At 60.7% G+C, this 57,671-nt stretch carries 48 protein-coding genes, 1 tRNA gene and 1 CRISPR repeat array (2 of these 50 only partly in view); of the genes, 35 read left to right on the forward strand and 14 right to left on the reverse strand.

Translation table 11 applies throughout. The annotated features are described in order from the left end of the window. From C8D92_RS01615 to C8D92_RS01630, 4 genes are all read right to left on the reverse strand, one after another. Window positions 1–27, reverse strand: the 5' end (the start) of a protein-coding gene (locus tag C8D92_RS01615) for an MgtC/SapB family protein (RefSeq protein WP_116918240.1). The gene continues 1,254 nt to the left of window position 1, outside the view; only the first 27 of its 1,281 coding nucleotides appear in the window; it begins with the start codon at window positions 25–27; its stop codon lies off the left edge, out of view. A 108-nt stretch (window positions 28–135) separates the two neighbouring features. Then, the gene (locus C8D92_RS01620; protein ID WP_095610260.1) at window positions 136–882 is read right to left on the reverse strand and encodes a substrate-binding periplasmic protein; all 747 of its coding nucleotides are present in this window, start codon (window positions 880–882) and stop codon (window positions 136–138) included. Window positions 883–1,076: 194 nt separating this feature from the next. Then, on the reverse strand, window positions 1,077–3,695 hold the full coding sequence (locus C8D92_RS01625) for an EAL domain-containing protein (RefSeq protein WP_165819216.1): 2,619 nt from the start codon (window positions 3,693–3,695) through the stop codon (window positions 1,077–1,079). A gap of 134 nt (window positions 3,696–3,829) precedes the next feature. Continuing rightward, a complete protein-coding gene (locus tag C8D92_RS01630) occupies window positions 3,830–5,011 on the reverse strand; it encodes a BaiN/RdsA family NAD(P)/FAD-dependent oxidoreductase (RefSeq protein WP_116918242.1) in 1,182 nt (393 codons plus the stop codon). Between the two features lie 191 nt (window positions 5,012–5,202). Here C8D92_RS01630 and C8D92_RS01635 point away from each other — a divergent pair, with 191 nt between their 5' ends. The 3 genes from C8D92_RS01635 (at window position 5,203) to C8D92_RS01645 (ending at window position 8,288) form a co-directional block, all read left to right on the forward strand. Next, complete coding sequence (locus C8D92_RS01635) at window positions 5,203–6,051, forward strand: metal-dependent hydrolase (RefSeq protein WP_095610257.1); 849 nt, start codon at window positions 5,203–5,205, stop codon at window positions 6,049–6,051. A 128-nt stretch (window positions 6,052–6,179) separates the two neighbouring features. Further along, window positions 6,180–7,130 carry a DegV family protein gene (locus C8D92_RS01640; protein WP_116918243.1) on the forward strand — a complete coding sequence of 317 codons (951 nt, stop codon included), beginning with the start codon at window positions 6,180–6,182 and terminating at the stop codon, window positions 7,128–7,130. A 126-nt stretch (window positions 7,131–7,256) separates the two neighbouring features. Continuing rightward, window positions 7,257–8,288 (forward strand): hypothetical protein, encoded by a 1,032-nt coding sequence (locus tag C8D92_RS01645; protein ID WP_116918244.1) that lies wholly within the window; start codon window positions 7,257–7,259, stop codon window positions 8,286–8,288. Window positions 8,289–8,360: 72 nt separating this feature from the next. Here C8D92_RS01645 and fdxA read toward each other — a convergent pair whose 3' ends face one another. Then, a complete protein-coding gene (gene fdxA / locus C8D92_RS01650) occupies window positions 8,361–8,684 on the reverse strand; it encodes a ferredoxin FdxA (RefSeq protein WP_095610254.1) in 324 nt (107 codons plus the stop codon). A 260-nt stretch (window positions 8,685–8,944) separates the two neighbouring features. Continuing rightward, window positions 8,945–11,536 carry a DNA mismatch repair protein MutS gene (mutS, locus tag C8D92_RS01655; protein ID WP_116918245.1) on the reverse strand — a complete coding sequence of 864 codons (2,592 nt, stop codon included), beginning with the start codon at window positions 11,534–11,536 and terminating at the stop codon, window positions 8,945–8,947. Between the two features lie 152 nt (window positions 11,537–11,688). On the opposite strand from mutS, the gene C8D92_RS01660 reads away from it, so the two are divergent. The 3 genes from C8D92_RS01660 (at window position 11,689) to C8D92_RS01670 (ending at window position 13,819) form a co-directional block, all read left to right on the forward strand. Continuing rightward, complete coding sequence (locus C8D92_RS01660) at window positions 11,689–12,183, forward strand: CinA family protein (protein WP_095610252.1); 495 nt, start codon at window positions 11,689–11,691, stop codon at window positions 12,181–12,183. Window positions 12,184–12,289: 106 nt separating this feature from the next. Continuing rightward, window positions 12,290–13,348 carry a recombinase RecA gene (recA, locus tag C8D92_RS01665; RefSeq protein ID WP_116918246.1) on the forward strand — a complete coding sequence of 353 codons (1,059 nt, stop codon included), beginning with the start codon at window positions 12,290–12,292 and terminating at the stop codon, window positions 13,346–13,348. Window positions 13,349–13,351: 3 nt separating this feature from the next. Continuing rightward, window positions 13,352–13,819, forward strand: a complete 468-nt coding sequence (locus C8D92_RS01670; RefSeq protein WP_116918247.1) for a flavodoxin family protein — start codon at window positions 13,352–13,354, stop codon at window positions 13,817–13,819. A gap of 374 nt (window positions 13,820–14,193) precedes the next feature. On the opposite strand, the gene C8D92_RS01675 is transcribed toward C8D92_RS01670, so the two are convergent. Together C8D92_RS01675 and C8D92_RS01680 are read right to left on the reverse strand one after the other, a co-directional pair. Beyond that, complete coding sequence (locus tag C8D92_RS01675; RefSeq protein ID WP_095610249.1) at window positions 14,194–14,565, reverse strand: PilZ domain-containing protein; 372 nt, start codon at window positions 14,563–14,565, stop codon at window positions 14,194–14,196. Window positions 14,566–14,770: 205 nt separating this feature from the next. After that, on the reverse strand, window positions 14,771–15,055 hold the full coding sequence (locus C8D92_RS01680) for a hypothetical protein (protein WP_116918248.1): 285 nt from the start codon (window positions 15,053–15,055) through the stop codon (window positions 14,771–14,773). A gap of 158 nt (window positions 15,056–15,213) precedes the next feature. Between C8D92_RS01680 and C8D92_RS01685 the strand changes: the two genes are divergently transcribed. Then, a complete protein-coding gene (locus C8D92_RS01685) occupies window positions 15,214–17,592 on the forward strand; it encodes a Lon protease family protein (RefSeq protein ID WP_116918249.1) in 2,379 nt (792 codons plus the stop codon). A 9-nt stretch (window positions 17,593–17,601) separates the two neighbouring features. Here C8D92_RS01685 and C8D92_RS01690 read toward each other — a convergent pair whose 3' ends face one another. After that, window positions 17,602–18,189, reverse strand: coding sequence for an alpha-ketoglutarate-dependent dioxygenase AlkB family protein (locus tag C8D92_RS01690; protein WP_116918250.1), 588 nt, complete (start codon window positions 18,187–18,189; stop codon window positions 17,602–17,604). Window positions 18,190–18,284: 95 nt separating this feature from the next. Here C8D92_RS01690 and fixJ point away from each other — a divergent pair, with 95 nt between their 5' ends. Beyond that, window positions 18,285–18,911, forward strand: coding sequence for a response regulator FixJ (fixJ, locus tag C8D92_RS01695; RefSeq protein ID WP_116918251.1), 627 nt, complete (start codon window positions 18,285–18,287; stop codon window positions 18,909–18,911). Window positions 18,912–19,002: 91 nt separating this feature from the next. Beyond that, window positions 19,003–20,547, forward strand: coding sequence for an ATP-binding response regulator (locus C8D92_RS01700; RefSeq protein ID WP_423837062.1), 1,545 nt, complete (start codon window positions 19,003–19,005; stop codon window positions 20,545–20,547). 275 nt (window positions 20,548–20,822) lie between these two features. Here the strand turns inward: C8D92_RS01700 and C8D92_RS01705 are convergent, their stop codons facing one another. After that, window positions 20,823–21,701 carry a MaoC/PaaZ C-terminal domain-containing protein gene (locus C8D92_RS01705; RefSeq protein ID WP_095610243.1) on the reverse strand — a complete coding sequence of 293 codons (879 nt, stop codon included), beginning with the start codon at window positions 21,699–21,701 and terminating at the stop codon, window positions 20,823–20,825. 351 nt (window positions 21,702–22,052) lie between these two features. Between C8D92_RS01705 and C8D92_RS01710 the strand changes: the two genes are divergently transcribed. Both C8D92_RS01710 and C8D92_RS01715 read left to right on the forward strand, forming a co-directional pair. Beyond that, window positions 22,053–23,090 (forward strand): AraC family transcriptional regulator, encoded by a 1,038-nt coding sequence (locus tag C8D92_RS01710; protein ID WP_095610242.1) that lies wholly within the window; start codon window positions 22,053–22,055, stop codon window positions 23,088–23,090. 293 nt (window positions 23,091–23,383) lie between these two features. After that, window positions 23,384–23,460: transfer RNA gene (locus C8D92_RS01715), tRNA-Asp, on the forward strand. Between the two features lie 395 nt (window positions 23,461–23,855). On the opposite strand, the gene C8D92_RS01720 is transcribed toward C8D92_RS01715, so the two are convergent. Next, window positions 23,856–24,887: an AraC family transcriptional regulator gene (locus C8D92_RS01720; protein WP_095610241.1), complete on the reverse strand. Its 1,032-nt coding sequence runs from the start codon at window positions 24,885–24,887 to the stop codon at window positions 23,856–23,858. A 139-nt stretch (window positions 24,888–25,026) separates the two neighbouring features. On the opposite strand from C8D92_RS01720, the gene C8D92_RS01725 reads away from it, so the two are divergent. The 16 genes from C8D92_RS01725 (at window position 25,027) to C8D92_RS01800 (ending at window position 49,018) form a co-directional block, all read left to right on the forward strand. Beyond that, window positions 25,027–27,087: an NADPH-dependent 2,4-dienoyl-CoA reductase gene (locus C8D92_RS01725; RefSeq protein ID WP_095610240.1), complete on the forward strand. Its 2,061-nt coding sequence runs from the start codon at window positions 25,027–25,029 to the stop codon at window positions 27,085–27,087. Between the two features lie 74 nt (window positions 27,088–27,161). Continuing rightward, window positions 27,162–27,785: a DUF2931 family protein gene (locus C8D92_RS01730; protein ID WP_095610239.1), complete on the forward strand. Its 624-nt coding sequence runs from the start codon at window positions 27,162–27,164 to the stop codon at window positions 27,783–27,785. Window positions 27,786–28,481: 696 nt separating this feature from the next. Then, window positions 28,482–31,967 (forward strand): indolepyruvate ferredoxin oxidoreductase family protein, encoded by a 3,486-nt coding sequence (locus C8D92_RS01735; protein ID WP_423837060.1) that lies wholly within the window; start codon window positions 28,482–28,484, stop codon window positions 31,965–31,967. Window positions 31,968–32,049: 82 nt separating this feature from the next. Next, on the forward strand, window positions 32,050–33,111 hold the full coding sequence (locus C8D92_RS01740; protein ID WP_116918254.1) for a Leu/Phe/Val dehydrogenase: 1,062 nt from the start codon (window positions 32,050–32,052) through the stop codon (window positions 33,109–33,111). Window positions 33,112–33,257: 146 nt separating this feature from the next. Beyond that, window positions 33,258–34,664, forward strand: a complete 1,407-nt coding sequence (locus tag C8D92_RS01745; protein ID WP_116918255.1) for a sodium-dependent transporter — start codon at window positions 33,258–33,260, stop codon at window positions 34,662–34,664. Between the two features lie 98 nt (window positions 34,665–34,762). Then, window positions 34,763–35,722, forward strand: coding sequence for a helix-turn-helix transcriptional regulator (locus tag C8D92_RS01750; RefSeq protein WP_116918256.1), 960 nt, complete (start codon window positions 34,763–34,765; stop codon window positions 35,720–35,722). 78 nt (window positions 35,723–35,800) lie between these two features. Further along, the gene (gene cas3, locus C8D92_RS01755) at window positions 35,801–38,527 is read left to right on the forward strand and encodes a CRISPR-associated helicase Cas3' (protein WP_116918257.1); all 2,727 of its coding nucleotides are present in this window, start codon (window positions 35,801–35,803) and stop codon (window positions 38,525–38,527) included. Window positions 38,528–38,991: 464 nt separating this feature from the next. Next, entirely contained in the window at window positions 38,992–40,632 is a 1,641-nt protein-coding gene (casA, locus tag C8D92_RS01760) for a type I-E CRISPR-associated protein Cse1/CasA (RefSeq protein WP_116918341.1), read from the forward strand. After that, on the forward strand, window positions 40,629–41,189 hold the full coding sequence (gene casB, locus C8D92_RS01765; protein WP_116918258.1) for a type I-E CRISPR-associated protein Cse2/CasB: 561 nt from the start codon (window positions 40,629–40,631) through the stop codon (window positions 41,187–41,189). The genes casA and casB overlap by 4 nt, the downstream gene beginning before the upstream one ends. 40 nt (window positions 41,190–41,229) lie before the next feature. After that, on the forward strand, window positions 41,230–42,267 hold the full coding sequence (cas7e, locus tag C8D92_RS01770) for a type I-E CRISPR-associated protein Cas7/Cse4/CasC (RefSeq protein WP_095612445.1): 1,038 nt from the start codon (window positions 41,230–41,232) through the stop codon (window positions 42,265–42,267). 10 nt (window positions 42,268–42,277) lie between these two features. After that, window positions 42,278–43,000, forward strand: coding sequence for a type I-E CRISPR-associated protein Cas5/CasD (cas5e, locus tag C8D92_RS01775; protein ID WP_116918259.1), 723 nt, complete (start codon window positions 42,278–42,280; stop codon window positions 42,998–43,000). Next, entirely contained in the window at window positions 43,000–43,695 is a 696-nt protein-coding gene (gene cas6e, locus C8D92_RS01780; protein ID WP_116918260.1) for a type I-E CRISPR-associated protein Cas6/Cse3/CasE, read from the forward strand. Before cas5e ends, cas6e begins: the two co-directional genes overlap by 1 nt. Before the next feature lie 3 nt (window positions 43,696–43,698). Beyond that, the gene (cas1e, locus tag C8D92_RS01785) at window positions 43,699–44,619 is read left to right on the forward strand and encodes a type I-E CRISPR-associated endonuclease Cas1e (protein ID WP_095612419.1); all 921 of its coding nucleotides are present in this window, start codon (window positions 43,699–43,701) and stop codon (window positions 44,617–44,619) included. Between the two features lies 1 nt (window position 44,620). Continuing rightward, window positions 44,621–44,914, forward strand: a complete 294-nt coding sequence (gene cas2e, locus C8D92_RS01790) for a type I-E CRISPR-associated endoribonuclease Cas2e (protein WP_116918261.1) — start codon at window positions 44,621–44,623, stop codon at window positions 44,912–44,914. Window positions 44,915–45,024: 110 nt separating this feature from the next. After that, window positions 45,025–48,289: direct repeats of the CRISPR family, unit length 29 nt; unit sequence CTGTTCCCCGCGTTCGCGGGGATGAACCG. Between the two features lie 307 nt (window positions 48,290–48,596). After that, on the forward strand, window positions 48,597–48,743 hold the full coding sequence (locus C8D92_RS01795) for a type II toxin-antitoxin system HicA family toxin (protein WP_116918262.1): 147 nt from the start codon (window positions 48,597–48,599) through the stop codon (window positions 48,741–48,743). Window positions 48,744–48,745: 2 nt separating this feature from the next. Continuing rightward, window positions 48,746–49,018 carry a type II toxin-antitoxin system HicB family antitoxin gene (locus tag C8D92_RS01800; protein ID WP_207775094.1) on the forward strand — a complete coding sequence of 91 codons (273 nt, stop codon included), beginning with the start codon at window positions 48,746–48,748 and terminating at the stop codon, window positions 49,016–49,018. Window positions 49,019–49,155: 137 nt separating this feature from the next. Here the strand turns inward: C8D92_RS01800 and C8D92_RS01805 are convergent, their stop codons facing one another. Further along, window positions 49,156–49,623: a DUF4124 domain-containing protein gene (locus C8D92_RS01805; protein WP_116918263.1), complete on the reverse strand. Its 468-nt coding sequence runs from the start codon at window positions 49,621–49,623 to the stop codon at window positions 49,156–49,158. Window positions 49,624–49,968: 345 nt separating this feature from the next. On the opposite strand from C8D92_RS01805, the gene C8D92_RS01810 reads away from it, so the two are divergent. Both C8D92_RS01810 and C8D92_RS01815 read left to right on the forward strand, forming a co-directional pair. After that, the gene (locus C8D92_RS01810; protein ID WP_116918264.1) at window positions 49,969–50,217 is read left to right on the forward strand and encodes a type II toxin-antitoxin system Phd/YefM family antitoxin; all 249 of its coding nucleotides are present in this window, start codon (window positions 49,969–49,971) and stop codon (window positions 50,215–50,217) included. Then, entirely contained in the window at window positions 50,207–50,488 is a 282-nt protein-coding gene (locus C8D92_RS01815) for a type II toxin-antitoxin system RelE family toxin (RefSeq protein ID WP_116918265.1), read from the forward strand. Before C8D92_RS01810 ends, C8D92_RS01815 begins: the two co-directional genes overlap by 11 nt. A 238-nt stretch (window positions 50,489–50,726) precedes the next feature. On the opposite strand, the gene tpx is transcribed toward C8D92_RS01815, so the two are convergent. After that, window positions 50,727–51,227, reverse strand: a complete 501-nt coding sequence (tpx, locus tag C8D92_RS01825) for a thiol peroxidase (protein ID WP_116918267.1) — start codon at window positions 51,225–51,227, stop codon at window positions 50,727–50,729. Window positions 51,228–51,483: 256 nt separating this feature from the next. On the opposite strand from tpx, the gene C8D92_RS01830 reads away from it, so the two are divergent. After that, window positions 51,484–52,731 (forward strand): DNA repair protein, encoded by a 1,248-nt coding sequence (locus C8D92_RS01830; RefSeq protein WP_116918268.1) that lies wholly within the window; start codon window positions 51,484–51,486, stop codon window positions 52,729–52,731. A 145-nt stretch (window positions 52,732–52,876) separates the two neighbouring features. Here the strand turns inward: C8D92_RS01830 and C8D92_RS01835 are convergent, their stop codons facing one another. Further along, window positions 52,877–53,791: a DUF1853 family protein gene (locus C8D92_RS01835; protein WP_116918269.1), complete on the reverse strand. Its 915-nt coding sequence runs from the start codon at window positions 53,789–53,791 to the stop codon at window positions 52,877–52,879. A 108-nt stretch (window positions 53,792–53,899) separates the two neighbouring features. Between C8D92_RS01835 and C8D92_RS01840 the strand changes: the two genes are divergently transcribed. The 5 genes from C8D92_RS01840 to C8D92_RS01860 all read left to right on the forward strand — a co-directional run. Beyond that, window positions 53,900–54,784 carry an NAD(+) kinase gene (locus C8D92_RS01840; protein WP_095610487.1) on the forward strand — a complete coding sequence of 295 codons (885 nt, stop codon included), beginning with the start codon at window positions 53,900–53,902 and terminating at the stop codon, window positions 54,782–54,784. Between the two features lie 2 nt (window positions 54,785–54,786). Continuing rightward, entirely contained in the window at window positions 54,787–55,779 is a 993-nt protein-coding gene (locus C8D92_RS01845) for a metallophosphoesterase (protein ID WP_095610486.1), read from the forward strand. A gap of 3 nt (window positions 55,780–55,782) precedes the next feature. After that, on the forward strand, window positions 55,783–56,643 hold the full coding sequence (locus C8D92_RS01850) for a rhomboid family intramembrane serine protease (RefSeq protein WP_116918270.1): 861 nt from the start codon (window positions 55,783–55,785) through the stop codon (window positions 56,641–56,643). A 373-nt stretch (window positions 56,644–57,016) separates the two neighbouring features. Next, window positions 57,017–57,271 (forward strand): YeaC family protein, encoded by a 255-nt coding sequence (locus C8D92_RS01855; RefSeq protein ID WP_095610484.1) that lies wholly within the window; start codon window positions 57,017–57,019, stop codon window positions 57,269–57,271. Then, on the forward strand, window positions 57,271–57,671 hold the start of the coding sequence (locus tag C8D92_RS01860; RefSeq protein WP_207775095.1) for a DUF2797 domain-containing protein. 496 nt of this gene lie beyond the right edge of the window; only the first 401 of its 897 coding nucleotides appear in the window; it begins with the start codon at window positions 57,271–57,273; its stop codon lies beyond the right edge, outside the window. The genes C8D92_RS01855 and C8D92_RS01860 overlap by 1 nt, the downstream gene beginning before the upstream one ends.

Consider the following 57,671-nt stretch of genomic DNA (forward strand, 5'->3'; position numbering starts at 1 on the left):
GATAAGCTGGCTGGCCAGCGGTTCCATGGGGCGCTGCTCTCCTGTTCTGACGTGATCCTGTCAGTATGACGCAACCAAGTCACCACTGTCAGACGCTCAGCCTCTGCCGCTCACATCTGAGCCGATCACCGGGTTTCAGAGCCCGTATTTATCCTCAATGGCGTCATACATGCCGTTGTCCCGGATCGCGTCCAGTGCCTCGTTCAGCTTCTCGATGACCGCATCCGGGGTATCGGGGTTCATCGCCAGGTACAGCTCGGTTTTGTTGAACGAGTACACGGGCTTCAAGCCCTCCACATCCTGCTGCGATGCGAAATAGGGGCCCGCGAGCCGGTCGGCAATCCACAGGTCGATCTGCCCCATGGCCAGGCGCTTGGGGTTCAGGTCGTCGCTGTCGAGTTGCGAGACGGTATAGCCGCGCTTAAGCAGGTACTGGGTCATGACGTCGCCGCGATAGCCGCCAATCTTCTTGCCCCGGGCGTCCTCGAGCTCATCCATTTCAATGTCGCTGTCGCCGGCGGCGAAAATGGTCCAGAGGTTCCGGGTCAGGGGACCGACCCATTTGAATTGGGGCGCACGATCTTCGGTGTAGGTCGTGCAGAAGATGCCGTGGTGTGTGTTATCCAGAACGCGACCGTAGGCATAGTCCCAGTTCCGCAGTTTGATGATGTACTCCATGTCAGTCTGCCCCATGATGGCTTTGACCATCTCGGTGCACAGACCATCGATATTCTCGCCCTTGTGCTCGAACGCCCGTCCGGAGGCGCTCATGTTATAGGGCGGGAAGTTTTCGGTGTAGAAGTAAAGCTTGCCGTCCACCTGGGCGTTGGCGGTGGGCAGCAGAGTGAATAGAAGCAGGGTGAAAGCGAGCGTTTTGACCATGGCAGGAGCTCTCCGTCCGTTGGGTGGCGATCTGCAGGTCCGGGTCAGGCCGGACCGCACCTGAAACGGCGCAGAGCTTACCCCAGATGCCGGGCGAAATTCGTTGCTTGCCCTGTTCGTTTTTGTAAAGGGCGGAAAGCACGGATTGACGTCGCTGCCGCGGGTTGTTCAGCGAGCACCCTAAGCGCTCAGACTCACAGGAACGCGGGCCTGTCGACAAGCCAGGTGATCGCCTGGTCAGCATCCATGGGAGGGGCAATGTGATAGCCCTGGACCCGGTCGCAGTTCATTGCCGCAAGCATTGACTGAACCTCGGCGGTTTCCACACCCTCTGCGACGACTTCATACCCCAGGTCATGACACATGTTGACGGTTGTCCGCACGATGGTTGAGTCGCCATCATTCTCGTCCATGCCCGTGACGAAAGAGCGGTCAATCTTGATTTCGCCGATCGGGAGCTTGCGGATGTAAGACAGCGACGAGTGCCCGGTGCCGAAGTCGTCGATGGACAGGCCGATCTGAGCCTCCTTGAGCGCACGCAGTGTTTGGATTGCGCTTTTCGGGTCGGTCATCGCTTCGGTTTCCGTTACCTCCATCACCAGATTTCTGGCATCCACCTGTGAGCTTGAAAGCAGGTCTTTCGCCTGTTCGGAAAAACCGGGCTCACGGAGGTTCACCGCAGAAATATTGACAGCCACGGTTATCGTCGGGTCAACGTGGTTGAGTTGATGACAGAAAGACAGTGCATTCGAGATGACCCACCGGGTCAGGGGCTTGATCAGGCCCGTCTGCTCCGCCATCGGGATGAACTCATCAGGCGGGATGATGCCGTATTCCGGATGCGACCAGCGCAGCAGGGCTTCAAACCCTTTCACCCGCTGGGTTTGTGGGTTCAGTTGTGGCTGGAAGTACAATCGTAATTTGTCGTTCTCGATGGCTGAACGCAGTTCGGTCATCAATGTCAGACGCCGTTCGCTGTAGGGATTCATCTCCGGCTTGTAGACGGCCACGGTGCCGGAGTGATGGCTGGCCTGGTCGAAGGCGATGAACGCCTGTCTGAGCAGCATATGGATATGGCCGTTGCCGTTCTCGGTGAAACTGCACCCCACCGTGAAGCTCAGATCCATCGATAGTCCCATAAAGTCGATTGGCTGAGCCATTTGCTCGGCAATGGAAGTCGCCTGACTCAGAAGTTCGTCGGGCTCCTGGCCGCTGAGGGCACAGGCGAACGTGACGCCTTCGACGTAGGCGGCGCAGTTCAGGGCGGTTTGCTCGGAGGTCCGGAGTGGCACCGCATTGGGGCAATCGCCGACGACCTGATTCAGTCGGATAGCGACTTTCTGCAGCAATTGGTCGGCATTGCGGTATCCCAGCGTTTTGTTGACCTCGTCAGCGCGACGTAAGTGCAGCAGGACGATGACCATCTCATGGCCTTCCGGCAGGTTCCCAAGCCGAGCTTGAACGCGATCCTCGAAAAGAAGCCGGTTTGGCAGTCCCGTTAGTTCATGATGACTGGCTGCGTGGAACAAGCGCTGTTCTGCGCGGCGCTGGGACTGGACGGCCTCCAGTGTGGACTGCTGTGCCTGGAATCGGGCTTCACGCTCACGATTAAACCGATCGGCAAGCGCGAATGAAAAGAGCAAAGCCTGTAGTGATGCGCCGAGCGAAATGCTGTTCACCGTCAGGAAGTTGGCTGGCAGCGCGCCAACCCGATTCAAGACGGCAAGGATGAGGCCTGCCAGTAGGGACATCCAGGCGAGAGAAAAAAGCCGAGCGCTGCGTTTGTGGTGATACCACAACCAAAGCCCCGCCATAAGGTTGGCGGCGGCGACGGGCAGGGACAGTATGACCGACAGCCGGGTTGAGATCTCGTAAGGGAGAACAAAAGCGCCCAGCAGGCATAGGATGGCCAGACTGATCAGTATCTGGAATAACCGGTTCACCTGTGGCTGATGACGTTTCAGATCCAGAAACTCCATCGTGAAAAGGCAGAACAGGATCTGACAAAGCGGCACAATCAGCAGAATGACCAGCTCATGGAGCCGGGGCGAATCCGGATACACATACTGGAAGGCGAATCCATGAAGGCTGCTCATCAAAACCAGCGTGGAGAACACCACGAGCACGTAATAGAGGTAGGCTTTTTTGCGCAGTGAGGCAAAGAGAAACAGGTTGAATGCACACATCACGAGCAGGATGCCGTATAGCGAGGCACGAAGGTTGCTGCCTGCTTCGCTATCGGCATGAAACGCGCGCTCCTGCCAGAGCGTCAACGGGACCTGCAGGGAACCCGATGTCTGAACCCGCAGGAGAATCGTCAGGTCACCGTCAGCGGGCAGCGTCACTGGGAAAAGAAAGTGACGATCCTGTATCGGGCGTCTATGGAAAGGCTGGCGATCTCCAGTCTCCGTGCGCTGTGTTACCCGACCGTCGACAATCTCGTACAAAGTGAGGTGATCGAGTAACGGATAACCGATTTCGAGTAGGCGTTTGATGGCGACAGACTTCGGGTTTTCCAGTTCAAGTCGAAACCAGTGAACAGCATCTTTGTAGCCACTATTGATTTCGCTTTTAACCGGCTGCCACTCAGCGTCGCGACGCCGTAGCACGTCGGCTACCGTCGTTTTGGCCGACGTCACGACCATCTCGATGTCAGAATCAATGGTCTGACGTTCGAGTTCGGGGTCAATCGTCAGCGCCAACACAGTGGAGGCCCACGGCGCCAGCCAGATGAGAAAGCAAAGTATCAGGGAGGAGATTGGCCTGGCAAAGCGGAGCGTCGTTGACGACGTTATGGCTTCATTGACTGGCACGGTGGCTCCCTGTTGCGGCGGTCTCGGCCGTCGTTTGTTGGCGGGTAGCGCGTTGCCACAGAGTGTAGCGCAAGGGTTTCCCGGATGGCGAAAGATGACCTGTTGCGACTTTCTACAGCGCAGACTCCCAGGCATCAGAACACCTGGCCGGCCGCCACCCCGGAGGCCCAGGCCCACTGGAAGTTGTGCCCGCCGAGATGGCCGGTGACATCCACCACCTCGCCAATGAAGAACAGGTCCGGCCGGTCGTTGACTGCCATGGTCTTTGACGACAGCTGACGGGTGTCGACGCCCCCGAGCGTGACTTCGGCCGTTCGGTAGCCCTCGGTGCCCGCCGGTTGAATGGACCATTGGTTGATGGTGTCGCCGATGGCGTCGAGTTGGCGGTTGTCGAGGTGCTGGAGGGGGCCGTGCCAGCCATTGAGGTCCGCGAACGCCCGGGCGAAGCGTCGTGGCAGGGTGCCCTGCAGGTAGTGCGCGACGGTCGACTCGGGCTGTTCCCGTCGCCGCTGGCGCAGTGTGTCCGCTGCCGTTTCACCGGGCAACAGATTAATGGACAGGGCATCGCCGGGTTCCCAGAAACTGGAAATCTGTAGCATTGACGGCCCGCTGAGACCGCGGTGCGTGACCAGCATGGGCTCACGGAAACGCTGGCCACGACAACCGACTTCCACCGGGCAACTGATGCCGGCCAGCGGTGCTAGCTGCTCTTTGAGTTCGGGATGCAGCGTAAATGGCACCAGTCCGGCCCGTGTCGGCTGCAGGGAGAGGCCGAACTGTTCGGCCAGTTCATAGCCAAACCCCGTGGCGCCCATGGTGGGAATCGACAGTCCCCCACAGGCCACCACCAGTGCCCCGCACTCCAGCGTTCCGCCGGACGTTGTCAGCGTAAAGCCGGCGTGACGGTCCCGGACCGATTCGACGGTGGTTTTCAGGCGGACCTCGACGCCGGCCCAGTCACACTCGGTCAGCAGCAGCTCGAGGATCTCCTTGCTGCTGTTCTGGCAGAAGAGCTGTCCGGCCGCCTTCTCCTCGTGCTCAATGCCATGGCGTTCCACCAGGTCCAGAAAATGCTCCGGCGTGTACCGTTTGAGCGCGGAAATGCAGTACGGCGGATTGTCCGAGAGAAAGTTGGCCGGCGTGCTGTTGAGGTTCGTGAAATTGCAGCGGCCCCCACCGGACATAAGGATTTTTTTGCCCGGCTTGCGGGCGTGGTCGAGCACCAGCACCCGTTGCCCGTTGTAGCCGGCAGTCAGGGCGCAAATCAGGCCGGCCGCGCCGGCGCCGATAACAATCACGTCGTAGGTTTCGGCCATGAGGAAGCAACAACCCGGAAAAATGAGCGGATATTGTACAGATTCTCTCGGATCGGAGAGTGGTCAAATGATCACCAGTGGGCTATGCTGAGACTCAGGATTGAAGCAGTTGCTTTAATTGTTGGTGTCCCTGTGTGACACCAATGCCTTTCACAAGAACAACAAGAGCCGATAACCGGGAGGAGGTGACCATGTCCGCCAGCGCAACGCCAGAAGGCGTTTCTGTGGAACCCCGCCATGTTCACTTCGACGTGGACGATGAGCTGAAAACGCTCTGGCATGGCAACGATGTGTTCCGAACCGCATTCATGAATGCGCTCTCGTTGCAGTTCCCGGACGGGGAGCAGCAATTCATCAACTCGGTGCGCCTCTACCGGGACCAGATTACCGACCCGAAACTCAAACAGGAGGTCCGGGGTTTCATCGGTCAGGAAGCGCTGCACAGTCGTGAGCACAAGCACTATAACGACGGGCTGAAAGCCCGGGGTTACGACATCGACGCCATCGATGCGCGCTTTCGCAAGCACATGGACTGGGTGGCGCGTCTGCCGGCCAGTCGGCAACTGGCCGGTACCTGTGCGGCAGAGCACTACACGGCGGTCCTGGCCAACGGCATCCTCAAGCATCCCGAATGGCTGGCGGATGCCACGCCCCGCATGCGGGAACTCTGGCGCTGGCATGCCATTGAGGAAACCGAGCACAAGTCCGTGGCGTTCGATGTCTATCGCCAGTGCATCGGCAATGAAAAGCTCCGCAAGCTGGTGTTCGTCTTCGTGACGTGGAACTTCTTCAAGTTCACCTTCCTGAACACCTGCACGCTGCTCCGGGCCGAAGGCAAGCTCTGGAGCCTGCGGACCTGGCTGGGTGGCCTGAACTTCCTCTGGGGCAAGCCGGGCGTGCTGCGCAAATCCCTGCCGGAGTTCTTCGAGTATTTCCGCACGGGCTTCCACCCGTGGGATCAGGACAACCGGGATTTGCTGGAAAAGAATCTCGGTGAGCTGAAGGCCGGCTACGTGGAGGCCAAAGCCAAGGCTGTGTGAACCACATCGCAGGTTGTGCTTCACTGATCTGGTAACAATGCACCACTTTGGGCTTGGGCAAAAACTTGCCTGGCCTTCCTGGAACAACGGGACTTCCGGATCAGAATAACAAGAGCGAGGCACAGCCGATGCGTGTTGGTTTGATAGTGGATTCCGCCTGCGATCTACCCCACGAGTTCACCCGGCAGAATGGCATCGTCATCCTGCCGGTGACCGCCCGGATTGATGACCAGACGTACATTGATGATCACGATCCGGTCAAAACGGCGGAGTTCTACGAGCGTGGCCTGCTTCAGAAAGGCCATCACGCCGAGACGGAAGCCTTTTCCGCCGAACAGATCCAAGACCTGTTTCTGAAAGACATTGTCACCCGCTACGACGTGGCGTTCTGTGAGACCGTCACCCGGTCGCGGAGCCTGATTTTCGACAACGCCACCGAAGCCATGAACAGTGTCATGGCCCACTATCAGGAGGCACGGGAGAAGGCCGGTCTGGACGGCCGGTTTTCCATGCGGGTGATCGACAGCAAGCAGATCTTCGCCGGTCAGGGGCTGTTGGCGGCCCATACGTTGCGGCTGATCGACGAGAATCTCTCCAAGAATGCGCTACGGAACCGGGTTGAGGACTTCACCGACCGGATCTACACCTGCGTCATTCCGCGTGATCTGCACTACATCCGTGAGCGGGCCCGGCGCCGGGGTGACAAGAGCGTCTCCTGGTTCGGTGCGTTCCTGGGCAAGGCGCTCAATATCACGCCCGTCATCTTCGGGCAGGGGGCCGAGGGGCGTCCGGTCGCCAAGACCCGCCGTTTCGATGTGGCGGTTGAGAAAGTCATGCAGTACGCGGCGGGCCGCGTCCGGGACGGATTGTTGAGCCCCTATGTCTGCCTCTCCTGTGGACTGTCCTGGGAGGAGATCAATGCATTGCCCGGGTTGGATGAGCTCAAGGCCGCCTGTGATGAAAACGGCGTCCAGCTGCTGCTCTCGCAGATGGGGATTACCAGCAGCATCTACATTGGCCCCGGTAGCCTCTGCCTGTCTCTGGGCGCGGAAGCGCACGATTTTACCGATTACCAGTGACTGTCCTGAATGCCCGGATTTTCCTGCCTCTGGAGCTAAGCCTCCTCTCACCAAGGCGTGCTAGGGTAGAGCCCCTGAAGCCCGGCGCGCCGGGCCCGAACCGCTATTCAAACGGGACGTTACACCATGGCAAACGATCCGAAATCGCTCGCCGACGCGTTGCTTGAGCAGCACGTTCAACACGAAATGGCTGCTCTCAAGGGCAGCAAGGTTCGCAAGGACCTGCGCCGGGAAGTGGCCGAACTATACCGACTGGGTGGTGAGATTACGCTGTCCCGGGCGGTGTCTCCGGAGCAGATCAACGGCGTGATCCGTCGGATCGTAGTGGATCTGGATCTGCACGGTGGTATTCCCGAACTGGCCGCTGAAATGGCCTCAAAAGTGGTCTCTGCACCGGTTCAGAAAGAGACGGCATTGAAAGACATCCTCTCCCGGGAGCAGGCGGCCGCCTTCGTTGAGGAGTTTCTCCAGATGCGTCATCAGCGCGAACGGCTGATCAGTGAAGTGCTGGCGCATCCGGTGTATCAGGAACTGGTGTCCAATCTCGTCTATCACGGTCTGGTGAACTACCTCTACGAGGACAACCTGATCTCCCGTAAGGTGCCCGGGGTCGGCTCGGCGATGAAGTTCGGCAAGAAGTGGGCAAACAAGGCTGTGCCCGGTATTGATGAGCAGTTCGAGAAGCGCATCAAGACCTGGCTCAGTGAAAGCCTGCCGGGCCTGCTCCAGCGCAGTGAAGAGTTCCTGCAGAACGCGCTGTCCGACGATGAGCTGCGTGACACCATCATGGCCGCCTGGAATGGGGTCGAGGACCGTACCCTGGCGGATCTTCAGGAAGGGGTCGGCGACCTGGAGCTGAACGAGTTCGTGGTGCTGGGGTACGAGTTCTGGCTTCGGTTCCGCGAGACGGAATTCTTTGAAGGATGCTACAAGGCGGTGGTGGACCACCTGTTCGAAAAATATGGGGATCAGGCGCTGACCGAGATCCTGCAGGAAATTGGTGTGACGGAGGAGGTCATCGCCACCGAGCTGGATACCTTCGTGGAGCCGGTGCTGGATCTGCTGCGTGAGGAAGGTTACATGGAGGCGGCGCTGCGCCGTCGCCTGGAGCCGTTCTACCATTCCGCCGCGGCACAGAAGGTGCTGTCTGGTGACTGACCGGCCATAAAAAACGGGAAGCCGCGCGGCTTCCCGTTTCTCTCTGCCTGCCCCGATGGGCCGGGCGAGCGATTACTTCTGCAGGTGCTCGATCTTGTTGGCCTTGCCATCCCACTCGGCGGCGTCCGGCAACGGATCTTTCTTCTCTGTGATGTTCGGCCACTTCGCGGCCAGTTCCTCGTTCAGTTCAAGGAACTTCTCCTGACCTTCCGGCAACTCGTCTTCCGAGTAGATGGCTTCCGCCGGGCACTCCGGTTCGCACAGTGCACAGTCGATGCACTCGTCCGGATCAATGACCAGGAAATTGGGACCTTCGTAGAAGCAGTCTACCGGGCAGACTTCCACGCAGTCGGTGTATTTGCACTGGATGCAGTTATCGGTGACGACAAATGTCATGTTGCAGTCCCTGGTGTTCAGTCGGTCTCATCAGTTGGCATCGGGCGCGTGACGCGTTCCCGCCCCCGGCTCGTTCTATTGTACGGATTCAGTCGAAATCTGTCCGCTCATTATTGGGGAGCGCTATTGTAGGCGCGGGTCGTTGATCAGGCAACACTCACCGTGATTTGGCGCAGGATGACAGCCCATGGAGGGCCCGGTGATCCGCCACGTTGTTGTTCGGCTACATTGGTTTTGCAACACCCCGTGAATGTGGCTCGCTACGAGAGCTGCCCCTTCAACTCATACAACCGGTTCAGCGCCTCGCGCGGCGTCAGGTTGTCCAGGTCCAGATCGGCCAGGGCTTTTTCCACGGCGCTGGGCTCCAGACTCGCAAACATATCGCCCTGGAGGACCGGGTCGGATGGCCGGGTTGTCGGCTTTTGCGGCGCCGGTTCGCCGTCCGCGGAGCCTTCCAGACGCTCCAGCTGGCGCCGGGCGTTACGGATCACGTCCTGTGGCACACCGGCCAATTGGGCCACCTGCAAGCCGTAACTCTGGCTCGCCGGGCCGTCGTGGACGGTGTGCAGGAACACGATGCTGTCGTCGTGCTCGGTGGCGGTCAGGTGCACGTTCACGGCCCGCTCAAGCTGTTCGGCCAGTTGTGTCAGCTCGAAATAGTGGGTGGCGAACAGGGTGTAGCAGCCCACATCCCGCGCCAGTTGCTCCGCCGTCGCCCAGGCCAGCGACAGACCGTCGAAGGTGCTGGTGCCCCGGCCGATCTCGTCCATCAGCACCAGGCTGGCACTGGTGGCGTTGTGCAGGATGTTGGCCGTTTCGGTCATCTCCACCATGAACGTCGAGCGACCGCCGGCGATGTCGTCGGAGGCTCCCATACGGGTAAAGATGCGGTCCACCGGCCCGACCCGCGCCTCGTCCGCCGGCACAAAGCTGCCCGTGTAAGCGAGCAGGGCAATCAGCGCGACCTGGCGCATGTAGGTGGACTTACCGCCCATGTTCGGACCGGTGAGAATCAGCATGCGGCGCTGATCGTCGATCAGCAGATCGTTCGGGACGAACGGCTCGTCCAGCAGTTGTTCCACCACCGGGTGACGGCCTGCCTGGATGTCCAGGCCCGGCTCCTCCGAGAATGTGGGCGGATTCAGCCGCAGGCTGGTGGCGCGCTCGGCAAAGTTGGCCAGCACGTCCAGCTCGGACAGCGCCTGGGCGGTGTCCTGCATGGGCGCGAGGGATTCGCCAAGCGTCGCGACCAGTTCATCATAGAGCGCCTTCTCGCGACCCAGTGCCCGGGTCCGGGCGCTCAGCGCCTTGTCCTCGAATTCCTTCAACTCCGGCGTGATGAACCGCTCGGCGTTCTTCAGAGTCTGGCGTCGAATGTATTCCGCCGGTGCCTGATCCGATTGGGCGCGGCTGATCTCGATGTAATAGCCATGCACGCGGTTATAGCCGACTTTCAGGGTGCTGATGCCAGTGCGCTCTTTCTCGCGGTTCTCGACGTCCAGCAGAAACTGACCGGCGTTCTCGCTGATATTGCGCAGATCGTCCAGCTCGTCGTCATAGCCCTCCCGGATGACACCGCCGTCTCGGATGACCACCGGCGGGTTGTCCACAATGGCTCGCGACAGGGTGTCGGCCAGCTCCGGGTAGGTGCTGATGGTCGCCGCCAGCGTCTGGATATGATCGGAGGCAACCGGCTCCAGTGTGTCCTGCAGCTCCGGCAGCCGGTTGAAGGCATCACGAAGTCGGGCCAGATCGCGCGGGCGCGCCGAGCGCAGGGCCACACGGGAGAGAATGCGTTCAATGTCGCCGACGGACTTGAGGTGGTCGTGGACCGGCTCGTAATGGAAACCGTCCAGCAGCGCGTCGACGGCGGTCTGACGATTCATGACTACGTCCACATCGCGCAGGGGGCGGTTCAGCCAGCGCCGCAGCATGCGCCCACCCATGGCGGTCGCGGTGCGATCCATCACCCACGCCAGCGTGTAGTTCTGGCCGCCGGTCAGATTGGTGTCGATTTCCAGATTGCGGCGGCTGGCGGCATCGAGAATCACCGCTTCCTCTCGTCGCTCGCGACTGAGCTTGCGGATGTGGGGCAGGGTGGTGCGCTGGGTCTCGCGGGCGTACTGCAGCAGGCAGCCGGCCGCGGACAGGGCGAGCGTGATGTCCTCACAGCCAAAGCCGGACAGATCGCGCACCTGCAACTGCTGGGTGATCAGCCGATGCGCCGTGTCCCGCTCGAACAGCCACGGGCCCTGGCGGCGGATGCCATTGAAGCCTTCCAGCAGCTCCTCATAGGGGAAATCCTCGCTGATCAGGATCTCGGCCGGGCGCAGTCGCTGTAGTTCGGCCTGAAGTGATTCCTCGCCGCTGAACTCGGAGACGGAAAACCGACCACTGGAGATGTCCAGCGTCGCCAGGCCGAACTCGTCGCGATGGTTGTGGATGGCCAGCAGCAGGTTGTCCTGACGGTCTTCCAGCAGCGCTTCGTCACTGAGCGTGCCTGGTGTGACGATGCGCACGACCTGGCGCTCGACCGGGCCCTTGCTGGCGGTCGGGTCGCCGAGCTGTTCGCAGATGGCAATTGAGTGCCCCCCACGGACCAGGCGCGCGATGTAGTTCTCGGCCGAGTGGAACGGCACCCCGGCCATGGGAATCGGCTGGCCGCCGGACTGGCCGCGCGCGGTCAGCGTAATGTCGAGAAGCTCGGCCGCTTTTTTGGCATCATCGTAGAACAGCTCATAGAAATCCCCCATGCGGTAGAACAGCAGCTCGTTCGGATGCTCCACCTTGATCTTCAGGTACTGCTGCATCATCGGGGTGTGTTTCGAGAGTTCCGTCGGTGCCGCTGACATGGGGGTTCCGTCGTGTTGATGTGCCGAAATGGATTGCGCAATGGGATGCTGTGAGCGCCGTTCGCCGGACTGGTTGTAAAGGCGTTGATCAGCGCGTCTTTAAAGGCTGGATTGTAAGAAAAAACCCCCTCTGATGAAATGCGGAGACGATGATGTCAACGAACGATACCGCACTGACAGACGCTGCCAATGCACTGGGCGATTTACTGCGCGAACGCGGACTCACGATGACCACGGCAGAGAGTTGCACCGGCGGCTGGGTCGCCAAGGTTCTGACAGATCGCCCCGGCAGCTCCGATTACGTCCACAGCGGCCTGGTGGTGTACGCCAATGAGGCGAAATCCGGCCTGCTCGGCGTGGGTGAGGACATGCTTGCCGAACACGGCGCCGTCAGCGAGCCGGTGGTGCGGGCGATGGTGTCCGGGGCACGGCGTGTTACCGGCGCCGATGTGGCCGTGGCCATCAGCGGTGTGGCGGGGCCCGGCGGCGGCACGGACGACAAACCGGTCGGGTTGGTCTGGTTCGCCTGGGGTGGCCCGGACGATGCGGTTCAGGCCCAAGCGGCCCGGTTCGACGGCGATCGCGACGCCGTCCGGCGTCAGTCTGTGCGGTTCGCGCTGGAATCGGTGACCCGTTCATTGTGGTGATCCGCGATGGAGAAAGGGGTTGTTTTTGGCACTGTTCATATATACAGTTCTGTACAGGTAACCGACAGCATTCGCGCGTCCGCGACAACGACGAGGTTCAATAGCAATGGAAGACAACCGCAAAAAAGCACTGAACGCGGCCCTGGGCCAGATTGAGCGTCAATTTGGCAAGGGCGCCGTCATGAAGATGGGCGATCAGCCGCGGGAAGCGATTCCGGCGGTGTCCACCGGCTCTCTGGGCCTCGACGTGGCCCTGGGCATTGGCGGGCTGCCCTATGGTCGGATCTGCGAGATCTACGGGCCGGAAAGCTCCGGTAAGACCACCATGACGCTGGAGCTGATCGCCCAGGCCCAGAAAGACGGCAAGACCTGTGCCTTCGTGGACGCCGAGCACGCGCTGGACCCGGTCTACGCGGAGAAGCTGGGCGTGGACGTGGACGAGCTGCTGGTCTCCCAGCCGGACACGGGTGAGCAGGCGCTGGAAATCGCGGACATGCTCGTGCGCTCCAACGCAGTCGATGTGATCATCGTGGACTCCGTGGCGGCGTTGACGCCGAAAGCGGAAATCGAAGGCGAAATGGGCGACTCCCACGTTGGCCTGCAGGCGCGACTGATGTCCCAGGCGTTGCGGAAGCTGACGGCGAACGTGAAGTCCTCCAACTGCATGATGGTGTTCATCAACCAGATCCGGATGAAGATCGGTGTGATGTTCGGCAGCCCGGAAACCACGACCGGCGGTAACGCGCTGAAGTTCTACTGCTCCGTTCGCCTGGACATCCGTCGGATTGGTTCCGTGAAGGAAGGCGACGAGGTGGTGGGCAACGAAACCCGCGTGAAAGTGGTCAAGAACAAGGTGTCGCCGCCGTTCAAGCAGGCTGAATTCCAGATCATGTACGGCACCGGCATCAACCGGCTGGCCGAGATTGTCGACATGGGCGTGAAGGAAGGCTTCGTCGAGAAGTCCGGCGCCTGGTACAGCTACAATGGTGACAAGATCGGCCAGGGCAAAGCCAACGCCAGCAAGTTCCTGAGCGACAACCGGGAAGTGGCCCAAGAGATCGAAACCAAGATCCGTGAGAAGCTGATGCCGAAGCCCGATCCGAAAAAGGCCGATGGCGAGTCTGACGAGAAAGAAACCGTGGACGCGAACGAGGAGCTGCTCTGATCCATGGCGAACCGGCAACTGCTGATTGTCGCCCACGCCCCGTCGCCCAACACGCTGATCCTCCGGGATGCGGTGGCGCGGGGCGCCCGGCATGACGACATCGAGGCGGTGGACGTCACCGTCAAGGCGCCGCTTGATGCCGGTCCTGAAGACGTCCTCGCCTGCGATGCCATCATTCTGGGCACGACCGAAAACCTGGGTTACATGAGTGGCGCGCTCAAAGACTTCTTTGATCGCAGCTACTATCCCTGCCTCGAAGAAACCCAGGGCCTGCCATTCGCGTTTTACATCCGTGCCGGCCGCGACGGCACCGGCACCCACCGCGCCATTGAATCCATCACCACCGGCCTGCGCTGGCGGATGATTCACGAACCCGTGCTCTGCCGCGGCGAGTATCAGGACGCCTTCGAAGACCAGTGCGAAGAGCTGGGCATGTACGTCGCCGCCAGCCTGGATGCGGGGTTGCTCTGAAGAACTCTGTTAGACACGGAAAGCACGGAAACGCCCTTCGGGCGGAAAGAAAAGGTCTGAAGGTTTTAAAGCCGGAAGGTCTGAGAGTGGGCATCTGTAGCCGATGTCTCCGACTTCGGAGTTGCCCGACAGGGCAACCGGAGAGCCCCGGACAATCTCCGTGGCATACGTAGGAGCTTGCTTGCAAGCGACGGGTCCGCGGAAATCATCGGTGCCGAATCGTTGGCCATGTCGCGAGCAGGCTCGCTCCTACAGCCGGGTTCGAAGCCGCAGGCCACAATCGGGACGACTCCAAATTCGGCGAGAGGTTGCGGCATCCACTTTCCGACTTTAAAACCTTAAAACGTTCAGACCCTTCCAGTTTTCGTCGCGTCTCACCCCGCCATCCGGTTATAGAACCCCTCAATCCGCGACAGCGCATTGTCGATGGTGCGGGAATAGTGGTTGCGGTCGCGGCAGTAGCTGAACTCAATGCCCAGTCGGTAGCCGGTCTGGAAGGGGTAGCAGCTCACGACGCAGGCGCTGACCCGATTCTCAGTGATGTAGCGGCCTGAGAAATCCAGAAACAGGCGCGTGCCCGGTTCAACCGGGCGGGGGCATAGCAGCCCGATGCCATAGCGGTTGACGTCCAGGCAGGTCACGGGCGTCGGCTGTTTCTCACGCCCAAGAAATCCCCGCTCGCTCAGCTGCACCTGGAGGCAGGGGGCGTCGTAGCGTTCTTTGATTCGGCGCTCGATCGATTCCATCCTTCGACTCCGGTTCCGTTTTGCGTCTTGTCATTGTTTGGGAGTCTCGGCCCGTCCGGGGTTTCATGATGACCTTCCCGGATGGGGTAGCGATAAATTCTAGGAGGGGAGGCGTTGGATGAAAAATGGACAATTGTCCAACTGTGAAGGCGCTCTCAAAAATGAGTGCGGGGTCGATGTTCTGGCCCGAACAGACAAGGGGGGGTTACACGGACGTGTCGACCAGCCCGCCCTGGCGATTCTCGGATTGGACGGGGCGGCCATCCCGGTGGTGAAGCAGTGTCGCCCGGCGCCGTGTCGCCTGTCGCCGACGGTCTGGCCCTTTGAACGGGCGTTGTCGCTGTCGGCGGTCGGGCTGGAATCGACGATCCACGAAACGGCGTGCGACAGTGTCCGGAGACTCGGTTGCCTCTTTCGTCGCGTGAGAGGACGTCGGTCGGCGTCGGTCCAGTTGTTGCAATGAGTAGGGCGTTGTCTTGGGAATGTCCATACACGTTGTCCAGTGATGGTCACCGATTTCCTTCCGGTTCATCTGGGTAACGGCCGAACGGGGCCAAACTTTAGATTAGGTAGCGGACATGGTCCTCACGACTACTCTACAATGGCCGTTTGTTCACTCTTCTCTTCCACAGGCATCACAGGCACAACATGCTCAAAGCGCTTCCTGCGCGCGATCTTTACAAGGCGTGCGTTCTCAAGTCCTTTCCTTTTACCACCACCCGACAGCTCTCGCCACTGAATGAAATCGTGGGCCAGAACCGCGCTCAGGAGGCGGTCCGGTTTGCTCTCGCCATGCCCCACGGTGGCTACAATGTGTACGCGGTGGGCCGGAATGGTCTGGGCAAGCGCACCATGATGCTGCGTTACCTGGAACATCACATGGACGACGAGGGGCGCTGTGACGACTGGTGTTATGTGGCCAATTTCGATGACCCCCGCGAACCGCGGGTTCTGAGACTGCGGGCGGGCGACGGGCAGGCGTTGAAGCAGGACATGGATCGCCTGATGACCCGCCTGTCGCAGGTCATTCCCCAGACATTCGAGGGCGACAGCTTCATGGAGCGCTCCGAGCGTCTGAAAGAGGAGTACGCCAAAAAGCAGCAGAGTGAGCTGGATCAGGTGGGCCGGGAAGCGGAAAAGCACGGCGTGCGCCTGTCGATCAGCACACCCGGTGGTTATCGCCTGGAGGCCATGAACGGCGAGGAGCCGCATTCCCAGGAAAGCTTTGATGCCCTGCCGGATCAGGAACGGGAGCGGTTCGAGTCGGTGATCAGCGACCTGGAACTCAAGCTGCGCAGTGCGCTTCGTGCGGTGGCCGATCTGGAGCAGGCTTATGCCGACAAACAAGAGGCGCTGAACGACGAAACCCTCGAAGGGATTGCCGGTCACCAGCTCGAAGAACTCAAAGAGCGCTATCGCGATTACCCGGCGGTAATCGAGTATCTCGATGCCGTGCGCAAAGACCTTTCGGACAGCCTCGATATCTTTCTGGAGGACAATGACGAGCAGGCAGCGATTGCGTACGCCGCTCTGGATCGAAAGCTCCCGCGCCGGTATCAGATCAATCTACTGGTCCACCGTAAGGGTCACGAAGTGCCGGTGGTGGTCGAGGAGAACCCGACCTATCACAATCTGTTCGGTTACGTGGAGAACGTCACCTTCAAGGGCAGTGTGTTCACCGATTTCTCCCTCATCCGTCCCGGCAGTCTGCATCGGGCCAACGGCGGTTACCTGCTGATGGACGCCATCAAGGTGCTGGAGCAGCCATACGTCTGGGACGGGCTGAAGCGGGCACTGCGCTCCCGCTCGCTGGCCATCAACTCACTGGAGCGGGAGCTGACCCTGTCCGGGACCATTTCCCTGGAACCCGAGGCGATTCCGCTGGATGTGAAGATTGTCCTCTTCGGCGATCGGGAAACCTGGCTGCTGTTGCAGGAACATGATCCGGAGTTCGGCGAGCTGTTCCGCGTGACGGCGGACTTTGAGAACGAGATGGACCGTAATGAGGACAGCCAGCTCCAGTATGCCAAGTTCATCGCCAGCCTTGCCGACGAAAAAGGCCTGTTGCACTGCCACCGACGCGCGGTGGCGCGAATCATCGAGTACAGCGCCCGCATCGCCGAGCACCAGGACCGGCTGAGCCTGCACGCCGCCGACATTGCCAATCTGCTCCGTGAGTCCGACTTCTGGGCCCGCGAGGGCGGCGCGACGCTGATCGAAGCAAGCCACGTCAACAAGGCGCTGGCCAGCGCCCGATACCGCAGCAGCCGGATCCGCGACCAGTTCTTCGACGGGGTGCGCGATGGCAGCACCTTCGTGACCGTCTCGGGCGAGCAGGTCGGGCAGATCAACGGGCTGTCCGTGCTGTCCACGGGCGGTTATGAATTCGGCATGTCCAACCGTATCACCGCGACCTGCTATTACGGCGATGGCGATGTGATCGACATTGAGCGTGACGCCAAGCTGGGCGGCAACATCCATTCCAAGGGGGTCATGATTCTGACGTCCTGGCTCTCCGCGCGATTCGCCGCGAACGACCCGATGCACCTGTCCGCCAGTCTCACGTTTGAGCAGAACTACGGCGAAGTGGACGGTGACAGTGCGTCACTGGGTGAGTTGTGCGCGCTGGTTTCGGCGCTCTCCGGCCTGCCGTTGCGTCAGGACATTGCCGTGACCGGCTCCATCAACCAATTCGGTGAGGTGCAGCCGGTCGGTGGTCTGAATGAGAAGGTGGAAGGCTTCTTCGAGACCTGCCGGATCAAGGGCCTGACCGGATCGCAGGGCGTGATGCTGCCGGCGGCCAACGTCCAGAATCTGATGCTGGACGAGGAAGTGCTGGCGGCGGTGCGTGCCGGCCGGTTTGCGGTCTACCCGGTTTCGACCGTCGAGGAGGCCCTGAGCATGATGCTGGGGCGCCCGGCCGGTCAGCCGGGGCGAAGCGGTAACTACCCGTCTAATACGGTATTCGGTGCCGTCCAGAAACGCCTGGCGGCTATGCGGGAGCGCTCTGAGAAAGCCGGGCAGTAACGGTCTGCCCTACAGAATTCGCCGGAACGTCAGGTTGAGACGCGGCCCGACGGACTTGCGGGTCTTCGGAATACCATGCTGCCAGTCGCCCTGGAGGCCGGCGGGCATGACCAGCAGGCTGTTGTGGCCGAGTGGGACGGAAGTGGCCAGTCGCCGTTCGCCTTTACGGCGGAACTGGAAAGGGCGCTCGTCCCCGAACGTCACAGAGGCCACCACCGGCGCCTCGCCCAGTTCCGGTTCGTCGTCACTGTGCCAGCCCATGCTGTCCTGACCGTTCCGGTACCAGTTGCACAGCACGCTGTTGAATCGCACACCGGCGACCTCACTGACAAGATCCCGCAGGCGGGCGAGATCGTCCGGCCAGGGCTCCGGGGCCATGGTCAGGCCGGAATAGGTGTAGGCCACGCCCTCGTCGGCGATCCAGCACTGGACCCGGGGTGACCAGTGCCAGCGACCGAACAGCTTGAGGCGGGCCTGATACCAGGACAGGTTCTCACCGAGGCTCCGGAATAACCGGTCCGCCTCGGCCGCGGACAGGAACGGCTGAAACAGCGATGCCGTGTGGGGGAAAAGGTCAATTGGGTGTGCCGCCGTCATGGCGCCTCCGGGACAGTGGCGAGCGAAACCGTTATGGTTATACAGTGTTAGGGGCGCGTTCGCCCGCCAACAGACACATCATTGAAGGACAGAGCATGAACGAGACGCAACCGATGGTCTATGTCGTTGAGGACGACGAAGCGGTCCGGGACTCCCTGGAGCTGTTGCTCAAGTCGGAGGGGCACGGTGTGCAGACGTTTGCCACGGCCAACGCGTTTCTCGACGAATACAGCGACGAGATGGCGGGTTGCATCGTGCTGGATATCCGCATGCCGGGCATGGATGGCATGGAGCTCCAGCGCCGCCTCAATGAACGCAACGCGATTCTTCCGATCATCTTCGTGACCGGTCATGGCGACGTGCCGCTGGCGGTGGATGCCATGAAGGGGGGCGCTGTCGACTTCATCCAGAAGCCGTACAAGGAAGAGGCGTTACTGGAGAAAATCCACACGGCGCTTGAACAGGACCGCGAGCAGCGTGCCACGCTGGGGCAGAAGCAGGAGATCCAGCGCCGTCTGGAGACGCTGACACCCCGCGAGAACGAGATCATGGACCGCATGATTGCCGGTCAGGCCAATAAGGTGATCGCGATCGAACTCGACATCAGTCAGCGAACGGTCGAGATCCACCGTTCCCGGGTCATGCACAAGATGGGCACCCATTCGTTGGCGCACCTGGTCCGTATGGTCATGTCCGTAAAGGACCGTATCGACGCTTCCTGATCCCCGGCCCAATATACCACTCTGACGTTTTCAGAGGGGCCACGCTCGTGGCTGTTGACAGGCATATGCGGCACCGTCCATGACAGAATCGATCACCGACTCCGATCAGGATCGCGACGAAGCGACCATCCTGCTGGTGGATGACAATCCCCAGAACCTCAAGGTCCTGTACGAAACCCTCAAGGATCGCGGCTATCGGCTGCTGATCGCCAATGAGGGGGAGAAGGCCCTGAATCTGGCGGAACGCCACCAGCCGGAAGTGATCCTGCTGGATATCATGATGCCGGGCATGGACGGCTACGAGGTCTGCCGGCATCTCAAAGCCTCATCCGCCACCGCGGACAGCGCCGTTGTGTTCCTCTCGGCACTGGACGATGTGGACGCCAAGGTAAAAGGGTTTGGACTGGGCGGCGCGGACTACATCGCCAAGCCGTTCCAGGCCCAGGAAGTGATCGCCCGGGTGACCACGCACGCCCGCGTCATTCAGCTTGAGCGACAGCTCCAGGCTCGCAACCGGCAACTGGAAGGGGACCAGACCCGCATTCTCAACGCCATCAATGAAGGCATTTACGGCCTTGACCCGGATGGCAATATTGTCTTCGCCAATCCCGCTGCGGCCACGATGGCGGCCACCACCGCCGACGACCTGGTGGGGCGGAACTTCTTCCGGCTGCACTTCCCCGAACCGGCGCCGGGAGACCCGCCCCTGCCGGCCCAGTCAACCTGCCGTCAGGGCGTGGCGGAACACCAGCGTAACCTGAAGATGCGCCGTCCCAATGGCGAGACATTCGCGGTCGAGTACCGGGCAACGCCCAAGCCTGAAGGGGCGGACCGGTATGGCGCCGTTGTGGTGTTCCGGGATATTTCGGTAGAACTGGAGAACGAGCAGGCGCTGGAGGAAGCCCGGGCGCTGGTCGAGGAGCAACGCGACCAGCTCGCTCACGCCTCACGCCTGTCCACGATGGGGGAAATGGCCGCCGGGTTTGCCCACGAAGTGAACCAGCCTCTGACGGCCATCTCGAACTATGTGCGCGTGGCGCTCCGACTGATGGCGTCCGAGGACATCGACCGGGCGCTGGCGGAGCAGACCCTCCAGAAAATCGAAGCCCAGTCCCACCGGGCCAGCGAAGTGATCCGGCGGCTGCGCCGGTTCGTCAAGAAACCCGCGAGCGGCAAGGAAATCATCCAGCTTTCCGGTCTTCTGGAAGAAACCCGGCGTTTTGCTGAGGTGGATTCCCGTGTGAATCAGGTAGAAGTGCTGCTTGCCGTGGACGACGACGTGCCCGACGTACTGGCCGACCCCATCCAGGTCCAGCAGGTGGCGCTCAACCTGATCCGCAACGCCATGGAGTCCACCCGCAGCGCGGCGTCCTCCGAGCCCGTGCGTGTGCTCGCCAACCGCACGGAAAGCGGTTTCGTCCGGGTGGAAGTCAAGGATCATGGTCTCGGCTTACCGGACGACGCCGAGGAACGCCTGTTCCTGCCGTTCTTCACCACCAAGGAAGAGGGCATGGGCATCGGCCTCGCCCTCTGCCGCACCCTCATGCAGGCCCAGGGCGGCGAGATCGGCTTCGAACGCCCCGACGACGGCGGCGCACTCTTCTGGTTCAGCCTGCCTTTGGCGGATGGAGAATGATGGTTGTTAGCCACGGAAAAACACTGAAATACACGGAAACGCCCTAAAGGGCGCAAGGAGCGACAAGTCCCAAAAGACGGCACCTGTAGCCGATGTCTCCGACTTCGGAGTGGCCCGCCAGGGCAACCGAGTGGATTCGCCGCGGAATCCGCCGAACAACGCGGAAAAAGATGAGTTGGTAACCGTCAGTTGGGCTGACCATTCCGGCGTTAAACCCTTCTTTTCTTTCCGTGTTTTTCAGTGTTTTTCCGTGGCAAACCCAGTCTGTTAAGCCATCAGAACCAACTCACCGATCCCGTCAGATGCGGCGCATCCCCTTTGCTGTTGAGCAGCTGGAAGTCCCAGTGGTCCTGGCCGGTGGACCAGTTGAGCTGGGCGGTGCCGGGGAGGAAGAAGGGTTTCTTGAAGGCGGTTTCCACGGTTACGGGGCCGTCCTGCCAGCCGGATTGCTGTTCCAGCACCGCGATGCAGTGGGCCTTGCTCCACATGCCGTGGGCGATCGCGCGGGGGAACCCGAACGCCTTGGCGCTGAGCGCGTGCATGTGAATCGGGTTGAGGTCACCGGAAACACGACCGTACTGGCGGCCGAGTGATTCACTGGCGGTCACGTGGGCGGTGTGTGGCAGTCGTTCCGGGGCCTGTTTCTTCGGCTTCTTGCCGCCACCGCCACTCTTGCCCGGCTGGCGGAACAGGTTGGTGCTGGTTTCCTCCCAGATCAGCTGTCCACCGGAATGGGCCTCGGTGACAATGTCGAACTCGATGCCTTTGTCCGTGTCCGTCTGATTGTCCAATCGCACGACGATATCCAGGCACTCACCGTAGCCAACCGGACGATACTGGGTGATGCGGTTGCGCAGGTGGACCAGACCCAGCAGCGGCAGGGGGAACTGCTTGTCGGTCAGCAGCTTCAGGTGCAGGGGGAACGCCTGAATGTGCGGCCAGCTCATGGGCAGACGGGACTGGGTCGGGAAGCCACAGACTTCCTGATAGGTTTTCAGCCGTTTCAGGTCCGTTGTCGCACCAATCAGTTCGGCCCGGAGCGGCGGGATGACCGGCGAGCCATTTCCCTTGCTACCGGCTGGAAACAGCGCCTTGCCATAGAGCGTCCAGAGTGCGGGCGGTTCGTTCTGGAAGGTTTGCACATCGTCCTGCATTGTCAGAGTCCTCTCCGGCTGATTCATAGGGAGCTCAGTCCACTTCAGTAGCGTCTATTATAGGTCATATTGGGCCACGCCAACCGGGTGGTGAAATCGTTCGCCGTCTCCCAGAGTCTCTCGGGCGCTGGCGAGTGACTGGGGATGCTCCCGAAAATCTGGTACAACTGTCCAGTGGATGGTTGCATACAATAAACCGCCATCATGTCAGTGTCCCCAGGGCAGTCAATTGACCGGCCAGTCGCCGTGGTCGGGCAGGCTGGTCAAGCTCGGCGGTGACAGGCATTATCAGGGAATGCTCGGCTCATGGCGGGGCACCATAGAAAGATCGGACAACAAAAACGGACGTGTATGCAGGAACTAAGAGATGCGGGTGTGATGTTGCGCCTGATTTACCAGGCGATGGTGGACCGTGGCATCGATACGGAGGCCATTCTAAAGCGCCTGGGAGTTGACGAGGATTACCTCAACAGCGCTCAGCTAAGGACCCCGCACAACGCGCAGTTGTTCTTCTGGCAGGTGGTGGAGGATGTCTCCGGCGACCCGGACATTGGCCTTCACCTTGGCCAGCATTTGCCCACCTATAAGGGGCAGGTGCTCGAATACCTGTTCCTCAGTAGTCCCACCTTCGGCGAGGGTCTGCGTCGCGCCCTGAATTATCAGCGGTTGCTGAGCGACGCGGCCAACACGGATTTCGTGGTCGAAGGCGACGAAGCCTGCCTGATCCTCGACACCACTTCCGATGAAGTGAAACGCCTGAAGCACTTCAGCGAATGTTTCGTCCAGGGTCTGATGATTTTCTTCCAGTCCATCACCGACGGGCGTTTCCAGTGCTCCCGCGTTGAATTCGAACACGAGCGGGACGAACGCGGCACGGCGCATGTCGAGGAAGTACTGGGCTGCAAGGTTGTCTTCGGTGCGGACGAAAACCGCATGTACTTCCCGGCCAGCCTCCTGTCCCACGCGTCCCCCCATGCGGAGCCCGAGTTGCTGGATCTCCACGAGCGGTTTGCCAGCGAGCAGGTGGCACGGCTGGAGAAGAAGGACATCGTCGGGCAGGTTGAGCGCATCGTCGCGGAACTGCTCGATAGTGGTGAGGTGACCCTGGATGCGGTCGCCGAACGGCTCGACATGAAGCCGCGGACGCTGCGGACCCGGCTGACCGAGGCGGACACGAGCTTCAACCAGGTCCTGGCCGATTTCCGCTACCGTCTGGCGCGTCAGCTATTGGCCACGACGGATGAGTCCATCGACGAAATCGTCTACCTGACCGGCTTCTCTGAGCCCAGCACGTTCTACCGGGCGTTCAAACGTTGGTCCGGTATGACGCCGATCGAATACCGCAAAACCGCGCAGGGTCGCGAAGGCATCGTTGAACTCGACGATTAGTGCGTCGTTGCCGGAGAGGGACTTGCCGCGGAATCCGCGGAATGACGCGGAAAAATAATAAAGAGACGGTGTTTGCCACGGAAGGACACGGAAAGCACGGAAGCGCCCTTCGGGCGAGCAGAATCACGCCAAAAGAGCGGGGGTCCGCGTACGGGTTGCCTGCAATCGATCAGTCGGCGGGCATGCCGGTGAAAAAATGTCTCGCCGGAATCGTTAAAAGTGGTTGACATGAAAAAGGGCGTCTATATAATGCGCCCTCGTTGTCAGGCATATCAGGCCCGGCAACACAGCGCGGAGCGGTAGTTCAGCTGGTTAGAATGCCGGCCTGTCACGCCGGAGGTCGCGGGTTCGAGTCCCGTCCGCTCCGCCATTTTTTCCCCTCCTTTTATTGTTTCCCCATTATTAGCCACTGAACAACACGGAAAGCACGGACGGGTGTCTGCCCGGGGCACGTGTATGTTGCCTCGAGCAACTGTCTCCGACTCTGGCGTTGTCCGATGGGGAAACATCAACGATTGCCGTAGGTTGGGCTGACGAAGGAAGCCCAACAAATGGCCAGAATGCAAACACCAGGTAGGCCTCACGCAGCCCCTGGTCGAACGTTTTGCCCATTCCAGTGTTGGGCTTCCTGCGTCAGCCCAACCTACCGCCCCTTCTTTCTTCCGTGCTTTCCGTGCCCTTCCGTGGCAAACACCGTCTCTTTATTATTTTTCCGCGTGCGTCCGCGGATTCCGCGGCGAACCCATCTTTTCCGCACCGAAAACGTCACTCCCCCTCCGTCTGCCGAAACACCCCCGCCGACACCCCAAACCACCGCCGAAATGCCTTGTGAAACGCCGGTGGCCCTGAAAACCCCAGGACCCAGGCGATCTCCGAGAACTTCAGCCGCGTCTCGCGCACATAGTCCCGGGCCAGATCCCGGCGGACCGCGTCCATGAGGTCCCGGAAGCGAGTGTTCTCGGCCGCCAGTTCGCGCCGGAGGGTCCAGGGGCCCATGCCGAGCTGTGAGGCGACCGTCTCAATGTTCGGTGCCTGGCCGTTCAGTAGCGGCATGAGCTGCTCCCGAACCCGCTCGGTCATGGACCAGCCACTGCGGATCTTCGCCAGCATGGCGTCACATTCCTGCACAAGCTGGCGGTGCATTGCCGGCTGAGCGTGGCGGGAGGCGGCGAGGAGCACCGGCTCGCGGAGGCGGATGGCGTTGCGATCCGCGCCGAACTCGACCGGGCAGCCGAACCAACGCTCGAACGCGGCGGCGTGGGCCGGCTCGGGGTACTCGATCCAGACGCGTTCCAGCACGGCCGTGGCATCGGTGATGTCCCGCACGAACTGGGTCCAGGCGGCCAGGACCGAATCCACCACGAACAGGTTGAAGCGATTGTAAGGACGAATGGAATAGAATCCGGCCTCACCAGCCGCTGCGTTCCAGTGCGGGTGCCCGCGGCTGTTGCGGCTGGTCAGCAGGGAGAAACGGGTCAGCGTTGCCAGGGCGGTCGCCACGTCCGGGGCCGTGATGGCGGCCAGGCCCGACTGCCCCGCATCCACAGGGCGGGTCATCCGACCCATGGTGAGACCCAGGGCCGGGTTGCCGGTCTGGCGTATGGCCGCCTCGCCGATGCGCATGAACCGGGGAATGCTGATCCGGGCATCGGGCGCGGCCAGTTGCGCCGGGGTAATCCGGAACTGACGGAACAACGGCTTCTCCGTGGTGCCGTGAGCCTGGATGGCGCGTGCCAGCGGACCCAGATACAACACGCTGATGTCGCCGAGGGCGTTGGGGCGAAGGTGCGTACTCATCAGGAAAGTGTTTTCTCAGGATCAAAAAATGTCAATCAGGGATATTGTGACCGGCAAGGTCGATGATTAACTTATCACCACATCACAGGAGCGCACCAAACAATTCCTGACACGACACAACACTGATGAGAGGACGACCATGAGCAACGCCGGACAGACGCGCTATCCGAATCTGCTGCAGCCTCTGGACCTGGGCTTCACCACCCTCAAGAACCGGGCGCTGATGGGCTCCATGCACACGGGCCTGGAAGAGACCAAGAACGGCTTCACCCGGCTGGCTCGCTTCTACGCGGACCGCGCTGAAGGCGGTGTGGGTCTGATCGTCACCGGCGGTATCGCCCCGAATCCGGAAGGCGCGGTGTTCCAGAACGCCGCCAAGATGGACACCGAGGAGGAAGCCGAGCACCACCGGGAAGTGACAGAGGCCGTGCACGATGCCGGCGGCAAGATCTGCATGCAGATCCTCCATGCCGGTCGTTACGCCTACAGCCCTGAGCTGGTGGCGCCCTCCGCCATTCGCGCGCCGATCAACCCGATGACGCCGCGCGCCCTGGAAGCGGATGAAATCGAAAAGCAGATCGACGACTACGTACGCTGCGCGGAGCTCTCGAAGCAGGCCGGTTATGACGGCGTCGAGATCATGGGCTCAGAGGGCTACCTGATTAACCAGTTCATCGTCTCGCGCACCAACCAGCGCACGGACGAGTGGGGCGGCTCCTACGAGAATCGCATCCGTTTCCCGCTGGAGATCGTCCGCCGCGTCCGCGAGCAGGTGGGTGAGAACTTCATCATCATCTATCGCCTGTCCATGATCGATCTGGTCGAAGAAGGCAGTACCTGGGAGGAAGTCGTCCAACTGGCCAAAGCGATCGAGGCGGCCGGTGCGACCATTATCAACACGGGCATCGGCTGGCACGAGGCGCGGGTACCGACGATTGTCACCTCCGTTCCGCGTGGCGCCTTCACCCATGTGACCCGTCGCCTGCGGGAGGAAGTCAGTGTGCCGCTGGTCACCACGAACCGCATCAACATGCCGTCCGTGGCCGAGGACATACTGGCCGGTGGCGATGCCGACATGGTGTCCATGGCTCGGCCGTTCCTGGCGGACGAAAACCTGATCCTCAAGGCCATGGAGGACCGCGAGCAGGAAGTGAACACCTGCATCGGCTGTAACCAGGCCTGCCTGGACCACACGTTCAGCGGCAAGCTCACCTCCTGCCTGGTGAATCCACGGGCCTGTCACGAGACCGAGCTGACGGTGTCCCCAACCAACGCCGTGAAGCACATCGCCATCGTTGGCGCCGGTCCTGCCGGGTTGGCGGCCGCCACCACCGCCGCCGAGCGCGGTCACAAGGTGACGCTGTTTGATTCTGCGAGCGAAATCGGCGGCCAGTTCAACGTCGCCAAGCGCATTCCGGGCAAGGAGGAGTTCCACGAGACCCTGCGCTATTACCGCGTCATGCTGGACAAATACGGCGTCGATGTTCAGCTCAACCGCCGTGTGAGTGCCGAGGACCTGGCCAAAGACGGTTTTGATGACGTCATCCTGGCAACCGGCATCAAGCCGCGCACACCGGAGATCGACGGCATCGACCACCCGAAAGTCATGGGTTACCTCGACGCGCTGTTGGGCCGTCGTGAGGTGGGCCAGCGCGTCGCCGTGATCGGTGCCGGCGGCATCGGCTTCGACGTTTCCGAGTTTCTTGCCCACAAGGGCGCTTCGCCGTCACTCGATACCGACCACTTCATGAAGGAGTGGGGCGTGGATCTGGACGTTGGGCACCGCGGTGGCGTCGAGGGCGTGGACGCGGAGCTGCCTGAGCCGGCCCGTGAGATCTACCTGCTCCAGCGCAAGCAGTCCAAGGTGGGTAAAGGGCTGGGTGTCACCACCGGTTGGGTCCACCGTTCCACACTGCGCCAGCGCAATGTGCAGATGGTCCCTGGTGTGACCTACCGCCGCATCGATGACGAGGGCCTGCATCTGACCATCACGCCGAAAGGCGCGGAGCAGGGCGAAGATCGGGTCCTGCCGGTGGACAGCATCGTCGTCTGCGCCGGTCAGGAGCCGCTGCGTGAACTGCAGGAGGCGCTGGAGGCCGCGGGCCAGAACGTCCATCTCATCGGTGGCGCTGACGTAGCCGCCGAGCTGGACGCCAAGCGCGCCATCGATCAGGGCACGCGGTTGGCCGCCTCGCTCTGATCGCTCTCCCTTGCACCCCGGTGCGCCATTGTTTAGTTTGCTGAGCAGTGGCGCATCGGATAGCGAGGGCAAGGATGACGACAGGGCGGACTTCTTTTCTGACTGGCAGGTCCGGCGTTGCCGCGCTGGGCCTGTTTCTGCTGTTGGCCGGCTGCGCCACCCAGCCCGTCAACATGGATGTGGCCTGGGGCTACGGTGTCGCCGCTCCGAACCATTACCGGATGTGGGTGGAGCGTCTGGCTCTCATCGACGCCTCGGGCGAAAGCGCCGAGAAAACCGTTGGCTTCGTCAGTTGCTGCTGGCAGGGTCCGAACGGCCCGTTTGGCAAGATTGACCGGATGGCCCCCTTCCCCAGGCAACTGGCCATTCGCTGGTTCTCGTTCGCCGAACAGGCCTTCTACCAGACCCGCATCACCCTCCCGAAAGACCTCAAACAGCGGATGCGTGAAACCGCGCCGGTTAAAACCGGTGGCGACGTGTACCAGCGCCCCCGCAACACCCTCATGATCGGCCTGGCCCCCGGTGGCACCGTCGTCCTCTGGATGATGAGCCAGGTGGGCAACGAGCAGGAGATTCTGCGCGTGCAGGCCGACAAGGCACCGGGCAATCCCGCCCAGTATGAGAAATGGACCCGGGCCTACCTGGAAAAGCAGCGCGAGTACCTGAAAGAAAACGGGGTGCCCACCTCCGGCTGGTGAGGGCCAGAGCCTGCCTGCTGTGGCAAGCTATCTTTTTTAAAGACGTCTTTTAGCCACGGAAGGACACAGAAGAACACGGAAAAACTGAACAAAAAGAGAGATCACAACAAACGACACCGTTCTCCCATCAACAGCGTCTCTCTTCATCGTTTTTTCCCACGCCCGCAGGGCGCTTCCGTGTTTTTCCGTGTCCTTCCGTGGCAGAAAACATCTCTTCACTATTTTTCCGCGCCTTTCCGCGGATTCCGCGGCAAACCCACCGGCTGTAAGCCATTCTCATCATTCGCGAATACAACTGATTACTTTTCGCCCATTGACGATCCTCAAAGGGCCTTCTAGTCTCAGATCTGTCGACCCCCACAAGGGGTTCCGGCACTGAAGTAGAAACCGTCGCTGGCCACAAGCCGGCAGAAAACAACAAGACGACCACGAAAGCCGTGATCCGGCCTGGTGGGAGAAGGTTTTGACATGATGGATCCGACGTTTGCCCTGGGACAGGTGTGTCCCGCTTCTGCCTATACGCGGCACTCCGCCGCCGACCTCACAGCATCGCCAACCGGGCCTGATTGGCCTGATAGCCCCCGACCCCCCGGTCAGCACCGTTCGATACAGGCCGCTCGCGGCCACTGAATCCGATTTTTGAACAGAGAATCCCTCTCGTGAGTTTGCTCACTTGATGGGAGTCCGTCTGGGGGAATGGTTATGCGTACCAATGTCAGTCTGAATGACGTTTGGGAACAAGAGACAGGTTTCGTCTACATGAACGGCAGCCAGGCACTGGCCCGGCTGCCATTGCTACAGGCCCGGCTCGATGAGAAGGCCGGGCTGAACACGGCCGGTTTTATTTCCGGCTATCGGGGATCGCCGCTGGGCGGTTTCGACAAAACGCTCTGGACCGCGAAAGACTATCTGCTCAAACACCGGATTCATTTCCTGCCCGGTGTGAATGAGGACCTGGGGGCCACCTCGGTGTGGGGTTCCCAGCAGGCCAACATGTTCGACCACGCCCGCTATGACGGCGTGTTTGCCCTGTGGTACGGCAAGGGCCCGGGGGTGGACCGCAGCGGCGACGTGTTCAAGCACGCCAATGCCGCCGGCACCTCCCAGTATGGCGGTGTGCTGGCGGTCGCCGGTGATGATCACGCCTGCAAGTCCTCCACGCTGCCGCATCAGAGCGACTACGGGTTCATGGATGCGTCCATGCCCGTGCTGCATCCAAGCGGTGTGCAGGAAGTGCTCGACCTGGGGCTCTACGGTTGGGCCATGTCCCGCTTCAGTGGCTGCTGGGTGGGTTTCAAGGCGCTGGCCGAAACCATGGATTCGAGCATTTCGGCGCACATTGATCCGGACCGCATTGAGATCCGCCGCCCGTCCATCGACCATCTGCCGGACGACGGCCTCAATGCCCGCTGGCCAGACCGGCCCTTGCAGCAGGAAGAGCGCCTGCACCGTTACAAGCTGGAGGCCGCTCAGGCGTTCTGCCGCGTCAACCGTCTGGACCGGATCGTGCTGGATTCGCCCGACGCCCGCATGGGCATCATCACCACAGGCAAGGCCTATCTTGATGTGCTTCAGGCACTGGCCGACCTGGGGCTGGGGGAGACCGAACGCCACGCCATCGGCCTGCGGGTCTACAAGGTGGCCATGCCCTGGCCGCTGGAGCCGGAGGGCGTGTTCGAATTCGCCCAGGGCCTGGATGAGGTGCTGGTGGTCGAGGAAAAGCGCGGCCTGATTGAGGATCAGCTCAAGACCCAGCTCTACGGCTGGCAGGATCAGGCCCGGCCCACGATCATCGGCAAGCGTGATGAGCAGGGCACCGAGCTGCTGCCGTCGGTCGCGGAGCTGTCCCCGGCCATGGTGGCCCGTGCCATCGCCTCTCGCCTGCGGAGCCGGTTCTGTAACGAGACTCTCCAGCAACGGCTCGATTTCCTCGCGGAAAAAGAATCCAGCCTGGCGCAGCCGAAGGACCGACTCGAACGCACGCCGCATTTCTGTTCCGGCTGCCCCCACAACACCTCCACCCGTTTGCCGGAAGGCAGTCGCGCGCTGGGTGGCATCGGGTGCCACTACATGGCGACCTGGATGGACCGGGGCACCGACACCTTCACGCAGATGGGCGGTGAAGGCGTGACCTGGCTGGGGCAGGCGCCATTCACTCACGAGAAGCATGTCTTCCAGAACCTGGGGGATGGCACCTACTTCCACTCCGGCCTGCTGGCCATCCGCGCGGCCATCGCCTCCGGTGCCAACATCACCTACAAGATCCTCTACAACGACGCTGTCGCCATGACCGGCGGTCAGCCGGTGGACGGCACGCTCACGGTCCAGCAGATCAGCCATCAGTTGTACGGGGAGGGCGTGCGGCGCATCGCCGTGGTCAGCGACGACATCCACAAGTACCCCTCGCGGGCCGACTTCGCCGACCGCACGACCTTTCACGACCGGGAGGACCTGGACGCGCTGCAGCGCGAGCTGCGTGAGATCGAAGGCTGCTCGGTGCTGATCTACGACCAGACCTGCGCGGCGGAAAAGCGCCGTCGTCGCAAGAAGGGCACCATGGAGGACCCGGACCAGCGCGTGCTGATCAATCCGGAGGTGTGCGAAGGCTGCGGCGACTGTGGCATCCAGTCCAACTGCCTGTCGCTGCTGCCACTTGAAACTAAACGGGGCCGCAAGCGGACCATCGACCAGTCCGGCTGCAACAAGGACTTCAGCTGTGTGCGCGGGTTCTGCCCCAGCTTCGTGACCGTCAAGGGCGGGCGCCTGCGCAAACCGGCTGGTGTCTCGGCGGATGTGGACTTCGGGGAGCTGCCAGAGCCGGTCTTTTCCGGCGAGCACGATCCCTACGGCATTCTGCTGACCGGTGTCGGCGGCACCGGCGTGGTCACCGTCAGTGCGCTGCTGGGCATGGCGGCCCACATCGAAGGCAAGGGCGTGTCGGTACTGGACCAGACCGGCCTGGCGCAGAAATTCGGCGCCGTGGTCAGTCACATCCGCATCGGTTCGGACCAGAACGACATCCACGCCGTCCGCATTCCCGCCGGCGAAGCCGACCTGATGATCGCCTTCGACCTGATGGTTGGTGCCAGTGACGATGCGCTCGCCAAGCTCGACAGCCGCTTCTCGCGCAGCGTCGTGAATACCGAGGAAGCCATGCCGGCGTCGTTCACCCGTCAGCCGGACCTGGCCTATCCCGGTGAGTCCATGGAAGACACTGTGCGCTCGGCCTGTGCCGAGGACGCGAGCTGGTTCCTGAACGCCGGCAAGCTGGCCAAAGCCCTGATGGGGGATGCCATGGCGGTGAACCTGTTCATCATCGGCTTTGCGTACCAGAAGGGGTTGTTGCCACTGAGCGCGGAGGCCATCGAACAGGCCATTGAGCTCAATGGCGTCGCGGTCCGGGCGAACCAGCAGTCGTTCCTCTGGGGGCGCCGTGCGGCGCATGACCTGGAGCGGGTGTGGAAACTGGCCTTCCCGCCGAAAAACGACGGCGTGGCCGTGCAGGTCATGGAAACCACCGACGACGTGATCGAACGGGAAAAGGCGCACCTGACGGCGTACCAGAATGCCGCGCTGGCTACCCGTTATGAACGCCTGGTGCGCCAGGTGGAGGTGACTGCCAAGCAACGCGTCGGCGGCGACCCGATGCTGGTGCGAACCGTCGCGGAGAACTACGCCAAGGTACTGGCCTACAAAGATGAATACGAAGTTGCACGACTGTTCAGCGATGGCAGCTTCCGCCAGTATCTGGACGAGCAGTTCGAGGGCGACGTGGAGCTGGAATTCAACCTGGCGCCGCCACTGCTCAGCCGGGCAAAGAAGGGCGAGCGCCCGCGCAAGCTGACGTTCGGCCCCTGGATGGAACGGGTCTTCCACATTCTGGCCCGTGGCAAGGTCTTACGGGGCACGATGTTGGACCCGTTCGCCTACACAGCGGATCGCCGGCTCGAACGTCGCATCATCCGTGAGTACGAGGCGGACATCGCCTGGCTGCAGCGCCACCTCAATGAGGACCATCTCAATGCCGCGCGCGAACTGGCCGCGCTACCCGGAAAGATCCGCGGCTACGGCCCGGTGAAGGAGGCGGCGTACCAGAGCACCCGCAAGGAACGGGACCAGCTCAGGGCGGACCTGAACCCGAACACGACATCGCACCGGCAGATTGCCAGCGCGGCTGTCTGAAACAGTCACCGGCGGGGCCCACAAGGCGCTGCCGGTGTCACCATCACCCACAAGGTGTGTCGAGAGAGAAGGTAACTGACTAATGAACGTTTTCAGCCATCCCGAGTTTGATGATCACGAACACCTGTCGTTCTTCAGCGACCCTGAAACCGGCCTGCGCGCCATTGTTGCCATCCATAACACCAACCGGGGCCCGGCGCTCGGCGGCTGCCGGATGTTTCCCTACGCCACCGATGAGGAAGCCCTGCGGGATGTATTGCGTCTCTCCCGGGGTATGACCTACAAGTCCGCGCTGGCGAACCTGGATCTGGGCGGCGGCAAGTCGGTCATCATCGGTAACCCCCACGAGCACAAGACCGAGGCGCTGATGGAAACCATGGGCCGCTGTCTGGAGCAGCTTGGTGGCCATTACATCGCCGCCGAGGATTCCGGCACGAGCGTGCCGGACCTTCAGGTCATGGGGCGGCACACCGGGCACGTCGCCGGCGTACAGTCACGACCGGGCTTTGACGGCGAGACCAGCAATGGCGACCCGTCGCCGGTGACCGCCTATGGCGCCTTTGTCGGGATTCAGGCCGCCGTAAAGCACCAGCTCGGCAGCGACAGCCTGGAAGGGCTCACGGTCGCGGTCCAGGGCGTGGGCAATGTCGGGTTCCGTCTGGCCAGGCACCTGCGGGATGCCGGGGCCCGGCTCTGGGTTCACGACATTCATCAGGCCAACATGGATCGGGCCGTTGACGAGCTGGGCGCGACCGCCGTCGACGGTGATGAAATCCTCTACCTGCCGGTGGACGTGCTGGCGCCCTGTGCTATGGGCGCGGTGCTGAACGACCAGTCGATCGACGGGCTGCATGCCCGCATCGTTGCCGGTGCGGCCAATAACCAGCTGGCACGCCCCGAGCATGACGCGATGCTTCACGAGCGTGGTGTGCTCTACGCGCCGGATTTCGTGATCAACGCCGGCGGCATCATCGACGTGTTCCACGAGCGGAAAGGATCGGAACCGGCGGAGGTGCGTCGCCATGTCGAATCCATCGGCGAGACGCTGACGGAAATCTTTGCCCGCTCGGCCCGGGACGGCCTGCCGACCGGCACCATCGCCAACCAGTTGGCGGAGGAACGCTTTCGGAACACCGTCCGATGAGACCCTGTTTGCAAAAAAACGCCAACAAAATCTGGCCATGAACGGGGATTTTATCGGTAAAATCCGCCCCCGAAATGTTTCGGGGGCGGCCATCACTGAGGTTCCAACCTCGCTCCCGAAAACAACAAGACTTTGCAGGAGACCGTATGACTGAATCATCTTCCGCAGCCGCTGACAGTGCGGCTGGTTCGCTTCCCGCCAACCGGGGCCGCTGGTCCTCCCGGTTCGCCTTTATTCTGGCCGCTACCGGCTCCGCAGTGGGGCTGGGGAATATCTGGAAATTCCCGTATGTCACCGGCGAAAACGGCGGCGGCGCCTTTGTGCTGGTGTATCTGATGTGCATTGCCGCCGTTGGTCTGCCGATCATGATGGCGGAGGTCATGATTGGCCGTCGCGGAGGCCGCAGTCCGGTCAATAGCATGCGCCTGATCACCGAACGGGACCGGCTCAACCCCGCCTGGCGGCTGATTGGCGTCATGGGCGTGCTGACCGCCTTCATCATCCTCTCTTTCTACTCCGTGATCGGGGGCTGGGCCATCTCCTATGTGGGCGTCACGGCCAGCGGTGGCCTGGCGGGCCAGTCGTCCGAAGGCATCGGCGAAATTTTCTCCGGCCTGCTGGCGGACCCGGGCACACTGATGCTCTGGCACACGGTGTTCATGGCCATGGTGGTCCTCGTCGTCGCACGCGGCGTGCGCGCGGGGCTGGAACGGGCCGTGAAAATCCTCATGCCGGCCCTGTTCGTGCTGCTGGTGATGGTTGTCGGCTATGCCATGACGACGGGACACTTCAGCGAGGGCGTCGCCTTCCTGTTTGAGCCCAACTTCGCCAACCTGAGCACCTCGGGCGTCCTGGTGGCCCTGGGCCATGCCTTCTTCACCCTGAGTCTGGGCATGGCGATCATGATGGCCTACGGGTCCTACCTGCCGAAGAACGTCTCCATTGCAAAAACCGCCATCTCCGTATCGGTGATGGACACCGTTGTGGCTCTGCTGGCGGGCCTGGCGATCTTCCCGATTGTGTTCGCCAACGGTCTTGAGCCGGGCGCCGGCCCGGGGCTGATCTTCCAGACCCTGCCGCTGGCGTTTGGTCAGATGCCGATGGGCAGCTTCTTCGGCGCGCTGTTCTTCATTCTGCTGGTGTTCGCCGCCTGGACCTCTGGCATCTCCCTGCTGGAGCCGCTGGTGGAGTGGCTGGAAGAGCAGAAGGGCATGAACCGGACCATCAGCTCGGTGGTCGCCGGCGTCGCCTGCTGGGCACTGGGCATCGCGTCCGTGCTGTCCCTCAACCTGTGGTCCGACTTCGCCCCGCTGGGCAGCTTCGCCATGTTTGAGGGCAAGACCATCTTCGACCTGCTCGACTTCCTCACCGCCAACATCCTACTACCGCTGGGCGGCCTGCTGGTGGCGATCTTCGTCGGCTGGTTCCTGTCCCGTCAGGCACTGGAAAACGAACTGTCCATGTCCGCCCGAGGGTTCGCGCTCTGGCACAACGTGCTGCGCTACTTCACCCCCGTGGCCGTGGCGGTTGTGTTCATCTATAACCTGACGTAACCACCGCCTCTGTCTGCCGACCGGTGACTGGCACAAGAACCGGTCGGCAGCTAACCTTCTGGCTGGAGTTGTTTTACCGCAAACCAGAAGGACCCGGTTTGAGCCGTATCAATCGCATCTATCGTATCCACGATATCTTCCGTAATGCCTCCCGCCCCGTGCCGATGCGGACTTTCATGGACGATCTGGAGGTCTCCCGCAATACCATTACCCGTGATTTTGAATACCTGCGCGACACGCTCGGTGCCCCCATCGAGTATTGCCGCGACTGGAATGGTCACCAGTACGCCCCCGATGCCCCTGTCTTTGAGCTGCCCGGCTTCTGGATGAACCCCAGTGAACTGCATGCGCTGCTGGCCTGCGAGCAGTTATTGGAGTCCGTCCAGCCCGGGCTGATGACCTACCACCTGGCGCCGCTTCGCCAGCGCATCCGGAAAGTGCTGGGAGAGGCGGGGCACGATGCCGAGCAGGTCAGTGAACGGGTGAGAATCCAGCCGGTTCAGCGACGCGACACCGACGACCGTATCTTTGATCCGGTGGCCGAAGCGACCCTTCGATCCGACCGACTGGTGATCGACTACAACAGCCGTTCCGGCAACGGTGCCCGTGAGCGGGAAATCTCTCCCCAGCGCCTGCTCCACTACCGCTCCAACTGGTATCTCCTGGCCTTCTGCCACCAGAGCGATGCCCTGCGCCTGTTCTCCCTCGACCGCATCCGGAAGGTTCAAGCCACCGACGGCACCGCCGAGCCGGTGAGCCCGGAAGAACTGGATGCTTTCACCTCCGGCGGCTTCGGCATCTTCGGCGGCACCCCGACCGCCACAGCCCACATCCGCTTCACACCCCACGCTGCCCGTTGGGTCGCGGAGGAACAGTGGCACCCGGACCAGACCAGTGAGTGGCGTGAAGGCTGGTATCACCTCTGGGTGCCATACTCCCAGCCCACTGAACTGGTGATGGATGTGCTCAAGTTTGGGGCCGATGCGGAGGTGATTGGTCCGATGGATTTGCGGGAGATGGTGGCTGGGAAGGTGAGGGCGTTGGCGAAAATTTACTGAGTGATGGTTGGGTGGTGCATTTTGGGGGGCAGTGGGGGTGATAGGGTTTTGCCATAAAACTCGAAAAGGGAAGGACTTGTGAATCTCACTTGGAGCAACGCGCCAGATTACTTTCGGTATTGGGGTAAGGCAAAGCCCTCAGAGGATTCTGACGGAACACCATGCCATCTATTGCCTTTCCACAGCCTGGATGTGGCAGCGGTTGGCCATCATCTGCTGGCGCCCCATACGGCCCGGTGCCAGGAACTGGCCGCGGCCATGTCGCTGGAGCCAGAGCAATTACAGTCGTTGTTTGTTTTCAGTCTGGCCGTGCATGACCTGGGCAAGTTTGCACGTGCGTTTCAGTCCCTGGCTGAGCCAGACTTGCCCGAGTTGGTCACGCCGGACTCGTCGCTGGCCTACGGTACACAGGAATGGCCCCATCACAGCGAAGCGGGCGCTGTTTTTCTCAAGGCTTTTCTCAAGGGCGAGCTCAAGCAGGAAGGTTTGCAAGCCTGGGGGTGGTTCGAATTAGGGAGCGGTCCCAACGATTTTTTGCGTATCTTGCTGGGAATGGCGTTTGGTCACCATGGCAAGCCGGTGGACGCCGGCAGCAACAAGCGTCCCTCGCCGGGTTTTCCCGAAGACCGTCAGGCGGCCTGGGAATACACCTGCGAAGTGGCAAGCTGGCTTCGTCCTCAATGGCCGGAGCAGGCACAGGACAAAGGCTGGTGTAAACATTTCAAGAAATTGACCTGGCACCTGGCCGGCTTTGCGGTGCTGGCGGACTGGCTGGGGTCCGATCAGTCGGTCTTTCCTTATCAGGCAACTCCACAAGCACTGGATGACTACTGGCAGAGCAAGGCGCTGCCACAAGCCGAGCGGGCACTGGAAAAACTGGGCTTTGGCAAACCTCCGACTCCATCTTCCTTTCCGGGCGTGCGGTCTTTCTTTGGCTTTGATCCGACGCCTTTGCAGCAATGGGCGCAGGACCTGACCTGGCAGCCCGGTCCCCAGCTTTTTGTGCTGGAAGATGTCACCGGTGCAGGCAAGACTGAAGCCGCCATGACCTTGGTGCATCGCCTGTTGGAAAACGGCCAGGCCCAAGGGGTGTATTTCGGCTTGCCCACCATGGCGACGTCCAATGCCATGTACGAGCGTGTGGCAAATACTTATCGCCGCTGGTACGACGGAGAGCAGGTACCCAATCTGGTGCTGGCCCACGGGGCGCGTCATCTCAAATCGGGCTTTGTTCAGTCCGTGATATCTGAACAGGAACGGGATCATGCCTATGGCGATGAGGAGCAAACCGCTTCGGCCGCCTGTAACCAGTGGTTTGCCGATTCGCGCAAGAAAGCGCTGCTGGCGGACGTGGGAGTGGGCACAGTAGACCAGGCACTGATGGCGGTATTGCCCTTCAAGCACCAGACTCTGCGTTTGATTGGTCTGGCCAACAAGGTGTTGGTGGTGGACGAGGTACACGCCTGTGACGACTACATGGCCAGGCTGCTGGAAGAAGTCTTGCACGCTCATGCCCAGCAGGGTGGCAGTGCCATCCTGCTTACCGCCACTTTGCCCCATGCCATGAAGCGTCGTCTGGTGGCGGCATACCAACGAGGGCGGGGCTTGGATGCCGAGCCGGTGGATGAGCAACCCGCTTTTCCGCTTGCCACCCATGTAGCGGATCAGAGCCTTGAGCAAGTACCACTTGCCACTCGTGACAGTGTGACTCGCCGGGTGGCGGTGGCGATGTTCAACCAACCAGAAGAGGTGATTGAGCATCTGATCGACACGGCCGAGCATGGTCAGTGTGGTTGCTGGATACGTAACACGGTGGATGACGCCATCGCCTCTTACCGGGCCCTGCGTGAACGGGCACCGGACCCGAGCAAGGTTATGCTATTTCACAGTCGCTTTGTCATGGCGGACCGGCAGGCCATTGAGCAAGCCGCGCTGGAACGGTTCGGCAAAGAGTCCAACGGGGAAAGTCGGGCCGGCTGGATTCTGGTCAGTACCCAGGTGGTTGAGCAATCCCTGGACCTGGATTTCGATCAGATGGTCAGTGACCTGGCGCCCATGGATCTCCTGATTCAGCGAGCTGGGCGCCTGCATCGCCATCGCCGAGACGGCAGCGGCAACCCCGTGGACACCGACGACCAGCGCCAGCCACCAGTTCTTCACCTGTTGGCGCCCCCCTGTGACGACCAGCCCGGCCCTGACTGGCTGTCCGCCCGGTTGCCGGGCACCGGCGCCGTTTACAGAGATCACGGCCAGCTCTGGCTGACTCTACAAACCCTGCGCGACGAAGGCGGTATCACCATGCCAGATCGCGCCCGTCATCTGATCGAGTCTGTCTTCGGTGAAGACGCCGAGAACCACATTCCCGAAGGGCTGCAGCAACGCCACCTGGATCAAGAGGGCGAACGCAGCAGTCACCGGGCCATGGCTGGCTTCAATCGCCTGGATATGGGGCAGGGCTACAGCGTTAAGGCCAGCCATGGCTGGATGGATGAGGTGAATGTTGATATCGGCACCCGCCTGAACGAGGAACCCAGCATCACGGTCACCCTTGTCCGTGAAGGTGAGGATGGCGCTTTGAAGCCTTGGGTAGATGCGGACCGCTTCGCTTGGGAACTGAGCCAATTGCAGACCCGCGAGTCTCTGGCAAAGCGCTTGCCGGAATGGCCGCAAGCACTAGCGGCAGAGCGTGAAAGATTGGTTGAGCGCTTTCCGGGCCTGAAATTTAGTCGGTTGTGGATTGTGGATGGGGATATTGGAGGTATGGCTTACAGTGCCGTCCTTGGTCTGCATAGGAGTCCCCGCTAGCGCGGGGAACGGAAGTGTTTGTTTTTACTGGCAAAAGTAAAAACAGGTTCATCCCCAAGGGATTGAGGAAGTAAGGAAAAGTATAACATGCTTCGGGGAAGGGTTGATTGCGAAAGTTAAAACCTTTATTGTTTTTTTGCCCCATAAAAACGCGCTGGGAACAGGTGCGTTACCGCAGCGCGCGTTGGTAGCACTGGAAGGGTAGCTCTAAAGCACTTTTCTGGCAATGCCTGTCGCGGTTGGGGCGAGACTCTGTTTCTAAGGAGGTGAGGCATGTGGCCAGTAAAAAGTCGCAAGTGATTTTTAGGCGACATATCACCCGAAAGGGTGAAGTTCTAGATGCCCATGACTATGGGCTCAAGGCATGGCCAATCCACATTGGTGGTAAGGCTAAGTCGGGCAGGAAGTCCCGAAAATAACACCGGTGCCCAGGGATGGGCGCCTCTCTCTTGAAGGAGCTACTTATGAATCTGTTAACCGACCCCTGGCTGCCATTCAAACGCCGCGATGGCAGACAGGAATATCGACCTGTCACCGCCATGGTGGACCCGGACGTTATTGATCTCGCTCTGCCTCGGTCGGATTTCCAGGGTGCAGCGTATCAATTCCTGATTGGTTTGCTGCAAACCACTATGGCACCGGAAGACATGGAAGAGTGGGTGGAGTGGTATCAAGCACCGCCCTCTGAGGAGGTCTGCCAGGAATATCTGGAGAAATGGGGACCGGCCTTTGAGTTTGATAGCGATGGCTCCGCATTTATGCAGGACCATGATGCGATGGCGGAAGAAAAGGCCACCGATATCGCGGCCTTACTGATTGACTCCCCTGGCGCTTCCACTATCAAGAACAATACCGATCACTTCGTTAAAGCGGGCAGAGTAGAACAGCTATGTCTGGATTGCGCCGCGATCGCGTTGTTCACATTGCAGATCAATGCTCCGTCCGGTGGCAAGGGGCACAGAACTGGCCTGCGCGGCGGTGGCCCCCTGACCACGTTGGTGATGCCCACCGCTTCAGGGAGCTCTCTTTGGCATCGACTTTGGCTCAATGTGCGGGATTCGGACAGCTGGACCTATGAGTCGCCCGGCGCTTCCGATGCCAAGGTCTTTCCATGGCTGGGGAAAACGAAGGTCAGCGATAAGGGCCAAGGGACTTACCCGGATGACGTTCACCCTCTTCACTCATACTGGGCCATGCCCCGGCGTATGCGTCTCAATATTGATGCCTCTTCCTGCGAGTGTGATCTATGTGGGCGGCGGGGCGAGTACACGGTTTCTTCGCTGCGGACACGGAACTATGGCTTCAATTACGACGGTCCCTGGACGCATCCGCTAACGCCTTACCGCTTCGACCCCAAAAAACCGGAACAATTACCGTATTCGCGCAAGGCACAAACAGATGGTTTGGGCTACCGACACTGGGAAGCCTTGACCATGAAGGACGAAGAGGAAAAGGGCTTTTTGCCGGCACCGGTGGTGCTTGATTACGTGGCCAAGTGCGATAAAGCCGACGATCTGGACGTGGCGTTGCCGGCGGTAGCCGGCTTGTGGGTGTTTGGTTATGACATGGACAACATGAAAGCCCGATGCTGGTATGGCGCGCATATGCCGCTATTGGCCTTAGAGGATGACGCGCGAGCTTTGGCCCAACTGTGGCTGCGGCAGATGATCGACCTTACGGAAAGCAGCTCTCGTCTTTTACAAACCCAAGTCAAGGAAGCCTGGTTCAGCCGACCCAAGGACGCCAAGGGAGATGTCAGCTATATCAGTGCATCCCTGTGGGAATCTACCGAGCAGGCCTTCTACCAACGCCTGATGGAATTGGGTGAATTATTGACTGGCGAAGCTCCCCCACAACGATTTCCTGCCGAGGTGGCGGCTAGCTGGTACCGCACCGTTACCCGCCAGGCCACTGACCTGTTCGATGAATATGCCCTCAGTGGCCCGGCGGAACAGTTGGATATGAAGCGCATTACGAAGGCCCGTAACGTCTTCCGCAAAAAACTCCATACCGGCAAGGAGGCAAAAGCCTTCCGCAAGATTGGGCGTCTGGACGACAACGGGCAGCCGCAAGAGGCCAGGGAAAAACAAGGAGAAACCGCATGAGCGATGAACCTTTTTATTTTCGCATCAAGGAACCCAGCGTCCGAGAGGCGGTGCTGGAATGGTGGCAGCAACTGGACAAACAGCGTGGAACTCGCGCCGAACTCAGGCGTAGCGACACGCTGGATGCGGTGTTGTTGACCGAAGGTTTTAGAAATCTTTGGCAGGCGCTGGAACAAACCGGTCAGCGTCGGGACCGGGACATGCTCTCCTGGGCTTGTGTGGCCGCCGCTCTGGCGGAAGTGCGTGAGCAACCAACAGCGAAAGACACCACGTTCGCGCGGCGGCTGGGAGAGCAAAAAGAAAAGACCGGTAAGCCCTACATGAGCGAAATGCGTTTCGCGCAACTGCAAAAAAGCCGTAGCGGTGATGATTTTCTGATGCGGCTACGCCGTGCTTTGTCGTTGATTAACAAGACCGCACCGGTGTTGTCCCTGGCGGATAACATCCTGCATTGGTTTCAGGAGCAGCAGGGCGATCAGGCTGCCCGGCCCATGGATCGCTTGGCGGTGCGTTGGGCCACTGACTATTTCACGGCGGTCAACGCCTACGACAAGTAAACCTTGATACACAAATAGAGCATCACAAAGGACTGATATCATGAGCACTTTTATCCAACTCCACCTTCTGACTTCCTACCCGCCGGCCAATCTGAACCGGGACGATCTGGGCAAACCCAAGACCGCCTTCATGGGCGGTGCCGAACGGCTGCGGGTGTCCTCGCAATCGCTCAAACGCCATTGGCGAACCTCTGATCTGTTTCAGGAATCGTTGGCAGGCAATCTGGGAACCCGTACCAAGCGACTTGGCCTGGAGGTCATGACGCGCTTGCAAGAAGGCGGTATCGCAGAAGGTAAGGCGAAAGACTGGGCCGGAAGAATTGCTGATGTGTTTGGCAAGCTGGAAAAAGACAGTGTGGAGCTGTCGCAACTGGCCCATATCAGCCCGGAAGAACGCCAGGCTGTGGATGCGCTGACCAAGACACTGATCGAGGACAAGCGGGCGCCAGAAAAGGAAGAACTGGACCTGCTTCGCAAAAAACCGTCAGCGGCGGATATCGGCTTGTTTGGTCGGATGCTGGCGGACGATCCCGCTTTTAACGTGGAGGCGGCCTGTCAGGTGGCCCATGCTATTACCGTGCATCCCGTGGTCATCGAGGACGACTACTTTACCGCCGTGGATGATCTCAACAGTGGCGATGAAGACCGGGGTGCTGCCCACATCGGTGAAACCGGCTTTGCCGCCGGCCTGTTTTACAGCTATGTCTGCATCAACCGCGACCAGTTGATCGATAATCTCCATGGCGACGAGGCGCTGGCGGACAAGGCCATCGCCGCCCTGGCGGAAGCGGCTCTCAAGGTGTCCCCCACCGGTAAGCAGAACAGCTTTGGTTCACGGGCCTATGCCTCTTACGTCATGGCGGAAAAGGGCTCCCAACAGCCGCGCTCCCTGTCGGTAGCGTTCCTTAAGCCGGTGCAGGGCCAGGATCAGGCATCGGATGCCATTGCGTGTCTGGAAGAACAAGCGCAGCGCTTCGATCAGGTGTATGGCGAATGCGCGGATCGGCGCTATAGCCTTAACGCTCACAGTGGGGAAGGCAGCTTTAAGGAGCTGATGGACTTTCTCAAACAAGACTAGGAGGCGCCCCATGGAAGCGTTGATTTTCCAACTCTACGGCCCTCTGGCCAGTTGGGGAGCACCGGCGGTGGGGGAAACCCGCCCAAGCTCGGATCACCCGGGCCGCGCCGCCTTGTTGGGTTTGCTGGCGGCGGCGCTGGGTATTCGCCGGGATGATGGCCCCGGCCAGCAGGCGCTGGCATCGTCCGTGCGTTTTGCGGTGAAGCAATTCAGCGCCGGCCGGCTGATGCGCGATTACCACACCGTGCAGGTGCCTGGCCGGGACAAGAAGGCCCGCTACTTCACCCGCAAGGATGAACTGGCCGTGCCCAAGGATAAGCTCAATACCGTGCTTTCCAGCCGTGAATATCGTCAGGATGGTTTGTGGCAGGTGGCGGTACTGCTTAATGAGCACAGCGACTGGAATCTGGATGAACTGCAAACTGCGCTGAAAACCCCGGTATTTACGCCTTACCTGGGCCGCAAGGCATGTCCGCTGGCGGCCCCATTGGCCCCGAAAAAAGTCCAGGCGAATGGATTGCGTGAAGCCTTCGCATCGGCGCCGCCCCGCATTTGCGACCAGCATGGCCGCTGGCTGCATTTGCCGGACAGCGTCGACTTCTACTGGGAAGATCATGCCGGTGATATCGCCGTGCAGGATACCCGCCAACCCTCGGACGACGTGATCAGCCGGGAGCGCTGGCAATTCGGCAGCCGTCAGGAACACCATGCACGTATCAGGGAGGAGGGCTGATGTATTTATCCCGCGTCAGAGTGGCGACTCAGGGGCTCGACCGTAACGCCCTGGTGAAATTGCTGTCGGGCGATGCCTACGCCAACCATCAGTTGCTATGGCGGCTGTTTACGCAAGAGGAGGAGCGACCATTTCTGTTTCGTCAGGAAATGGAAAAAGATCAGCTGGATTCCCAGGAATCGCCACGAGGACTGCCGCTTTTCTATGTGTTGTCATCACGCGAGCCCGAGCCAGTGCCCGGGGTGTTGGAATGCCAAAGCAAACCCTTCGACCCGAAGTTGTCGCCGGGTGATCGGCTGTTGTTCAAACTGCGCGCCAACCCCACAATGGCCCGCAAAACCGACGGCGAAAAACGCTCTCGTCGCCATGATGTGTTGATGGATGCCAAATGGCAGTGTCGGCAGCAAGGTCGGGATGCGCCCTGGGAAGTACGTGAGGCCATGGAAGCCAACGCCGAACAATGGCTGGTCAACCGTAGTGAAGCCTGGGGGTTTACGTTGGATACCACGCCTCAGTTGAGTGGTTACCGACAGCACCAGTGGCAACGCAAACAGCGGCAGATCCGGTTTTCCTCCGTGGATTATGAAGGTGTGATCACCGTGGCTGACCCGGAGCGTTTGCGTGCCGCCTTGTTTAATGGCGTGGGTCGTAGCCGCGCCTTTGGGTGCGGCATGCTTATGGTGCGGCGTGGATAGCGTATGGCCTTCGTTCCGCTAAAGCCCATTCCCATCAAGGACCGCGTCTCCATGGTCTTCGTGGGGCGCGGTCAGATTGACGTAAAGGATGGGGCATTCGTGGTTATTGATGAAGTCAACGGCGAACGAATGCACATTCCGGTCGGGTCGACTGCCTGTCTGCTTTTGGAACCTGGAACCCGTGTCTCTCACGCTGCCGTTAAGCTGGCTTCGACGGTTGGCACTTTGCTGATTTGGGTCGGGGAGGCCGCCGTCCGTCTTTATTCCGCCGGACAGCCTGGCGGTGCCCGGTCCGACAAATTGCTGTATCAGGCACAGCTCGCGCTGGATGACTCACTTCGGTTAAAGGTTGTGCGGCGGATGTTTGAGATCCGCTTTGGTGAGGAAGCGCCGCAACGTCGCTCAGTCGATCAGCTGCGCGGCATTGAGGGCGCAAGAGTGCGCAAACTGTACCAGCAGCTGGCGAAACAGTACGGGATCAAGTGGCAGGGAAGACGCTATGATCCCAATAACTGGGACAAGTCGGACCCAGTGAACAAGTGCCTTTCGGCAGCGACCGCCTGTCTTTACGGAGTGACCGAAGCCGCGATTCTTGCTGCCGGATACGCCCCAGCCATCGGGTTTCTGCATTCCGGGAAACCCAAAAGTTTTGTCTACGACATTGCTGATCTGGTTAAATTTGAGACGGTTGTTCCAGCGGCCTTCAAAGTGGCGGCTACCGGGCCAACTCGTCCTGACAGGCAGGTTCGTATTGAATGTCGGGACGCGTTCCGGAAAAGTCGTGTGTTGGATCAACTCATCCCACTCATTGAGGATGTCCTGGCCGCAGGCGGCGTGGAACCGCCGCCACCTCCAACCGATTCTCAACCTCCCGCCATACCGGAACCTGACTCAATGGGCGATCAAGGCCACCGGAGTCAATAGCATGGCAATGCTTGTTGTGGTTACGGAGAATGTCCCTCCAAGGCTTCGTGGGCGCCTGGCAATATGGCTGCTTGAGATTCGAGCAGGCGTGTATGTTGGCGACGTCAGCAAGCGAATTCGTGAAATGATCTGGGATCAGGTCAATTCGCTGGCCGAAGAGGGGAATGTCGCCATGGCCTGGTCGTGCAACAAGGAATCCGGTTTTGAGTTTCAAACCTATGGGGAAAATCGTCGAGAGCCAACGGATCACGACGGATTGCGGTTGGTGCGGTTTCTCCCTCCAAAAGATAACTAGCTGATTATAAAAGCTCTTTAAAAAGGCGTTGTTTTCTGAGAAAAGGGCAGAAAGCTGGTGGATCGTGATGCACTTTATTTTCTCAAGGAAAACAGGTGTGTACGATTAGACTGTTCCCCGCGTTCGCGGGGATGAACCGTTCTGGCTCACTTGCTACGATTTGAGCAACCTCTGTTCCCCGCGTTCGCGGGGATGAACCGGTGGCCGGTTGGGTTCCCGATCCCCGTGACATCTGTTCCCCGCGTTCGCGGGGATGAACCGGTGGCCGGTTGGGTTCCCGATCCCCGTGACATCTGTTCCCCGCGTTCGCGGGGATGAACCGGGGCTCCAACCCATCGGCGATCCCGGCCGACACTGTTCCCCGCGTTCGCGGGGATGAACCGAGCATCGGTCAGCTCGTCAAAGAGCTGGACTCCTGTTCCCCGCGTTCGCGGGGATGAACCGCGTGGCACCCATTCCCAAATCACCCACTACTACTGTTCCCCGCGTTCGCGGGGATGAACCGAATTGTGCGAGGAAGCGTAACCCGCCCTGCCCCCTGTTCCCCGCGTTCGCGGGGATGAACCGCTGGCAGATCACGCGAACGATGACGGCGAGTGCTGTTCCCCGCGTTCGCGGGGATGAACCGACACCAGAGCTGTTTGCCGTTCGCGAATCGCTCTGTTCCCCGCGTTCGCGGGGATGAACCGGCGGAGCAGAAGAAGCGCGTGGCCGGGATCAACTGTTCCCCGCGTTCGCGGGGATGAACCGGAGCCACACCTATGTCAACGTCAATCTGTCATCTGTTCCCCGCGTTCGCGGGGATGAACCGCGAGCGAGGTTCAGGGCATGAGCTACGGCTGCCTGTTCCCCGCGTTCGCGGGGATGAACCGGACGAGGTCAGGGACGACCTCTCCCCTGCGTCCTGTTCCCCGCGTTCGCGGGGATGAACCGCGGAGGGCGCGGCATGATCCCAGGCAACCAAACCTGTTCCCCGCGTTCGCGGGGATGAACCGCTACAAACCGAAACAGCTTTGTCAGGCCGGTTCTGTTCCCCGCGTTCGCGGGGATGAACCGATTTACGGGAACGCAAGGGGTCAGAACGGAAACTGTTCCCCGCGTTCGCGGGGATGAACCGGAACGGGCGGCCAAGGAGTTTGACCTCCTGCCCTGTTCCCCGCGTTCGCGGGGATGAACCGGACACTAGTATCACGCTAATACGCGGGGAACGCTGTTCCCCGCGTTCGCGGGGATGAACCGCCAGGTACCGCTCCCGGTTATCTCGATCCATCCTGTTCCCCGCGTTCGCGGGGATGAACCGCAGCCTGAGCTTCTTTCATGTGCTCGCTTTTCCTGTTCCCCGCGTTCGCGGGGATGAACCGGCGTAGATCAGCTCAATCAGCTCCGAGAACACCTGTTCCCCGCGTTCGCGGGGATGAACCGGTTTCCGACGTATTACATGGACTCATTGACAACTGTTCCCCGCGTTCGCGGGGATGAACCGCGGATCGACGCCTAGTGTTTTTTCCTGAAAAACTGTTCCCCGCGTTCGCGGGGATGAACCGGCGGACGAGTCGCTGTGGGATATGAGGCGCGCCTGTTCCCCGCGTTCGCGGGGATGAACCAGGCGAGCTTCCCAGAATGGTGACTGAGTTTGACTGTTCCCCGCGTTCGCGGGGATGAACCGGGTTGAAAGGCGACGGCGAAAAATTTTTGTCCCTGTTCCCCGCGTTCGCGGGGATGAACCGAGCGACAGGTGCCGCCACGCATGCAGGTATATCTGTTCCCCGCGTTCGCGGGGATGAACCGGCTCTGCAACGGTTCGAGCGTTTCCATGACATCTGTTCCCCGCGTTCGCGGGGATGAACCGACTACTTGCCCTCTTGCTCGCCCGCTTCCAGGCTGTTCCCCGCGTTCGCGGGGATGAACCGGATTGGGCGTTTTGCTGGTTGGTGGTAGTCGTCTGTTCCCCGCGTTCGCGGGGATGAACCAGTCACGCTCTGACTCCGTTCGTGGCGTCCACGCCTGTTCCCCGCGTTCGCGGGGATGAACCGATGGGTATGAGGAGTGTCCTCGCTGTGTCGGCCTGTTCCCCGCGTTCGCGGGGATGAACCGGCTGTCCGTCACGCCAAACAGAGAGGCACCAGCTGTTCCCCGCGTTCGCGGGGATGAACCGTCATACATCCCCTTCTCGCCGTTATAATGCGGCTGTTCCCCGCGTTCGCGGGGATGAACCGCTCTGTCAAGAGCTGCTGACCCACTGATTTATCCTGTTCCCCGCGTTCGCGGGGATGAACCGCCCGATGCACGATGATGCAACTATCCGGAAATCTGTTCCCCGCGTTCGCGGGGATGAACCGGCTGTCAGAGCATACGACGCAACTGGCTTTGCCTGTTCCCCGCGTTCGCGGGGATGAACCGCTGATTGAGAAGCGGGAACGCCCGGGCCATGGCTGTTCCCCGCGTTCGCGGGGATGAACCGTTCCTCCGCCACGGGTGGGGAAAGCGAGAGACCTGTTCCCCGCGTTCGCGGGGATGAACCGCGGCCAGCGCTACTGGCGACCTTCTTTACCGACTGTTCCCCGCGTTCGCGGGGATGAACCGTAACCAGCATCGACAATGCGATTGCACGCCTGCTGTTCCCCGCGTTCGCGGGGATGAACCGGAGACGAAACCATGGCCAACGCAGAAAACGCCTGTTCCCCGCGTTCGCGGGGATGAACCGGGAACAACCATTGAACAGATCGCAGGGATGAACTGTTCCCCGCGTTCGCGGGGATGAACCGGCCTAATCCGGCCACCGTGGAGCCCCATCAATCTGTTCCCCGCGTTCGCGGGGATGAACCGAACGAGTCGCCGCGGTCGATCGTGAACGTCTGCTGTTCCCCGCGTTCGCGGGGATGAACCGCCCTGAAACTGGTCCGGGATGAGCAGGCGAAACTGTTCCCCGCGGTCGCGGGGATGAACCGGTGTGCATGCCTCGTTCGCAGAGCCAATCTTCCTGTTCCCCGCGGTCGCGGGGATGAACCGACAAGGGTAGTGGCGTTCGCGATACCTTTTGCCTGTTCCCCGCGGTCGCGGGGATGAACCGGAGTTCCACAACCTCGCCTACCAAATGCACAACTGTTCCCCGCGTTCGCGGGGATGAACCGCCGGTTTGGCGTAAACCGGGATCGAACTATCCCTGTTCCCCGCGTTCGCGGGGATGAACCGCATGTTGGTGATCGCCTGTTGCAGATAGCCCCCTGTTCCCCGCGTTCGCGGGGATAAACCGCTGTTCTCCGTCCAGTCGATGACGTGCCAGTTGTGTTCCCCGCGTTCGCGGGGATGAACCGGATCAGAGCCCCTCCAAAACCCGATCCCAGCACTGTTCCCCGCGCTAGCGGGGATGGACCATTAAAGTGCTCTTCTTGGTTGATGACCGGCTTGAGTTCCTCACTACCCTCGCGCACCTGATCGACGAAACACGAGAAAGCCAATTATTGCGTCACCAACCCGTTTCGCTAAACTCAAAAACCCGGATGGATGTAAGCCTCGACCGGTAGAGCGGCGGGCGCCAACAAGCGTCGGCGTGTTGCGGGTTTTACCCCCGCCATCCATCTGTCCTCACTCCCGACTAACTCTCCGAGGGTTTTCTGGTCGCCCTTGCGGGCGACTCCGAAGTCGGAGACATCGGCTACATTGATGTCGCCATCGCCTCAGGCTGGAAAAGGTTGGCGGAAAGGGTGGCCATGAGAAGTTCAAGCATCCAGAGAAACCGGGTTATGTCGTGGTTTCGCACCCGCGAAAAGATATGCCGCCGGGCACTCTGTGCACTATCTACGGACAGGCTGGATGGGGTTGGAGGTAACGATGTTGTTCCCGGTTTACGTTCACAAAGGCGACGAGAAGCACGCCCATGGGGCCGAGCTACCGGATTTTCCGGGGTGCTTTTCTGCGGCGGATACCTGGTCTGATCTGCCTCGGAAGATCCAGGAAGCCGTTGAGCTTTGTTGCGAGGATGAGGAAATGATGATTCCCTCACCGACCCCGCTGGATGACCTGCTGGAGAATCCTGACTACGAGGGCGGGGTCTGGATGATGATGGACATTAATCTCACAACCCTGAAGACGAAATCCGTCTGACTTAATGTCTGCCTGCCTGAGGGCCGTCTTCGTCAGATTGACGATGAGGCGTGAGCACGCCACATGAGCTGGTCGGCGTTCCTTGCGGTGTCAGCGCAGAATAAATTAAGTGACGCAACGGAAGTGCCTGGGTGGATTCAGTAATCAGCGTATGAGCTGAGGTCGCTCACACAGCCGTTCTCAAAATAGACGTAGTTGTCCGATCCGTCTGCCCAGTGATACGCCCACTGGGTTGATGCACCACCTGAATGGATGCTGTCCGGATGCCGCCAGGCCCGTCGCACGTCGTCCGGTTTCATGCCGGAGACCACTTTGTTCTGGATGATGAGGCGCTTCAGTCGAGTGGATTGAATGTGGGGGCAGGGGGCTTGCTGACTCTGTGACGCTTTTCGTTCTCTCTCGTAGAAATCGATCCCTTCTGTGTTCTCGTTGGACAGCGTCCCGCCGGTCAATGCAGCCTCCGCTTCCACCTTTTCGGCATTATCCCCGCACGGCTCATCAGAGAACTGCGTCTTGTCGTTCTTAACGCACTTGTAGATCTGAGCCTGAGCCGAGAACGTCAAAGGTAGCAGTGCTGCCACGGCTAACAGGCGAATTCCTTTCATGCGCTCTCCATAGCAAGGCATGACTCCATTTTAGGAAACGAACGAATCGGGTGAAAGGCGATCATTGATTCACCAACCCGTTTCGCTAAACGCAAAAACTCGGATGGATGTAAGCCTCAACCGTTAGAACGGCACGTGCGTGAGCATCTGCGTGTTGCGGGTTCGATTCCCGTCATCCATCCGTCTTCACTCCCGAGTCAGCCTTCGAGCGTTTTTCTGGTCGCCTTTGCGGGCGACTCCGAAGTCGGCGACATCGGTGACAGTGATGCCCTCTCGGTCCTTGATTCCTTGTGTGCGACGTCATAATCTGAGACCTGTTAACCGGTCTTTTCAGAGGTCTTTAAAGTGACTCATGTTGTGTACAGTGACATTACTGCCAGCATCTCTGAACTAAAGAAGAATCCCATGGCGACGGTCAGCGAGGGAGAGGGATTGCCCATTGCGATTCTGAACCGGAACAAGCCGGCGTTCTATTGCGTGCCGCCAGAGGTGTATGAGGCGTTGATCGAGCGGCTTGAGGACGAGGATCTGGCGGCCATTGTCGAGCAGCGTCGTGGTGGTGAAACGGTCGAAGTGAGCCTGGATGACTTATAGGCTGCTATTCGATAAACGAGCGCTCAGGGAATGGCGTAAGCTCTGCGGCAATGTTCAGCAGCAATTCAGAAAGAAGCTTTCCCAGCGTCTGGTTCACCCTCATGTTCCCGGTGATCGCCTGTCCGGCTATGAAAATGTGTACAAAATCAAGCTGAGAAATGCGGGCTACCGCCTTGTTTACGAGGTGGATGATGATGTCGTTACCGTGACGGTGATTGTGATTGGTAAGCGCAACCGGGGAGACGTCTATCGGGCGTTGCGTCGGCGCTAGGAGTCTGCGCGGTGGAGATCGTGCCAGGCGAGAGCGTCCCACTGCGAATCCATTTTGACGGTCATTTGAGTCGCATAGTGGTTCTATGTAGCGACAATGAGCGCTCAAAAGGGCATCGCAGTGGGGCGGTCGCCCTTGCGGGCGACTCCGAAGTCGGAGACATCGGCTACATTGGCGTTGCCATCACAGACAGCTGCGAGGGGCTGGCTGGATTTGCGGGCCAGCCCATGTTTGCCTGTCAGCCCAGCGCTTTCAGCGCGCTGTCGTAATCCGGCTCTTCACCAATCTCCGGCACCAACTGGCTGTGCAGCACCTTGTCGTGTTCGTCCAGCACGACCACGGCGCGGGCGCACAGTCCCCGGAAGGGTCCGGAGGCCAGGTCAACGCCGTAGTCGCTGCGGAATGCCGCGTTGCGGAAGCAGGACAGGGTGATGACGTCGTTCAGGCCTTCGGCGCCGCAGAACCGGGCGGCTGCGAAGGGCAGGTCGGCGGAGACGACCAGCACAACGGTGTTGTCCAGGCCGCTGGCTTCCTCATTGAACTTACGTGTCGACGCGGCGCAGACGCCGGTGTCGATGCTCGGAATAATGTTGAGAATCTTGCGCTGGCCGGCCCAGTCGCCGAGTGATTTGTCCTCCATGTCCGGGTTGACCAGCGTGAACGCCGGTGCGCTCTCGCCGGGTTGGGGCAGGGTGCCATTCACGTCGACGGCGTTGCCGCCAAGAGTGACCGTTGCCATAAGTGCCTTCCTTTCCGGTTGTGTTCAGAATGAATGTCTCCAATCCATACGCTGAACCGGGTCGTTTGGACGGTCAAGCGACATTCGACATTTCAGGGAGCGTCCGGCGGTCCATCGTCAACGCGATCACATTCCTCACCGGATGCAAACGATCACACGCGAGCACGGTCTACACTTGTACAATCCGGTTTCTGGAACGCCCCGTGGCCGTTAGCCGTGTTTCGGGGGATAGGGGTGTGTTGCTTCGGGAGGGAAGATGGGTTTTTCGCAGCAGGGTGACGACCGGCTTTCGGCTGTTTACTTTATGGAGGGCAGCCAGGTCTCGCGGCAGATGCGGACGTCGGAGTTCGATGCCTTTCTGGATGGCTATGTTGGCCTGTCTGACCTTGCCGAAACCGAGGTGTATGCCGTTTATGTCCAGCTGACGGATCAGTTGGGCATTGAAGGGCTGGTGTTCTTCCGGATCTATTTTGACGAGGAAGGCCGGGCGGACGGACAGTGGAACGTGCCGCTGGACCGGCTGGCGGATGGGGGCGCCAAGGGGCCGGATCTCGGGGGCGGGCCGGTGAGATTGGTCTGTCGCAGTCATTGTCCGGAGAAGCGCTTCGTCGAGGAACTCTGGGACCCGGACATGACGCCGGGCAGTAACCATTTTCAGGCGATCCGAAAGGCGGTCGCGGAAAACCGGTTGCGTCTGCGGCCCCGCAAGCCGGAGCCCCCCTCCGGGAGCGACATCCCTGTTCTCAACCCGCAAAGCGAGCAGGCGGCGAAGCCGCCGGTGTCGGACAGTGCGGAGCGGGCCCGCCTGGCGCAGATGATCCGCGAATACCGGTTGCGAATCCGAACGCTCAAGAGTGTTCACCGGGATGCCATGGCGGAAATACGCCGTGAACATTCCCATGAAATCCAGAGTCTGCGCAGTGAGATGCAGGAGCTGGAGCAGCGCTTTGAGCGTCTGCGTTTGAGCAACGAGCAGCTCAAGCAACGACTGGCCGAGCGCAATGAGCAGTACCTTGGCCTGCAGGAGCAATTGACGGAGGCGTCGCACAACAGCGCCGAATCGTCTCAGGCGAGCGACGCGGAAACCGTGCTGCTGCGTGAGCAGCTTGAGCGCAAGCAGCGTGAGCTGGAGATGCGCAACGACCAGGTGGTGCAGCTCGAGCAGGAACGGGACGCCTGGGCGCGGCAGGAACCCGCCGACGATGCTCTGATGCGTCATATTCAGGATCAGTCCCTGTTCATGGTTGCCTATCATCCGGGGGTGGGTCACATCACGCTGCCCTACGATGACCTGAACCGTTACTTCGACAACCCCCAGGCCTACGCCGCCGAGAAATGCGGCGTCTCCGAACAGGCCTACCGCCTGTGGCTTGCCCACCACGACGACCCCACCTGCCAGGCCGAAACCGACGACGGCCCCTGCGGCGAACCCCTCATGCGCATCGGCCAGCCGGGCGAGTTCAAGCCGGGCGTGCACGACCGGTGTCAGGCGCATCAGGCGTGACGGTTTTAAGGTCTGAACGTTTTAAAGTCTGAATGACCACATCTCAGACGCCTATCCGCTTTAAAACTTTCAGACTTTAAAACCTTAAGACCTTTTCAGGTCCGCCCGAAGGGCGTTTCCGTGTCTTTCCGTGGCAAAACAGTCTTTACGTCGGCCGCGCATTCGGCCCCGGCCAGTGTTCGGGCACGACGAAGAATCGGTGGGTTTCCAGCCAGGTGGTGCCGTCCGGATGGGGCGTGAGTTCGGCGAATAGCCGGGGTGGGCCGCCATCGGCAATGTGGTTCAGGGCCTTTCGGGTTGCCTGGGTGTCCGGCGGGCCTTCCTGCAGCCAGGGACCCAGCCAGTGGGGCTTGTTGAGCGGAACCCAGTAGCGCACGTTCGTGTTGAGGGCCCGGCGGGCCGGGAGCCATTCGCCCCGAAGGTGACTGGGCGGGATGTTCGAGGGCGGGTTCAGCGGCATGGAGTCCGGATAGAACAGGTAGCCGGGCATGAAAATGCGCGCCTGCGGTGGTGTTGTCAGGCCCAGGTCCTCCAGGACGTCCCGTGCTTCATCCCGGGTGGCCAGATGGCTTTGCTGCTCCAGCATGTGCAGGGTTTTCCGGTCCAGCCGATCCTGCGCGTTGGGGCCATACCAGAACACCGTCCCGTCCTGATGCTGATAGCCAAGATAGAACTTGACCGCGATCTCGTGGTGCTCGATCTCGCCGGTCTGGCGGTTCTCGACGATGAAATCCATCTCGCCGATGGTGCGCCCCCGCTGGCGTACCTGGCGATTTTGCGCAAGGATAGGCCATTGGAGCAGGTCTTCCAGCAGGGTCTGGTAGAGCCGCTCGAAATAGTGCCCGAGGCGGGGGGTGGCCGGTTGCCGCAGGCGTTCGGGGCAGGCACTCGCGGTCCGGTCCCAGTGGCGCAGCCGTTCGATGGTATCGGCGGGTAACCATTCAGATGGCTGGAACTGCCGGCCAGAGGTCATCAGTTGTGGCGCATGGCAAAGCCAGGCCAGATGGCGGACGCCATCGGTACGCAGTTCGGTGAGAGGCAGTTGGCGTGATTCAGGCATCGTTGTCATTCCGTCTTCGACTTTTCCGAACGAGGCCGGTTTTCAGTACCATACTCGCTCAAATCACCATTCGGTATCCAGCAATACCGGTCTGGCACAGGATGAGCAATGGAGCAATTCAGAAACATTGGTGTGATCGGTCGCATGGGCAGCGTCCAGGTGGTGGAAACCCTGCGCCAGCTCAAGGCCTACCTGTTGGATGAAAACTATCAGGTGATCCTGGAACAGGACACGGCCACGATGTTACCCGGGCACGGCCTGCAGGTGGCGAGCAAGAAGCTGATCGGCGAGATCTGCGATCTGGTGATCGTGGTCGGCGGCGATGGCAGCCTGCTTGGGGCCGCGCGGGATCTGGCCAAGGCCAAGATTCCGATTCTCGGCGTCAATCGGGGGCGACTGGGCTTTCTGACCGACATTGCCCCGTCGGAACTCGAAGAGCGGGTCGGGCGCGTGCTGCAGGGCGAGTACATTGAGGAAAGCCGTTTCCTTCTGGACGCCCACGCCACCCGTGACGAGCATCCGCTGGGCTTTGGCACCGCGCTGAATGATGTGGTGCTGCACCCGGGTAAGTCCACACGGATGATCGGGTTCGATCTCTACATCGATGGGCACTTTGTCTACACCCAGCGGTCAGATGGGCTGATCGTCTCCACGCCGACCGGGTCCACGGCGTATTCGCTGTCGGCCGGTGGGCCGATCATGCACCCGAAGCTGGATGCGATCGTACTGGTGCCCATGTTTCCGCACACGCTCAGCAGCCGGCCGATCGTGGTGGATGGCAAGAGCGAGATCAAGCTCATTATCGACCGGACCCACGAGGCCTACCCGCAGATCAGTTGCGATGGCCAGATGGACATTTCCTGCGGGCCGGGCGATGTGATCCGGATTACCAAGAAGCCGTTCAAGATCCGGCTCATTCATCCCAAGGACCACAACTTCTACGCCACCTGCCGCGAGAAGCTCGGATGGGCCAGTAACATAGCAGCGAGTTGATTATGACCCGAGGTTACGATGTCATCGGCGACATCCACGGCTGCGCCAATACGCTCAGGGCCCTGCTCGAACAGATGGGGTACAAGCGGATCAATGGCGTGTATCAGCATCCCCGGCGTCAGGCTGTGTTCATCGGTGACATCATCGACCGGGGCCCGCGTATTCGCGAGGCGCTGCACCTGGTGTACGACATGGTGCAGCATGGCGCCGCGCAGATCGTCATGGGCAACCACGAGTACAACGCGCTGGGTTACTGCACGCGTGCCCGTCCCGGCAGTGGCAAGACCTTCCTGCGCGAGCACAACGAGCGCCACAATCGCCTGATTCGCGAGACGCTGGAGCAGTTTGACGCTCATCCGCAGGAGTGGAACGAGTTTCTGGACTGGTTCTACGACATTCCGCTGTTCCTGGAAATTGAGCACTTCCGGGTGGTGCATGCCTGCTGGGACTCGCACCTGATTGAAACCTTCAAGCGGACCCGCGGCGGGAACACCATCGATGAGGATTTCCTGCACGACTCAGCGGCGCTGGATTCGTTTGCGGGCCAGGTAATGGACCGCTTGCTGCGGGGTACGGACCTGCGCCTGCCGGATGGTCTGGCGATTGAAGGGCGCGACGGCTTCCGGCGTCAGTTCTTTCGCACCAAGTTCTGGGCCGAGAATCCACAGACCTACAACGATGTGGTGTTCCAGCCCGATCCGTTGCCCGAGCACATTGCCAACCGTCGGCTGAGTGCCGAAGAGCGGGATAGGATTCTGACGTATCCCAGCACGGAACCGCCGGTTTTTGTCGGCCATTACTGGCGTGATGGCGAACCCCGGCCACTGGCACCGAATGTCGCCTGCATCGATTACAGCGCCGTGAAGTATGGGCGACTGGTGGCCTATCGCATGGACGATGAGCGGACGCTGCGGCGCGATAAATTTGTCTGGGTGGACGTCGAACGGCCGGAGCAGCCCATGGCGTCGGTGTCCGACGACAGCCTCAGGAGATAACGCGTGTATCGAGTCAAACAGTTACCGGGGGATGCGGACCTGTCGACGTTCAGTGAGTGGCTGCGTCAGCAGGGCGTGACTCATCGCATTTCGAGCGAAGGTGAGGCGCAGATCCTGTGGCTGGAAGACCCGTCCCTGACCGATGAGGTGCTGGTGGCGCTGGACCAGTACATGCAGCGTCCGGACGCACGGCGCGTCATCCGCCAGAGCGTGCACTCGCCGGTGTTCGTGAACGGGCGCTGGCAACCCGCGCCCCGGCACGCCCCGCTGGTTCTCGGCGCCATCATTGTCGCCGCGATTCTGGCCTGGGTGACGGGGCTCGGCCGGCATCCGTCGTCGACCTTTTTCATGTTTGTCGACCCGGAATCGTTTCGCTGGGACACGCTGGATCAGCGCCTTGGCGCATGGAGCGCGACCCTGACCAGCGGGCAGTTCTGGCGGCTGATCACACCCGACTTTCTGCATTTCAGCTGGTCGCACATCATCTTCAATAGCGTGATGCTGTGGTTCCTCGGCAGCCAGGTGGAGTGGTTCGACGGCAAAGCGCGGCTGATCACGCTGTTCATCGGCATCTCACTGCTCTCCAACTCGCTGCAGTATCTCGCAAGCGGGCCGCTCTTCGGGGGGTTGTCCGGTGTGGTGTACGGCATTCTCGGCTACTGCTGGCTGAGCCAACAGCGCATGCCCCGGTTCCAGTTCCCGCCGGCGCTGGTGGTGGTGGCGCTGGTCTGGATGCTGATCGGCTTTACGCCTCTGCCGGTCTGGCTGGGCATCGGGCGCATGGCCAACGAAGCCCACCTGGGCGGTTTTGTGGCCGGCATCCTGCTGGCGCTGCTGCCGCCGCCGCGTCAGACGGGGTCGTAAAAGTCAGGGAGTGGTGGTCCCTCTCGTGGTCACACCATCGACACGTGTGACGACAGGATGAGTTGGGCGAGCAGACAAAAAAAGGCCCCGCAAAGGCGGGGCGAAATGAGCCGTAAAGCTCCTGATGAGAGAGACCAAATGGAAACGACCGTTCTCACTTGGCACGGTGAAAATAATAATAATTATCATTTGCCGGAGTCAACCCTTTTCAGAAAGAAATTCCGAAAAACTGTGCGTTGGATCAAATGCGATGCCGGTGATTGGCCCGATGAACCGGTTGCCTGTGTGGCTGTGGTAAACTCCGGGGCATTCGAGAGCGGCCCGCTCCGGGCCTGCCGAGACCATTGACCTGTGATCCCGACCGGCGGAGTGCATGAACTACCAGGATCTGATTGAGCGTTTGGACCCGTCCGTGTACCAGAATCTGCGAAGAGCTGTGGAGCTGGGTAAGTGGCCGGACGGTCGAACCCTGACCGAACAGCAGCGAAAAACCTGCATGGAGGCGGTCCTCTATTATGAGCGCGTGCACAACCTGCCCGAGGACCAGCGCGTGGGGTACGTGGATCGCCGCCGCCATGATGAAAAAGGGGCCGGGGATGGGGCGGACCCGATCCGAATCCTGAATTGATGACGGAGGCCCCAGTGAGCGATGCCGCCATCAGCCCGGTTGTGGATGTCGAGGGCCGGTTGAATAAGATGCCGGTGAGTGCGGATTCGCCGGTTCAGTACCAGCTGCTTGTGGGGGACACGCGCCTGCCGCTGAACGATCTGCTGGGCCGGGAAATTGCGGTGGATTTCACGGGCGAGATCCGGTGCATCCATTGCGACCGCAAGACGCGTAAGAGCTTTAACCAGGGCTACTGTTATCCCTGCTTCCGCCGCCTGGCGCGTTGCGACAGTTGCATCAAGAGCCCTGAGAAATGCCACTATTACCTCGGAACCTGCCGGGAGCCCGAGTGGGGCGAACAGCATTGCATGGTGCCCCATGTGGTCTATCTGGCGAATTCTTCCGGAGTGAAAGTGGGCAT

It is taken from the genome of Tamilnaduibacter salinus, assembly GCF_003096655.1.
GTDB classification, from domain to species: Bacteria; Pseudomonadota; Gammaproteobacteria; order Pseudomonadales; family Oleiphilaceae; genus Tamilnaduibacter; species Tamilnaduibacter salinus.

Excerpts from the sequence above, each read along its gene's own strand:
- cas7e (WP_095612445.1), top strand. The coding sequence starts at position 41,230 with ATGAGCACTTTTATCCAACTCCACCTTCTGACTTCCTACCCGCCGGCC.
- C8D92_RS01720 (WP_095610241.1), bottom strand. The coding sequence starts at position 24,887 with ATGAGTACGCACCTTCGCCCCAACGCCCTCGGCGACATCAGCGTGTTG.
- cas5e (WP_116918259.1), top strand. The coding sequence starts at position 42,278 with ATGGAAGCGTTGATTTTCCAACTCTACGGCCCTCTGGCCAGTTGGGGA.
- C8D92_RS01680 (WP_116918248.1), bottom strand. The coding sequence starts at position 15,055 with ATGGACATTCCCAAGACAACGCCCTACTCATTGCAACAACTGGACCGA.
- tpx (WP_116918267.1), bottom strand. The coding sequence starts at position 51,227 with ATGGCAACGGTCACTCTTGGCGGCAACGCCGTCGACGTGAATGGCACC.
- C8D92_RS01845 (WP_095610486.1), top strand. The coding sequence starts at position 54,787 with ATGACCCGAGGTTACGATGTCATCGGCGACATCCACGGCTGCGCCAAT.
- cas1e (WP_095612419.1), top strand. The coding sequence starts at position 43,699 with ATGGCCTTCGTTCCGCTAAAGCCCATTCCCATCAAGGACCGCGTCTCC.
- C8D92_RS01855 (WP_095610484.1), top strand. The coding sequence starts at position 57,017 with ATGAACTACCAGGATCTGATTGAGCGTTTGGACCCGTCCGTGTACCAG.
- C8D92_RS01800 (WP_207775094.1), top strand. The coding sequence starts at position 48,746 with ATGTTGTTCCCGGTTTACGTTCACAAAGGCGACGAGAAGCACGCCCAT.
- C8D92_RS01840 (WP_095610487.1), top strand. The coding sequence starts at position 53,900 with ATGGAGCAATTCAGAAACATTGGTGTGATCGGTCGCATGGGCAGCGTC.
- C8D92_RS01745 (WP_116918255.1), top strand. The coding sequence starts at position 33,258 with ATGACTGAATCATCTTCCGCAGCCGCTGACAGTGCGGCTGGTTCGCTT.
- C8D92_RS01735 (WP_423837060.1), top strand. The coding sequence starts at position 28,482 with ATGGTTATGCGTACCAATGTCAGTCTGAATGACGTTTGGGAACAAGAG.
- fdxA (WP_095610254.1), bottom strand. The coding sequence starts at position 8,684 with ATGACATTTGTCGTCACCGATAACTGCATCCAGTGCAAATACACCGAC.
- fixJ (WP_116918251.1), top strand. The coding sequence starts at position 18,285 with ATGAACGAGACGCAACCGATGGTCTATGTCGTTGAGGACGACGAAGCG.
- casA (WP_116918341.1), top strand. The coding sequence starts at position 38,992 with ATGAATCTGTTAACCGACCCCTGGCTGCCATTCAAACGCCGCGATGGC.
- C8D92_RS01835 (WP_116918269.1), bottom strand. The coding sequence starts at position 53,791 with ATGCCTGAATCACGCCAACTGCCTCTCACCGAACTGCGTACCGATGGC.
- C8D92_RS01705 (WP_095610243.1), bottom strand. The coding sequence starts at position 21,701 with ATGCAGGACGATGTGCAAACCTTCCAGAACGAACCGCCCGCACTCTGG.
- C8D92_RS01730 (WP_095610239.1), top strand. The coding sequence starts at position 27,162 with ATGACGACAGGGCGGACTTCTTTTCTGACTGGCAGGTCCGGCGTTGCC.
- C8D92_RS01690 (WP_116918250.1), bottom strand. The coding sequence starts at position 18,189 with ATGACGGCGGCACACCCAATTGACCTTTTCCCCCACACGGCATCGCTG.
- cas2e (WP_116918261.1), top strand. The coding sequence starts at position 44,621 with ATGGCAATGCTTGTTGTGGTTACGGAGAATGTCCCTCCAAGGCTTCGT.
- C8D92_RS01815 (WP_116918265.1), top strand. The coding sequence starts at position 50,207 with ATGACTTATAGGCTGCTATTCGATAAACGAGCGCTCAGGGAATGGCGT.
- C8D92_RS01635 (WP_095610257.1), top strand. The coding sequence starts at position 5,203 with ATGTCCGCCAGCGCAACGCCAGAAGGCGTTTCTGTGGAACCCCGCCAT.
- recA (WP_116918246.1), top strand. The coding sequence starts at position 12,290 with ATGGAAGACAACCGCAAAAAAGCACTGAACGCGGCCCTGGGCCAGATT.
- C8D92_RS01740 (WP_116918254.1), top strand. The coding sequence starts at position 32,050 with ATGAACGTTTTCAGCCATCCCGAGTTTGATGATCACGAACACCTGTCG.
- C8D92_RS01685 (WP_116918249.1), top strand. The coding sequence starts at position 15,214 with ATGCTCAAAGCGCTTCCTGCGCGCGATCTTTACAAGGCGTGCGTTCTC.
- C8D92_RS01670 (WP_116918247.1), top strand. The coding sequence starts at position 13,352 with ATGGCGAACCGGCAACTGCTGATTGTCGCCCACGCCCCGTCGCCCAAC.
- C8D92_RS01710 (WP_095610242.1), top strand. The coding sequence starts at position 22,053 with ATGCAGGAACTAAGAGATGCGGGTGTGATGTTGCGCCTGATTTACCAG.
- C8D92_RS01630 (WP_116918242.1), bottom strand. The coding sequence starts at position 5,011 with ATGGCCGAAACCTACGACGTGATTGTTATCGGCGCCGGCGCGGCCGGC.
- C8D92_RS01725 (WP_095610240.1), top strand. The coding sequence starts at position 25,027 with ATGAGCAACGCCGGACAGACGCGCTATCCGAATCTGCTGCAGCCTCTG.
- C8D92_RS01675 (WP_095610249.1), bottom strand. The coding sequence starts at position 14,565 with ATGGAATCGATCGAGCGCCGAATCAAAGAACGCTACGACGCCCCCTGC.
- C8D92_RS01620 (WP_095610260.1), bottom strand. The coding sequence starts at position 882 with ATGGTCAAAACGCTCGCTTTCACCCTGCTTCTATTCACTCTGCTGCCC.
- C8D92_RS01640 (WP_116918243.1), top strand. The coding sequence starts at position 6,180 with ATGCGTGTTGGTTTGATAGTGGATTCCGCCTGCGATCTACCCCACGAG.
- C8D92_RS01660 (WP_095610252.1), top strand. The coding sequence starts at position 11,689 with ATGTCAACGAACGATACCGCACTGACAGACGCTGCCAATGCACTGGGC.
- C8D92_RS01805 (WP_116918263.1), bottom strand. The coding sequence starts at position 49,623 with ATGAAAGGAATTCGCCTGTTAGCCGTGGCAGCACTGCTACCTTTGACG.
- C8D92_RS01830 (WP_116918268.1), top strand. The coding sequence starts at position 51,484 with ATGGGTTTTTCGCAGCAGGGTGACGACCGGCTTTCGGCTGTTTACTTT.
- mutS (WP_116918245.1), bottom strand. The coding sequence starts at position 11,536 with ATGTCAGCGGCACCGACGGAACTCTCGAAACACACCCCGATGATGCAG.
- C8D92_RS01645 (WP_116918244.1), top strand. The coding sequence starts at position 7,257 with ATGGCAAACGATCCGAAATCGCTCGCCGACGCGTTGCTTGAGCAGCAC.
- cas6e (WP_116918260.1), top strand. The coding sequence starts at position 43,000 with ATGTATTTATCCCGCGTCAGAGTGGCGACTCAGGGGCTCGACCGTAAC.
- casB (WP_116918258.1), top strand. The coding sequence starts at position 40,629 with ATGAGCGATGAACCTTTTTATTTTCGCATCAAGGAACCCAGCGTCCGA.